Origin of the sequence: Caloramator quimbayensis (genome assembly GCF_900167605.1) — a bacterium.
Lineage (GTDB): Bacteria > Bacillota > Clostridia > Clostridiales > Caloramatoraceae > Caloramator_B > Caloramator_B quimbayensis.
The window spans coordinates 57,672-115,342 of sequence record NZ_FUYH01000001.1 but is presented as its reverse complement, the minus strand read 5'-3'; the positions used below and the strand labels follow the sequence as shown (position 1 = coordinate 115,342).

Annotated in this window: 61 protein-coding genes, 3 tRNA genes, 1 pseudogene and 1 riboswitch (2 of these 66 cut by a window edge); of the genes and pseudogenes, 54 read left to right on the top strand and 11 right to left on the bottom strand. The window is 33.2% G+C overall.

Annotated elements, in window-relative coordinates:
* The 5 genes in view from B5D15_RS00570 to eutM (B5D15_RS00550) are tightly spaced (at most 52 nt apart) and all read left to right on the top strand, a layout consistent with a single transcriptional unit that may run on beyond the window.
* Positions 1–662, top strand: the 3' portion of a protein-coding gene (locus tag B5D15_RS00570; RefSeq protein ID WP_078695152.1) for a BMC domain-containing protein. The gene continues 40 nt to the left of window position 1, outside the view; the window shows 662 of its 702 coding nt (coding positions 41–702); its start codon lies beyond the left edge, outside the window; it ends in the stop codon at positions 660–662.
* A gap of 52 nt (positions 663–714) precedes the next feature.
* Positions 715–2,301, top strand: a complete 1,587-nt coding sequence (locus B5D15_RS00565) for an acetaldehyde dehydrogenase (acetylating) (RefSeq protein WP_078695151.1) — start codon at positions 715–717, stop codon at positions 2,299–2,301.
* A gap of 1 nt (position 2,302) precedes the next feature.
* On the top strand, positions 2,303–2,956 hold the full coding sequence (locus B5D15_RS00560) for a phosphate propanoyltransferase (protein WP_078695150.1): 654 nt from the start codon (positions 2,303–2,305) through the stop codon (positions 2,954–2,956).
* Between the two features lie 19 nt (positions 2,957–2,975).
* A complete protein-coding gene (gene eutM, locus B5D15_RS00555) occupies positions 2,976–3,272 on the top strand; it encodes an ethanolamine utilization microcompartment protein EutM (RefSeq protein WP_078695149.1) in 297 nt (98 codons plus the stop codon).
* A gap of 34 nt (positions 3,273–3,306) precedes the next feature.
* Positions 3,307–3,588: an ethanolamine utilization microcompartment protein EutM gene (gene eutM / locus B5D15_RS00550; RefSeq protein WP_078695148.1), complete on the top strand. Its 282-nt coding sequence runs from the start codon at positions 3,307–3,309 to the stop codon at positions 3,586–3,588.
* Positions 3,589–3,699: 111 nt separating this feature from the next.
* Here eutM (B5D15_RS00550) and B5D15_RS00545 read toward each other — a convergent pair whose 3' ends face one another.
* The 3 genes from B5D15_RS00545 to B5D15_RS00535 form a co-directional block, all read right to left on the bottom strand.
* A complete protein-coding gene (locus B5D15_RS00545; protein WP_078695147.1) occupies positions 3,700–4,473 on the bottom strand; it encodes a response regulator transcription factor in 774 nt (257 codons plus the stop codon).
* A gap of 4 nt (positions 4,474–4,477) precedes the next feature.
* Positions 4,478–5,668 (bottom strand): histidine kinase, encoded by a 1,191-nt coding sequence (locus tag B5D15_RS00540; protein ID WP_078695146.1) that lies wholly within the window; start codon positions 5,666–5,668, stop codon positions 4,478–4,480.
* 204 nt (positions 5,669–5,872) lie between these two features.
* Positions 5,873–7,012 (bottom strand): 1-propanol dehydrogenase PduQ, encoded by a 1,140-nt coding sequence (locus tag B5D15_RS00535; RefSeq protein WP_078695145.1) that lies wholly within the window; start codon positions 7,010–7,012, stop codon positions 5,873–5,875.
* Positions 7,013–7,370: 358 nt separating this feature from the next.
* Here B5D15_RS00535 and B5D15_RS00530 point away from each other — a divergent pair, with 358 nt between their 5' ends.
* From B5D15_RS00530 to murA, 20 genes and pseudogenes are all read left to right on the top strand, one after another.
* Positions 7,371–8,282 (top strand): choline kinase family protein, encoded by a 912-nt coding sequence (locus tag B5D15_RS00530; protein WP_078695144.1) that lies wholly within the window; start codon positions 7,371–7,373, stop codon positions 8,280–8,282.
* Positions 8,283–8,767: 485 nt separating this feature from the next.
* Positions 8,768–9,385 carry a thymidine kinase gene (locus B5D15_RS00525; protein WP_078695143.1) on the top strand — a complete coding sequence of 206 codons (618 nt, stop codon included), beginning with the start codon at positions 8,768–8,770 and terminating at the stop codon, positions 9,383–9,385.
* The gene (locus B5D15_RS00520) at positions 9,386–9,598 is read left to right on the top strand and encodes a DUF3006 domain-containing protein (protein ID WP_078695142.1); all 213 of its coding nucleotides are present in this window, start codon (positions 9,386–9,388) and stop codon (positions 9,596–9,598) included.
* A gap of 17 nt (positions 9,599–9,615) precedes the next feature.
* Complete coding sequence (locus B5D15_RS00515; protein ID WP_078695141.1) at positions 9,616–10,560, top strand: DUF1385 domain-containing protein; 945 nt, start codon at positions 9,616–9,618, stop codon at positions 10,558–10,560.
* Positions 10,547–11,395 (top strand): peptide chain release factor N(5)-glutamine methyltransferase, encoded by an 849-nt coding sequence (gene prmC, locus B5D15_RS00510; protein WP_078695307.1) that lies wholly within the window; start codon positions 10,547–10,549, stop codon positions 11,393–11,395. Before B5D15_RS00515 ends, prmC begins: the two co-directional genes overlap by 14 nt.
* 1 nt (position 11,396) lies before the next feature.
* Complete coding sequence (locus B5D15_RS00505) at positions 11,397–11,942, top strand: chromate transporter (protein WP_078695140.1); 546 nt, start codon at positions 11,397–11,399, stop codon at positions 11,940–11,942.
* Positions 11,929–12,447: a chromate transporter gene (locus tag B5D15_RS00500; RefSeq protein ID WP_078695139.1), complete on the top strand. Its 519-nt coding sequence runs from the start codon at positions 11,929–11,931 to the stop codon at positions 12,445–12,447. Before B5D15_RS00505 ends, B5D15_RS00500 begins: the two co-directional genes overlap by 14 nt.
* 86 nt (positions 12,448–12,533) lie before the next feature.
* Entirely contained in the window at positions 12,534–13,595 is a 1,062-nt protein-coding gene (gene prfA / locus B5D15_RS00495; RefSeq protein ID WP_078695138.1) for a peptide chain release factor 1, read from the top strand.
* A gap of 79 nt (positions 13,596–13,674) precedes the next feature.
* Positions 13,675–14,049, top strand: coding sequence for a hypothetical protein (locus B5D15_RS00490; RefSeq protein WP_078695137.1), 375 nt, complete (start codon positions 13,675–13,677; stop codon positions 14,047–14,049).
* Positions 14,050–14,053: 4 nt separating this feature from the next.
* Positions 14,054–14,668: a hypothetical protein gene (locus B5D15_RS00485; RefSeq protein WP_078695136.1), complete on the top strand. Its 615-nt coding sequence runs from the start codon at positions 14,054–14,056 to the stop codon at positions 14,666–14,668.
* A 59-nt stretch (positions 14,669–14,727) separates the two neighbouring features.
* The gene (locus B5D15_RS00480) at positions 14,728–15,459 is read left to right on the top strand and encodes a ZIP family metal transporter (RefSeq protein WP_078695135.1); all 732 of its coding nucleotides are present in this window, start codon (positions 14,728–14,730) and stop codon (positions 15,457–15,459) included.
* 24 nt (positions 15,460–15,483) lie between these two features.
* Positions 15,484–16,527 carry an L-threonylcarbamoyladenylate synthase gene (locus tag B5D15_RS00475; RefSeq protein WP_078695134.1) on the top strand — a complete coding sequence of 348 codons (1,044 nt, stop codon included), beginning with the start codon at positions 15,484–15,486 and terminating at the stop codon, positions 16,525–16,527.
* A 9-nt stretch (positions 16,528–16,536) separates the two neighbouring features.
* Complete coding sequence (locus B5D15_RS00470) at positions 16,537–16,992, top strand: low molecular weight protein arginine phosphatase (protein WP_078695133.1); 456 nt, start codon at positions 16,537–16,539, stop codon at positions 16,990–16,992.
* Between the two features lie 109 nt (positions 16,993–17,101).
* A pseudogene (rpiB, locus tag B5D15_RS15655) lies at positions 17,102–17,524 on the top strand (ribose 5-phosphate isomerase B); the annotation flags it as partial.
* 39 nt (positions 17,525–17,563) lie between these two features.
* A complete protein-coding gene (gene upp, locus B5D15_RS15650; protein ID WP_242948661.1) occupies positions 17,564–18,196 on the top strand; it encodes a uracil phosphoribosyltransferase in 633 nt (210 codons plus the stop codon).
* A 7-nt stretch (positions 18,197–18,203) separates the two neighbouring features.
* The gene (locus B5D15_RS00460) at positions 18,204–18,641 is read left to right on the top strand and encodes a deoxycytidylate deaminase (protein ID WP_078695131.1); all 438 of its coding nucleotides are present in this window, start codon (positions 18,204–18,206) and stop codon (positions 18,639–18,641) included.
* A gap of 89 nt (positions 18,642–18,730) precedes the next feature.
* The gene (locus B5D15_RS00455) at positions 18,731–19,762 is read left to right on the top strand and encodes a glycosyltransferase family 4 protein (protein WP_078695130.1); all 1,032 of its coding nucleotides are present in this window, start codon (positions 18,731–18,733) and stop codon (positions 19,760–19,762) included.
* A gap of 14 nt (positions 19,763–19,776) precedes the next feature.
* Positions 19,777–20,940, top strand: coding sequence for a non-hydrolyzing UDP-N-acetylglucosamine 2-epimerase (gene wecB, locus B5D15_RS00450; RefSeq protein WP_078695129.1), 1,164 nt, complete (start codon positions 19,777–19,779; stop codon positions 20,938–20,940).
* Positions 20,941–21,039: 99 nt separating this feature from the next.
* Positions 21,040–21,738 carry a YwmB family TATA-box binding protein gene (locus tag B5D15_RS00445; RefSeq protein WP_078695128.1) on the top strand — a complete coding sequence of 233 codons (699 nt, stop codon included), beginning with the start codon at positions 21,040–21,042 and terminating at the stop codon, positions 21,736–21,738.
* 18 nt (positions 21,739–21,756) lie between these two features.
* A complete protein-coding gene (murA, locus tag B5D15_RS00440) occupies positions 21,757–23,016 on the top strand; it encodes a UDP-N-acetylglucosamine 1-carboxyvinyltransferase (protein WP_078695127.1) in 1,260 nt (419 codons plus the stop codon).
* Positions 23,017–23,187: 171 nt separating this feature from the next.
* Here murA and B5D15_RS00435 read toward each other — a convergent pair whose 3' ends face one another.
* Positions 23,188–23,745: a CD3072 family TudS-related putative desulfidase gene (locus tag B5D15_RS00435; RefSeq protein WP_078695126.1), complete on the bottom strand. Its 558-nt coding sequence runs from the start codon at positions 23,743–23,745 to the stop codon at positions 23,188–23,190.
* 232 nt (positions 23,746–23,977) lie between these two features.
* Between B5D15_RS00435 and B5D15_RS00430 the strand changes: the two genes are divergently transcribed.
* The 9 genes from B5D15_RS00430 to fabZ all read left to right on the top strand — a co-directional run bounded on the left by B5D15_RS00430 (position 23,978) and on the right by fabZ (position 32,962).
* Entirely contained in the window at positions 23,978–25,696 is a 1,719-nt protein-coding gene (locus tag B5D15_RS00430; protein ID WP_078695125.1) for a methyl-accepting chemotaxis protein, read from the top strand.
* A gap of 53 nt (positions 25,697–25,749) precedes the next feature.
* Positions 25,750–27,843: an HD domain-containing phosphohydrolase gene (locus tag B5D15_RS00425; RefSeq protein WP_078695124.1), complete on the top strand. Its 2,094-nt coding sequence runs from the start codon at positions 25,750–25,752 to the stop codon at positions 27,841–27,843.
* Positions 27,844–27,862: 19 nt separating this feature from the next.
* Positions 27,863–28,261 carry a bacteriohemerythrin gene (locus B5D15_RS00420; protein WP_078695123.1) on the top strand — a complete coding sequence of 133 codons (399 nt, stop codon included), beginning with the start codon at positions 27,863–27,865 and terminating at the stop codon, positions 28,259–28,261.
* 106 nt (positions 28,262–28,367) lie between these two features.
* Positions 28,368–29,420: a stage II sporulation protein D gene (gene spoIID / locus B5D15_RS00415; RefSeq protein WP_078695122.1), complete on the top strand. Its 1,053-nt coding sequence runs from the start codon at positions 28,368–28,370 to the stop codon at positions 29,418–29,420.
* Positions 29,421–29,535: 115 nt separating this feature from the next.
* Positions 29,536–30,342, top strand: a complete 807-nt coding sequence (locus tag B5D15_RS00410; RefSeq protein WP_078695121.1) for a M23 family metallopeptidase — start codon at positions 29,536–29,538, stop codon at positions 30,340–30,342.
* A 147-nt stretch (positions 30,343–30,489) separates the two neighbouring features.
* Positions 30,490–30,744: a sporulation transcriptional regulator SpoIIID gene (gene spoIIID, locus B5D15_RS00405; protein WP_078695120.1), complete on the top strand. Its 255-nt coding sequence runs from the start codon at positions 30,490–30,492 to the stop codon at positions 30,742–30,744.
* A gap of 101 nt (positions 30,745–30,845) precedes the next feature.
* A complete protein-coding gene (gene mreB, locus B5D15_RS00400) occupies positions 30,846–31,865 on the top strand; it encodes a rod shape-determining protein (protein WP_078695119.1) in 1,020 nt (339 codons plus the stop codon).
* Between the two features lie 128 nt (positions 31,866–31,993).
* Positions 31,994–32,533 (top strand): ECF transporter S component, encoded by a 540-nt coding sequence (locus tag B5D15_RS00395; protein ID WP_078695118.1) that lies wholly within the window; start codon positions 31,994–31,996, stop codon positions 32,531–32,533.
* 3 nt (positions 32,534–32,536) lie between these two features.
* Positions 32,537–32,962: a 3-hydroxyacyl-ACP dehydratase FabZ gene (gene fabZ / locus B5D15_RS00390; RefSeq protein ID WP_078695117.1), complete on the top strand. Its 426-nt coding sequence runs from the start codon at positions 32,537–32,539 to the stop codon at positions 32,960–32,962.
* A 5-nt stretch (positions 32,963–32,967) separates the two neighbouring features.
* Here the strand turns inward: fabZ and yyaC are convergent, their stop codons facing one another.
* On the bottom strand, positions 32,968–33,513 hold the full coding sequence (gene yyaC / locus B5D15_RS00385; RefSeq protein ID WP_278305433.1) for a spore protease YyaC: 546 nt from the start codon (positions 33,511–33,513) through the stop codon (positions 32,968–32,970).
* A 259-nt stretch (positions 33,514–33,772) separates the two neighbouring features.
* Here yyaC and B5D15_RS00380 point away from each other — a divergent pair, with 259 nt between their 5' ends.
* A complete protein-coding gene (locus B5D15_RS00380; protein ID WP_078695116.1) occupies positions 33,773–33,967 on the top strand; it encodes a hypothetical protein in 195 nt (64 codons plus the stop codon).
* 88 nt (positions 33,968–34,055) lie between these two features.
* Here B5D15_RS00380 and B5D15_RS00375 read toward each other — a convergent pair whose 3' ends face one another.
* Positions 34,056–34,805 (bottom strand): tRNA 2-thiocytidine biosynthesis TtcA family protein, encoded by a 750-nt coding sequence (locus B5D15_RS00375; protein ID WP_078695115.1) that lies wholly within the window; start codon positions 34,803–34,805, stop codon positions 34,056–34,058.
* Between the two features lie 267 nt (positions 34,806–35,072).
* Here B5D15_RS00375 and B5D15_RS00370 point away from each other — a divergent pair.
* The 4 genes from B5D15_RS00370 to metK all read left to right on the top strand — a co-directional run bounded on the left by B5D15_RS00370 (position 35,073) and on the right by metK (position 36,956).
* Positions 35,073–35,148, top strand: a tRNA-Val gene (locus tag B5D15_RS00370).
* Between the two features lie 5 nt (positions 35,149–35,153).
* Positions 35,154–35,229, top strand: a tRNA-Thr gene (locus tag B5D15_RS00365).
* Between the two features lie 5 nt (positions 35,230–35,234).
* A tRNA-Tyr gene (locus B5D15_RS00360) sits at positions 35,235–35,319 on the top strand.
* Between the two features lie 281 nt (positions 35,320–35,600).
* Positions 35,601–35,702: riboswitch (SAM riboswitch) on the top strand.
* Positions 35,703–35,765: 63 nt separating this feature from the next.
* A complete protein-coding gene (gene metK / locus B5D15_RS00355) occupies positions 35,766–36,956 on the top strand; it encodes a methionine adenosyltransferase (protein ID WP_078695114.1) in 1,191 nt (396 codons plus the stop codon).
* A gap of 125 nt (positions 36,957–37,081) precedes the next feature.
* Here the strand turns inward: metK and nagA are convergent, their stop codons facing one another.
* Positions 37,082–38,209 carry an N-acetylglucosamine-6-phosphate deacetylase gene (gene nagA / locus B5D15_RS00350; RefSeq protein WP_078695113.1) on the bottom strand — a complete coding sequence of 376 codons (1,128 nt, stop codon included), beginning with the start codon at positions 38,207–38,209 and terminating at the stop codon, positions 37,082–37,084.
* A gap of 197 nt (positions 38,210–38,406) precedes the next feature.
* Between nagA and B5D15_RS00345 the strand changes: the two genes are divergently transcribed.
* The 13 genes from B5D15_RS00345 to B5D15_RS00280 all read left to right on the top strand — a co-directional run bounded on the left by B5D15_RS00345 (position 38,407) and on the right by B5D15_RS00280 (position 52,608).
* Complete coding sequence (locus tag B5D15_RS00345) at positions 38,407–38,631, top strand: DUF1659 domain-containing protein (protein WP_078695112.1); 225 nt, start codon at positions 38,407–38,409, stop codon at positions 38,629–38,631.
* A gap of 38 nt (positions 38,632–38,669) precedes the next feature.
* A complete protein-coding gene (locus tag B5D15_RS00340; protein ID WP_423236566.1) occupies positions 38,670–38,888 on the top strand; it encodes a DUF2922 domain-containing protein in 219 nt (72 codons plus the stop codon).
* A gap of 50 nt (positions 38,889–38,938) precedes the next feature.
* Positions 38,939–39,085 (top strand): YvrJ family protein, encoded by a 147-nt coding sequence (locus tag B5D15_RS00335; protein ID WP_078695111.1) that lies wholly within the window; start codon positions 38,939–38,941, stop codon positions 39,083–39,085.
* Positions 39,086–39,115: 30 nt separating this feature from the next.
* A complete protein-coding gene (locus B5D15_RS00330) occupies positions 39,116–39,523 on the top strand; it encodes a hypothetical protein (RefSeq protein WP_078695110.1) in 408 nt (135 codons plus the stop codon).
* 847 nt (positions 39,524–40,370) lie between these two features.
* Positions 40,371–40,616, top strand: a complete 246-nt coding sequence (locus tag B5D15_RS00320) for a TM1266 family iron-only hydrogenase system putative regulator (RefSeq protein WP_078695304.1) — start codon at positions 40,371–40,373, stop codon at positions 40,614–40,616.
* 16 nt (positions 40,617–40,632) lie between these two features.
* Positions 40,633–42,048 carry a [FeFe] hydrogenase H-cluster radical SAM maturase HydG gene (gene hydG, locus B5D15_RS00315; protein ID WP_179122130.1) on the top strand — a complete coding sequence of 472 codons (1,416 nt, stop codon included), beginning with the start codon at positions 40,633–40,635 and terminating at the stop codon, positions 42,046–42,048.
* 10 nt (positions 42,049–42,058) lie between these two features.
* On the top strand, positions 42,059–43,246 hold the full coding sequence (gene hydF, locus B5D15_RS00310) for a [FeFe] hydrogenase H-cluster maturation GTPase HydF (RefSeq protein WP_078695108.1): 1,188 nt from the start codon (positions 42,059–42,061) through the stop codon (positions 43,244–43,246).
* Between the two features lie 246 nt (positions 43,247–43,492).
* Positions 43,493–45,388 (top strand): 1,4-alpha-glucan branching protein GlgB, encoded by a 1,896-nt coding sequence (gene glgB / locus B5D15_RS00305; protein ID WP_078695107.1) that lies wholly within the window; start codon positions 43,493–43,495, stop codon positions 45,386–45,388.
* Positions 45,385–46,650, top strand: a complete 1,266-nt coding sequence (locus tag B5D15_RS00300) for a glucose-1-phosphate adenylyltransferase (RefSeq protein WP_078695106.1) — start codon at positions 45,385–45,387, stop codon at positions 46,648–46,650. Before glgB ends, B5D15_RS00300 begins: the two co-directional genes overlap by 4 nt.
* On the top strand, positions 46,647–47,765 hold the full coding sequence (gene glgD, locus B5D15_RS00295; RefSeq protein ID WP_078695105.1) for a glucose-1-phosphate adenylyltransferase subunit GlgD: 1,119 nt from the start codon (positions 46,647–46,649) through the stop codon (positions 47,763–47,765). The genes B5D15_RS00300 and glgD overlap by 4 nt, the downstream gene beginning before the upstream one ends.
* Positions 47,766–47,767: 2 nt before the next feature.
* Positions 47,768–49,201 (top strand): glycogen synthase GlgA, encoded by a 1,434-nt coding sequence (gene glgA, locus B5D15_RS00290; RefSeq protein ID WP_179122143.1) that lies wholly within the window; start codon positions 47,768–47,770, stop codon positions 49,199–49,201.
* A 21-nt stretch (positions 49,202–49,222) separates the two neighbouring features.
* Positions 49,223–50,593, top strand: coding sequence for a glycogen synthase (locus tag B5D15_RS00285; RefSeq protein ID WP_078695103.1), 1,371 nt, complete (start codon positions 49,223–49,225; stop codon positions 50,591–50,593).
* 32 nt (positions 50,594–50,625) lie between these two features.
* Positions 50,626–52,608, top strand: coding sequence for a glycoside hydrolase family 13 protein (locus B5D15_RS00280; protein ID WP_078695102.1), 1,983 nt, complete (start codon positions 50,626–50,628; stop codon positions 52,606–52,608).
* 201 nt (positions 52,609–52,809) lie between these two features.
* Here the strand turns inward: B5D15_RS00280 and hydE are convergent, their stop codons facing one another.
* From hydE to B5D15_RS00260, 4 genes are all read right to left on the bottom strand, one after another.
* Positions 52,810–53,865 carry a [FeFe] hydrogenase H-cluster radical SAM maturase HydE gene (gene hydE / locus B5D15_RS00275; RefSeq protein ID WP_078695101.1) on the bottom strand — a complete coding sequence of 352 codons (1,056 nt, stop codon included), beginning with the start codon at positions 53,863–53,865 and terminating at the stop codon, positions 52,810–52,812.
* A 285-nt stretch (positions 53,866–54,150) separates the two neighbouring features.
* Positions 54,151–55,089: an SPFH domain-containing protein gene (locus B5D15_RS00270; protein WP_078695100.1), complete on the bottom strand. Its 939-nt coding sequence runs from the start codon at positions 55,087–55,089 to the stop codon at positions 54,151–54,153.
* On the bottom strand, positions 55,089–55,517 hold the full coding sequence (locus B5D15_RS00265; RefSeq protein WP_078695099.1) for an NfeD family protein: 429 nt from the start codon (positions 55,515–55,517) through the stop codon (positions 55,089–55,091). The genes B5D15_RS00270 and B5D15_RS00265 overlap by 1 nt, the downstream gene beginning before the upstream one ends.
* Before the next feature lie 67 nt (positions 55,518–55,584).
* Positions 55,585–56,226: a lysoplasmalogenase gene (locus B5D15_RS00260; protein ID WP_078695098.1), complete on the bottom strand. Its 642-nt coding sequence runs from the start codon at positions 56,224–56,226 to the stop codon at positions 55,585–55,587.
* Between the two features lie 220 nt (positions 56,227–56,446).
* On the opposite strand from B5D15_RS00260, the gene B5D15_RS00255 reads away from it, so the two are divergent.
* Together B5D15_RS00255 and B5D15_RS00250 are read left to right on the top strand one after the other, a co-directional pair.
* Positions 56,447–57,367, top strand: coding sequence for a D-2-hydroxyacid dehydrogenase (locus B5D15_RS00255; RefSeq protein ID WP_078695097.1), 921 nt, complete (start codon positions 56,447–56,449; stop codon positions 57,365–57,367).
* 215 nt (positions 57,368–57,582) lie between these two features.
* On the top strand, positions 57,583–57,671 hold the 5' end (the start) of the coding sequence (locus tag B5D15_RS00250; RefSeq protein ID WP_078695096.1) for a DMT family transporter. It continues 766 nt past the right edge of the window; 89 of the gene's 855 nt are visible here — the first part of the coding sequence; its start codon is at positions 57,583–57,585; its stop codon lies off the right edge, out of view.

Below are 57,671 nucleotides of genomic sequence, written 5' to 3'. Positions count from 1 at the left end.
CAGCAATTGAAAGTGCAGATGCCATGCTTAAAGCAGCTGATGTAACTCTTTTAGAAAAAGTATATGTAGGCGGCGGGCTTGTATCTATTACGGTAGCTGGTGATGTGGGAGCTGTTAAGGCGGCGGTTGATGCTGGTGCAGCAGCAGTCAATATGATAAGCAGTACATTCTTGATTTCACAACATGTAATTCCACGACCGCATGAAGAATTAATTGGTACAATTATATCAGAAGTAAATTTAAAGGATAAAGATATTATAGAGCTTCCTTTGAATAAAGCTGATGAGGAAATGTTACCAAAAGTTATTGAAAGAGATACTGCTAATTCTACTGAAACAATAAATGATGTAGTAGTTGAAAAAAAAATAGTTGAGGATTTACAATCAAAAGAATTAGATGCTAAGGAATTAATAGAAGATAAAAATGATAGCTCATTAGACATAGATTTAAGTAAACTAAAAAATAAGAAAGCTATTGATAAGATGGTACTTGAATGTGGATTAGAACAAACAATTCAGGTTCTTAATAAGTTTAAAGTTGTAGAACTCAGAAACCTATCTCGCAAATATAAAAACTTTGGAATAAAAGGAAGATTAATTTCTAAGGCAGACAAGAATTTACTCCTAAAAGAATTTAGAGAATATTACGAGCATAATCAGTAAAATTATAATAATTATTAAAAATATAAAATAAAAAAGAATGGGGGTATTTCAAGTGCAAAACATTGATACAGATTTGCGTTCAATACAGGAAGCAAGGGACCTGGCACGATTAGGTAAAATTGCTGCAGATCAAATTGCAAACTATACAGAAGAACAAATAAATAAAATTCTATGCAATATGGTTAAAGTAGCGAAAGAACATTCAGTTTGCCTTGCTAAAATGGCTGTAGAAGAAACTGGATTTGGAAATGTAAAGGACAAGACTTACAAAAATCATATGGCTTCTACTATGTTATATGAAGCGATTAAGGACATGAAAACTATAGGAGTAATCAGGGAAGATGTGAATAAAAAGGTAATTGATATTGCAGAACCTATGGGACTTCTTTTAGGTATTGTTCCTTCAACAAATCCAACCTCAACTGTTATTTTTAAATCTATAATATCGATTAAATCTCGAAATGCAATAATATTTTCACCACATCCTTCTGCATTAAAGTGCACAATGAAAGCAGCAAAACTGATGCATGATGCAGCAGTTGAAGCAGGGGCTCCTGAAAATATAATAAGTTGTATTGAAATACCATCTATTGAGGCTACAAATGAATTAATGAAATCAAAAGAGGTTTCAATGATTATTGCAACTGGTGGCCCTGGAATGGTAAAGGCTGCATATAGTTCGGGAAAACCTGCTTTAGGTGTTGGTGCAGGCAATTCACCTGCTTATATTGAAAAAACAGCTGATGTTGAGAAGGCTGTAAAAAATATAATGAGCAGTAAGACATTTGACAATGGTACTGTATGTGCTTCTGAACAATCTGTAATTGTTGAAGAATGTAACCGTGATAGAGTAATATCTGAATTTAAAAAGCAGGGCGGTTATTTTATGACGCCAGAAGAAACTTCAAAAGTATGCAAGTTGTTATTTAAAAATGGACACGCAATGAATGCAAAATTTGTAGGAAGGACACCGCAGGTAATAGCAGAAGCAGCAGGTTTTTCAATCCCAGAAGGTACAAAGGTTTTAATTGGAGAACAGCAAGGTGTTGGTGATGACTATCCTCTATCATATGAAAAATTAACAACAGTACTTGCATTCTATACAGTTAAGGATTGGAAAGAGGCGTGTGAACTTAGCATTAAACTTCTTCAAAACGGTATTGGACATACAATGAGTATACATACAGAGGATAAAGATATGGTTATGAAATTTGCTACAAAACCAGCAGCTCGTATTCTTGTTAACACAGGCGGAAGCCAAGGAGGTACTGGTGCAAGCACAGGATTACTGCCTTCACTTACATTAGGCTGTGGAACATGGGGAGGAAGTTCTGTTTCGGAAAATGTTGGTCCCATGCATTTAATTAATATAAAGAGAGTAGCATATGGAATTAAAGATTGCAGTACCTTAGCTGCAAATGATTCAACTTTTAATTATCCTGAGCTTTGCGGTAATAATGAAGTTAAAAATAATATGGGATACCTTTCTACAAGTCCAGCATCATTTGTGTCACAGAACTGTCCTGCTTCATATGCTTCACAGAAACAAAGTTGCTGTTCAACAACCTCTTCAGATGATAATGAAAAGCTTTTAAAACTCATTGGTGAGCTTGTAAATGCAATGAAAGGGGTCAATTAAAATGGACAACAAGTATGAAGCTGTAATAAAACTTTTATTGGAAACTGTTCAAAGCAATTTAGCAGTTGAAGAGAAAAAAAAAGATATGTATGAAATTCCAGTTGGGGTTTCCAATCGACATGTACATCTTTCTCAAGCAGATTTGAATTACCTATTTGGGGAAGGGTATGAATTGAAAAAGATAAAAGATTTATCACAGCCTGGGCAATATGCTTGCGAGGAAACAGTAATAATTTGTGGTCCTAAAGGTGCTATTGAAAAGGTTAGAATCCTTGGACCAGTACGCAGCAAGACACAAATAGAAGTACTTGCAGGAGATTGCTTTAAACTTGGCGTATTTGCACAACCGAGGATGTCAGGGGATTTGAATGAAACACCTGGGATTACAATAGTTGGACCTAAGGGTTCTATTCAGACACCAGATGGTCTGATTATTGCGCAAAGACATATTCATATGACTCATGAAGATGCAAAACGATTTGGCGTTCATGATGGGCAAATTGTTAGTATTAAGGTTGAAGGACCAAGAGGTGGTATTTATAACAATGTTGTTGTAAGAGCAAATGATTCTTCAGCGTTAGAATTTCATGTTGATACTGAAGAAGCAAATGCTATGAGTCTTAATAATTTATCTAAAATTACAATAATAAAATAAAGAATAGGAGGAATAAAAAATGAAATATGATGCATTAGGAATGATAGAAACAAAAGGGTTAGTAGGAGCAATTGAAGCAGCTGATGCTATGGTAAAAGCAGCAAATGTATATCTTGTAGGTAAAGAACATGTTGGAGGAGGACTTGTAACAGTAATGGCAAGAGGAGATGTGGGAGCTGTAAAGGCAGCAACTGATGCAGGTGCTGCAGCTGCACAAAGAGTTGGGGAATTAATTTCAGTTCATGTAATTCCACGTCCTCATGTTGAAGTTGAAACTATTCTTCCCAAAAAAGCAGAAGAAAATAATAGTTTATAATAAAAATAAAATTAATGTATAGGAGGAATAAAAAATGAAATATGATGCATTAGGAATGATAGAAACAAAAGGGTTAGTAGGAGCAATTGAAGCAGCTGATGCTATGGTAAAAGCAGCAAATGTATATCTTGTAGGTAAAGAACATGTTGGAGGAGGACTTGTAACAGTAATGGCAAGAGGAGATGTGGGAGCTGTAAAGGCAGCAACTGATGCAGGTGCTGCAGCTGCACAAAGAGTTGGGGAATTAATTTCAGTTCATGTAATTCCACGTCCTCATGTTGAAGTTGAAACTATTCTTCCAAAAAAAGTAGAATAAAAGTAATTTATACAATAATATTAATAGGGGATAGAATATCTATCCCCTATTAATATTAAAACCATGCGTGCATTGACAAAATGGCATAATATAGTTTTTATATTAAATCAGTTAATAACATCTTTGTATCGATTTTCGAATATGTTTTCTATATGCCTGAGGAGTCATTTTCATTTGTTTACAAAATACTCTGTTAAAATATGAAGGGTCAGAGAAGCCGCATTCTAATGAAATACGGTAAGCAGGATAATTGGTTGATTCAAGTAGCTTACATGCATATTGTATTCGTAGATTAATAATATATTCTGAAAATGAAACTCCCATTTCTTTTTTAAAAATATGACTAAAATATTTTGGATTAAAAAATGCATGAGATGCAACTGTTTGTAAAGTTATTTTTTCTCTAAAATGTTCTTTAATATATTCTATTGATTCACTGATGGAATTTGAGCAAGGTTCTTTCAAATCAATGTTGCTTACAAAAGGATTACTCTGCGTTAAAGTATTACGTTTTAATGTTATTTCGAGCATCTGCTTTAAAAGCTGCTTTAGATCATTGGGCTTTATTGGTTTTAATAGATATTCGAAAACCTTAAGGCTGATTGCTTTTTGTGCATAACAAAAATCTGATGAGGCAGATAATACTGATATACACGCATCAGGTAGGAATTTTCTTATATTTTCAATGGTTCTAATACCATCAAGTTCTGGTATCATTATATCCATTAATATTATATCTGGATGATACTGCTTTGATAATTTGATAGCCTCAACTCCACTTTCGCAGGTTAAAACTGAGTCCTCAGGAAGAACTTCTTTAGATATAATAGATTTAAGAAATTCCTGTTCAAGTATTTCATCTTCTACAATCAAAACTACGCTCATATTATCACCTCAGAATAGGTTGTGTGGAAATCGTAATAGTAACAGTACTTCCACTATAATCAGATTTTAAAATATTTAAACCATATTTTTCTCCATAATACTTCTTTATACGCTTGTCTGTACTCCAAAATCCTATACCCAATTTATTTTCAGATTGTTCTAACCTATTTAAAAATTCCTTTGGGAAACCATTACCATTATCAATGATGGAAATGATAATATCATTATTATGTTTTTCTGCATAAATACCTACTGTACCACCGTCTCGTTTTGGAGTAATACCGTGAATAATAGCGTTTTCAACAATAGGCTGGATAACCATGTTTGGAATTCTATAAGACTTAAGGTTTTCAGGAACATCAATAGTATATTCTAAACGATTTTTAAAACGTGCTTTTTGAATATATAAATATTTTTCTATATTATCAATTTCTGCACCTATGGTATGAAGCTGATTATCCTGCTTTAAATTGTAGCGTAATAAATCAGAAAGACAATAAATTAGCTCTTCTGTAGTATGGGAATTTTCAAAATAAGCAATGCGGGCAATACAATTTAATGTATTAAACAAAAAATGAGGATTGACAACAAGAGACATATTCTTTGCTTCTAAATCTATAATTTTTTTTTCAAGTATTTCCTTTTCTATAGATAATCTTTCTATATCTAAATTTTTATAACTTATGCTTTCTGACAAATCAATAGATATGTTTTTAGCAATTTGACCGCATAATTGTTCATGTATTCTAATTTTATTTGCTTCTACTGTTTTAAGCGAGGAAATACACTTAGCTATATATTCCAAGTCTATAGACTTTTTATCTTTTAAAGAATGAATGTCAATCATATATTTTTTATGTTCATTTTTTTTTAAATATACTTGCATGCCTGCTATATAACCAATTGTTTCATTTTGAACTATAATTGGGAAAATTATATTTTCAAGACCATATTGGCACACAAATTTACTTTCACAGTTTGGTTTTAAATGACTTTTATAGTCAAAACAAACTTTTTTTTTGTTTTCTTGACATATTTGTGTACAAAAATCGGGAGATGGAATTAATTCAAGTAAAATATCTCCATTTGTATCTATTAGAAATATAGGAATATCTGATAAAGATAAAATACCACTATAGCGAGAATATAAATTTGAAGTTATTAATTTTTTTAGCAAACTGTTAGCTGTATTCATGTTAAAAATACACCTCGAGGCTTATGATTTGTATTTAATGCTGAAACTGGTTATGTATATCAAGTTAAGTTATAAAATTTGCAAAAATATTCTATTAATATTTTAGCGTAAAAGGGCAAAAAAGTAAATGAATGTGTATAATTTCTACAAATTAGTTTAAAATATTATATAAAATGTTTGTAACTCAATAAAAAAGGTGCTAAATTAATAGCACCTTTTATAAATATATATTAATTCTTCTTTAGTAGGATTTTTGGGGTTTGTTGTAGTACATCGGTCTATTATTGCAGCTTCAGCCATATTTTCAAGAGCATTTTCAAATTCTTTTTGCTCGATGTTAAGAGCTCTAATATTTTCTTCAATCCCAAGGGATTTCATAAGCCTATTTATAGCTTGAATAAAGCTTGCAGTACCTTCACGGATTGTCCAAGCAGGAAGTTGAAGAATTTTTGCTAAATTAGCATATTTTTGTGCAGCATAATTATTTAAATTACCGGAAATATTTGCATTATATTCAATAATTGAACTTAATAAGAGTGCATTTGCTCTTCCGTGAGGAATATGAAAAGTTCCCCCTAAGGCATGGGAAAGGCTATGGTTAATTCCAAGACCGGCATTTGTAAATGCCATTCCTGCTATACAAGAAGCGTTTTGAACACGATCTCTTGCATCGGGATCAGCAGGATTTTTGTAGAGTTTTTCAAGATTTTCAAAGATTAATTTTATTGCTTTTTCTGCAAGAGCATCTGTAAAATCAGTTGCTTTTGTTGAAACATATGCCTCCACCGCGTGAACTAAAACGTCTATACCTGTATCAACTACAACACGCTGTGGTACATGCTGCAGGCATGTAGAATCAAGTATAGCTACATCAGGTGCAAGCGATTCGTCCACTATGCATACCTTTTTATTTTCGCATGTTATTACGGTAAAATCTGTAACTTCTGAACCTGTTCCGCTTGTAGAAGGAATTGCAATAAACAGGGGTTTATTTATTTTTTTATCTTCAAGTTCAGCCATTTTGTAAGCAAAATATAATATTCCTTTTGCAGAATCGATAGTTGAACCTCCTCCTAAGGCAACAATAACGTCAGCATTACTATCATTAAATGCCTTCATACCCTCTGCAATTACCTTTATATCAGGATCGGGACGAACGCCTGTAAAAACAGTGGAGCTTATTCCTGCTTTATTTAGGTGCTCTATTGCTTTTTGAAGGTAACCTAATTTTTCCATTATAGAGTCTGAAACAATAAATGCCTTCGAACCGGAAACTTCTTCTAAAAAATGAATAGATTGTTTATTAAGATAAACTTTTGATTTTAACTGGAATCTATCTATCATATTTTATCCTCCTATAATATTGAATAATTTAATGATATACAAATGTTTGTTATAAATATAACATAAAAATTAGATGGTTTATTGTATATTCAATATATGGTTTTAGTATTATTGTATTAATTTAAAGTGAAACATTGCACTATTACCTTATTTTTGTACAATATCTATTTGTTAATAAAATTAATCTTTTTCTTTTCATAACTTCAGTATTTTGAAATATTTTGATATGTTGATTTTCACTAATACTATTGTTATAATAACTTTGATAATCAAGTTTTTGTAAGATGAAAAAATGTTTGTTTATTAATTTATTATTTCTTTATTAAAAAATTAGATTTAATATGTGTGGGGTATTTTTATGACAATGGAAGAGTTAGTAGAAAGTAAGCTGAGGTTTGTTTTTAATGATGATAACATAAGATTTGATAAGTCCTGCTTTGCAGGGGGTCTTACTAACTATAACTATATAATGAATATTAAAGGTAATAAATATGTGATAAGGCAGCCTGGAGGCATGACAGAATTGATGATAGATAGAAAAGTTGAAAAAATTAACAATCAGATAGTCTCGGAGCTTGGGTTGAATTCAGAATGTATTTATTTTGATGAGAATAGTGGAATTAAGATCAGTTTATATATTGAAAATAGCAAAAATATTGCTCAGATTGGTCCAGGTTTTCTTACAAATCTTAAGAATGTTTCTGACTTGTTAAAAAAAACCCACTTCAGTAAAAAATGTTTTCCAAATATTTTTGATTGGGAAATTGAGCTTATTAAATATGAAAAGATTATTAAAAAGTTAAATGGGTGTTTTTTCTTTGACTATGATATATTAAAAAAACAACTGCTTGATTTTATTAAAAAAAATATAAAAAATTCAATTTGTGTACCATGCCATAATGATACAGTACCTGAAAATTTTCTTGTTGATGATAGTGGTAAGGCTTATCTTATAGATTGGGAGTATTCTGGAATGAATGACCCAAGCTGGGATGTAGCGGCATACATTCTTGAATCCAGATTAACACAAGAAGAAATACATCAATTTTTCATATATTATTATGGTAATTTTCCAATTAAAGATGAAATATTGAAAATAAAAGCGTGGATGATGGCACAAGATTTACTATGGACGGTATGGGCTATGATTAGACATTATAATGGTGACGATTTTCTTGATTATTGTAATTTTAGATATGAACGTTTTAAAAAGAATGTTAAGAATATCGCAATTTCAACAGATTATTCAATAGCTGATATGGTTAAATAAAATAAGTAACTTAGAGACTAATTTTACTGAAAACTATATATAGAAAGAACTATGTAGAGGAAGGCTTCAGTGCCTTCCTCTACATTTTTAGGTGTGCCCCGCATGGGCGATAGCTTGGCGGTGAAAGTCCGCTATGGGCTTGGTAGTTGGAACCATTAGCCAATGGCAAGGGTGTCCATCGTGAGGTGGAATCTGAAGGAAGCCGGAGGCAAAGTCCTGGCTCGATGCACAAGAACCACATATTAGGCTGACTTGAGGCGGATGGGTTTGCCTAACAAAACAAAGTCCAACACTGCAGTGGCCAAGCATTTTTGTAACACTTTAATCTAATATTTTGGATTTTCTATATCTCGCTTCAAATGGCGTAAGTTGAAATTGAATAAAAAACTATTGGACTCTTTCATGATTTGATATTGAAATTTTTAATAGACTGTAAGGCTTTAAAGGTATAGAATAATATTGAGTTTATATTAAGGGGGATTTATATGAGCAAACTTTATTTCAGATATGGAGCTATGAACTGCGGAAAATCTACAAACCTTCTTCAGGTTGCCCACAATTATGAGGAGAGAGGAATGAAGGTTATAATAATAAAGCCAAAGACTGATACTAAGGGAGGCAATAGAGTAGTATCGAGACTTGGGGTTACAAGGGAGGCTGACCTTTATCTTGATGCTTTCGAAAATGTATATGAAATAGTTGAAAAATGGATAGAGGAAAAGGGTAAGATTGACTGCATATTGGTTGATGAGGTGCAGTTTTTCAAAAAAAATCAGATTGATGAGCTTTTTTCAATAGCTGTTAAATTGGATATACCTGTTATATGCTATGGACTTAGAACTGATTTTCAGATGAATGGCTTTGAAGGGAGCGAAAGACTTTTACTTCTTGCTCACAGCATTGAGGAGCTTAAAACTATATGTACATGCGGTAAAAAAGCTCTTTTAAACGGAAGAATGATTAACGGCAAGTTTGTTTTTGAAGGGAAGCAGATTGCAATAGATAAGGAAGATAATGTAGAATATCAATCGTTATGTCCAAAATGCTATTTTAAATATAAAGAGGAGTATGAAAAAAGTAAAGACTCTAAAGAGGTGAAATAGATGAAGGCTGTTATAGACAGGTTCGAAGGGGACTTTGCTGTTGCAGTGACTTTAAGCTCAGAAACTTTTAATATCAAAATTGAAAATCTCCCAAAGGGTATAAAAGAGGGAGATGTAATAAATATTGCTGACGGTAAAATAACTTTTGACAGAGAGGAAACAGAAAAACTTAAAAAAGAAAGCGAAGAATATTTAAAGCTTTGGGAAGATTAAAAAAGAGTGGTGATAATATGGCTAAAAAGACTGATATAGGTGGTCAGGCAGTTATTGAAGGCGTTATGATGAGAGGAAAGGACAAAATTGCCGTTGCAGTTAGAAGACCCGATGGGGAGATAGAAGTTAATGTGGAGTATAGCATTCCTCTTTCAAAGAGGAATAAATTCTTTTCACTTCCTGTAATAAGAGGAGCAGTATCGCTGTTTGATTCTTTAGCTGTAGGGCTTAAAACATTGAGCTATTCTGCATCCTTTTATGAAGAGGAAGAAGAGAGCAGTTTTGATAGATTTTTAAAGAAAACTTTTGGTGATAGGGCAGATAATATTATAATGAGCATTACAATGCTTATATCCTTTGCGATTGCTATAGGCCTTTTTTTCATACTTCCAACCTATACTGCAAATATTATTAAAAAGGTTAACAATAATTCTATAGTTATAAATTTATTAGAAGGGATTATAAGGCTTATAATATTTTTTGCATACCTTTACTTAATAAGTAAAATGGAGGATATTCAAAGAGTATTTCAGTACCACGGGGCAGAGCATAAAAGCATTTTCTGCTATGAAAATGAGCTTGAACTTACCCCTGAAAACGCTGAGAAATTTTCAACTCTTCACCCAAGATGCGGAACTAACTTCCTTCTTATAGTTATGCTTGTTAGCATTTTTATATTCAGCTTTTTAGGATGGCCTAACCTTTTATACAGGATATTATCAAGGATTATATTTCTGCCTCTAATTGCAGGGTTGTCTTATGAAATTTTAAAATGGTTTGGTAAAACAGAAAATAAATATATTAATATCCTTATAAAACCTGGGCTTTTGCTTCAAAAACTTACAACAAGGGAACCGGACAGATTACAGCTTGAAGTTGCAATAATGGCTTTAAAAGCTGTACTTTATGAGGATGATGCAATTTTTGATAAGGAGAAGGATGATATTAGTGAAAATATATGAGGCAATAAATAAGGCTGTACAAATTCTTTCAAATTCTACTTCGCCTTTGCTCGATGCTCAGATTCTTTTAGAAAGTGTACTTGAAAAGGATAGAATATATATATACATGAATAGGGATAAAGATATTTCAGACAGTGAGGTTGAAAAATTTTTTAATTTAGTTGAAAGAAGAAAAAACGGTGAGCCTATAAGCTATATTTTAGGCTATAAGGAGTTTATGTCCCTTAAGTTTAAAGTTGAAAAAGGGGTTTTAATTCCAAGACCTGATACTGAAGTACTTGTAGAGGAAGTTTTAAAAAATATTAAAGATAAAAAAAATCCTATAATAGTTGATGTTGGGTGTGGAAGCGGGGCAATTTCTGTAAGTATTGCAAAATATAAAGAAGATGCTTTGATTTACGCCCTCGATATTATGGATGTTCCTTTAAAGGTAACCTTCGAAAATGCAAGGCTTTACGGAGTTGAAAAAAGAGTTCATGTTATAAAGTCCGATATGCTAAAGTCCCTTGATAAGACTTTATACGATAAGGTTGATGTTTTAGTTTCAAACCCTCCCTATATAAAATGGGATATAATACCAACTCTTATGAAGGATGTTAAAGATTATGAGCCCTATGAAGCCCTCTATGGGGGAGAGGACGGGCTTTATTTTTATAGAAATATTACAAGGGAGGCACTGCCCTTTATTAAAAGCGGCGGTTTTATAGCCTATGAGATAGGGCATGATCAGGGTTTTCAGGTCCAAAACATTCTTAAAGAAAATGAATTTTATAATATATGCTGCATTAAGGATTTAGCAGGGTTAGATAGAGTAGTTACAGGATGGAGGAGATAGTTTGCTGTTTAATCTTTTTTATGTTTTTGCAAAGATAGGAGCCTTTACATTAGGTGGAGGATATGCCATGGTGCCTCTTATACAATCAGAGGTTGTTGATAAAAGAAAGTGGATAGATAAAGAGGAATTTGTTGACATTTTAGCTGTTGCCCAGTCAACTCCTGGGGCATTGGCTATAAATATGGCAACTTTTATAGGTTATAGAAAAAAAGGAATATTAGGTTCGATTTTTGCAACCTTAGGCTGTGTTTGCCCTTCTTTTTTTTCAATATTAATTATAGCAATGTTTTTTACCAGATTCATGAACTATAAAATAGTAGAGAGGGCCTTTTGCGGCATACGCCCAGCAGTTGCAGCATTAATTGCCTTTTCAGTATTTAAAATTGCAAAGAGCAGCAGTATAAAGTCATTCTATTACATATTTACGGCAGCAGCTTTTATTCTTGTTGCCTTTGTTAAACTTGACCCCATACTAATAATTATAATTTCTGCTGTCTTAGGAATACTTATTTTAAAAATAAGGGGTGAAAAGGATGCTGATAATTAGGCTTTTTCTTATATTTGCAAAGATAGGTGCCTTTTCAATAGGAGGTGGCTATGCTATGCTTCCTTTTATTCAAAGGGAAATAATAGATAATAATCACTATTTAAACTTAAAAGAGTTTTCTGATATACTTGCAATATCACAGATGACTCCAGGACCTATTGCGATAAACTCTGCAACCTTTGTAGGGTATAAAATAGCAGGGGTTTTAGGAAGTGTTGCAGCTACTTTAGGTATTGTTCTTCCTTCATTCATAATGATAATAATAATAGCTTCTTTCTTTGTTAAATTTTATGATAAAAAGGAAGTTAAGGCTGCCTTTTCAGGAATAAGACCTGCAGTATTAGGGCTTTTAGCAGCCGCTGCTTATTCGGTTACTATAACTAATGTCATTGATTTAAAAAGCATATTCATTTTTATTTTATCCTTTGGCATACTATTTATAAAAAAGATGGATCCTATAATAGTTCTTATAATATCTGCAGTACTTGGAATAATTTTATATTAGCGCTTTAAAAACATTTCTTGTTTACTGATTTGATAATATGCTATAATATACAATTGTGAAACTAAGAAGTAAAGTGGGGAATAAAAATGTTTGATAAATTGGATTTCATAGAAGAAAAGTATGAGGAACTTTCAAAAAAAATAAGCGACCCTGAAGTTATTGCAGATGCGCAGCTTTTTCAAAGATATTGTAAAGAACACAACTCCCTTGAACAAATTGTTACAACATACAGAGAATATAAAGACGTTGTTAAAAGAATAGATGAAGATAAAGAGCTTTTAAACGATAAGGAAATGAAGGAACTTGTTGAAGAAGAACTTAAAGAGCTTGAAGAAGATAAAGTTAAACTTGAAGGTGAACTTAAAGTTCTGCTTTTACCTAAAGATCCTAACGATGAGAAAAACGTTTTCATTGAAATCAGAGGAGGTACTGGGGGAGAAGAAGCAGCTCTCTTTGCTGGAGACCTTTTCAGGATGTATACAAGATATGCAGAGAGACACAACTATAAAGTTGAGATGATGTCCTCAAATCCGACAGACCTTGGAGGATTTAAGGAAGTTATATTTATGGTAAAGGGAAAAGGTGCCTACAGCAGATTAAAGTATGAAAGCGGAGTTCACAGAGTTCAGAGGGTTCCTGAAACTGAAGCTGGAGGAAGAATTCATACATCAGCATCAACCGTAGCTGTACTTCCTGAGGCTGAGGACGTTGAAATCGATATAAATCAAAATGATTTAAGAATCGATGTTTACAGAGCATCAGGGCATGGCGGACAGTGCGTTAACACTACTGACTCTGCGGTTAGAATTACCCACATTCCAACAGGGCTTGTAGTTACTTGTCAGGATGAAAAGTCTCAGCTAAAGAACAAAGAAAAGGCTATGAAGGTCTTAAAAGCAAGACTTTATGAGATGGAGCTTGAAAAACAGAAATCTGAAATAGCACAGGAGAGAAAAAGTCAGGTAGGTTCTGGAGATAGAAGCGAAAGAATAAGAACTTACAACTTCCCTCAGGGAAGAGTTACAGATCATAGAATAGGTATGACTTTATACAGGCTTGAAGCATTTCTCGACGGGGATATGGATGAAATTATAGATGCGCTGATTACTGCTGATCAGGCTGAAAAATTAAAGGAATTAGGAGAATAAATTATAACCCATATTACTGAAAAGTTTAAATGCTTTCGGTGATATGGGTTCTTTATAAATAAAATTTATGGAGGGGGCTATGAAAAAATACAAAATAAAACCTTCAATATATCTTATCTTCCCAATAATAATTTCTACGGTTATAGTTTTTTATATAATTGTTATGTATAAAAAAAGCTTTCCATGGGTTAACATTGTAAATATAGGATTTGATGTTATAATACTTTTATACTATATTTTGAGATTTTGCTATAAAATAGAAAAAGATGAAGATAATATCTATATATATACCTTCTTAAAAACTTACAGAATACCTTTAAAGGAATATGAAGGAGCAATATATACATCTGTTTTAATAAAAATTAATACTAAAACTAAAAATTTTTATTTACTAAATGTCAAAAAAGACCGATATATAATAAAAGAAATATTAGGAGATAAAGGGCGAAGGTGAAAGGATGAAGATAAAAAAGCAGCTAAAGAAGGAAGAGATTAAACGAAAAAGAGCGGTTGCAGTATCGGCAGCAATTGCAGTTTTAATGCCCTATATGGTTTATGTGCTAAGCAGCGAAGGAATATTTATAGGATGGGAGATATATTTTGCCTATTTTTATGCAGCCTTTGTTGATTTTTTAGTGCTTATAAACATATTTAGAACTTTGTCTGATGGAAAATTTTCTTATTCAATATATAATCAAAAGATTAGAATAAAGGACAGCATCTTTTCATCTCCCGTTTCAATTAATTTAAATAAGATAGTATATGTTGATGTATCTGAAAGGCCTCAGAAGGATTTTGAGGTACTTTTAATAATGGATAAGGGTAAAAGAAGCAGGGGATTTTTTGAATTTGACAGCAGCTTTGTTAAGATGAAAAGTGCCTACAAAGATACCTATAACTACCTTCATGAAAAATATAGCGGCAGGAAGTTTTTCTGCTATGCAGTTAAAAAAGGAGAAAGCAGAAAATATCATATGCTTTATATTCTATATAAAAACTGCTATGAGGCTCAGTTTTCTCAAAGGGCAATTGAATATATAAAAACTTTTATTGAAGAGTATAATTTATCGTAATATATGTATGCTCCCTAAAATAAATTTAAAAGAGATAAAAATTTTAGGGAGATGGAATTTTGAATAAAATATTATATGTAACACTTATTGCTACATTAGTTTGCGGAATAGGTACAGGATTTGGTGCTGTTATTGCTACTCTTTTTAGAAAGTCAAGCAGCATTTTAATGTCTATGATTATGGGAATTGCAGGAGGAATCATGCTCTCAGTTGTAACCTTTGACCTTATACCAGAGGCTATACTTATGGGAGGGATGAATACTACTCTGCTTGGAGTTTTTATTGGAGTTGCTTTTGTCGTTGTTTTGGATTTAACCCTTCCTCATACGAAGTTGATGAAAAAATATGGAAGCACTGTAAAAACTGCGCTACTCCTTGGACTTGGTCTTGCAGCCCATAATTTTCCAGAAGGCCTTGCTATTGGTTCGGGGTTTATGGGAGGAAAAGCTCTCGGTTTTGAACTTGCAATTGTAATTGGCCTTCACGATATTCCAGAGGGTGCTGCAGTAGCATCACCTCTTTTAAAGAGCAGGCTGTCAAGAGCAAAGATTATTTTGCTAACAGCGATGACTGCAGTTCCAACATCTATTGGTGCCTATGTTGGAGCGCTGCTTGGAGAAATATCTTCAACCTTTATAACGCTGTGTCTTGGATTTGCAGGAGGAACTATGCTTTATATTGTATGCGGAGAGCTTATTCCAGAGAGCAAAGATTTATTTAAGGGCATATTTTCAACCCTGTCGATTATAATAGGAGTTGTGATAGGCATATTAATTACAATGGCAATGTAAATTGTTTTACTTTTGGAGGGAAAGATGGAAACAAAGGTTTACTATATAGACGAAAAGAATGATGAAATTATAAAAGAAGCTTCTAAGGTTATAAGAAGTGGCGGGACAGTTGTATTTCCAACGGAAACGGTTTATGGCCTTGGAGCCAATGCCCTCGATTATAAGGCGTGCCTTAAAATATTTAAAGCAAAGGGAAGACCTCAGGATAATCCTCTTATTGTACATGTTGCTGATTTTGATATTTCAAATTATGTAAAAAATGTACCCGAAAAAGCACAGATTTTAATGGAAAACTTTTGGCCAGGGCCCTTAACTATTATAATGCCAAAATCTGATATTATTCCTGATGAAGTAACAGCAGGGCTTAAAAACGTTGCTTTAAGGATGCCTTTAAATAAAATAGCAAGAAAGCTTATAACCTATTCAAATCTTCCAATCGCTGCTCCAAGTGCCAATATATCAGGAAGACCAAGCCCTACATCTATAGAGCACTGTATTGAGGATTTAAATGGAAAGGTAGATATGATAATAGGAGGAGAGAGATGTGAAGTAGGTCTTGAATCTACAGTTGTTGATACGAGCGACGGCAATGTAACAATTCTTCGCCCGGGAGCTGTAACTAAGGAAATGATGGAGGAAGTTGTTGGGAATGTATTTATAGATTCTGCTGTTTTAGACAGATTAAAGGAAGGAGAAAAGCCAAGGGCACCAGGAATGAAGTACAGGCATTATGCGCCTAAATCCCCTCTTATAATAATACAGGGAGATTTAAAAAGTTCAGTTTCATATATAAACGAAAAGATTGATGAAAACAATGTAAAAGGATTAAAAACAGGAGTTTTAGCAACGGATGAAACATTTAAAGAATATAAAGGAGAATTAAAGATTTCCGTTGGAAGTCGAAAAAAACCTGGAATTATCGCTGCAAACTTGTTTGATTGTTTGAGAGAATTTGATAAAATAGATGTAGACATCATATATGCAGAGGGATTTAATGAAGATGGAATAAACCTTGCAATAATGAACAGACTGAAAAAAGCTGCAGGATATAATATAGTGAAGGTTTAGGAGGAGACTATGAAGCTGCTTTTTATATGCACAGGAAATACTTGCAGAAGCTGCATGGCTGAAGCAATAGCAAAGAGTGAAGCTAAAAAAATGAATTTAGATATTGAAATATCATCAGCAGGAATTCATGCTTTAAAGGGAGACGGTGCATCTAAAAATGCAGTTTTAGTTATGCAGGATATGGGAATTGATTTATCCTGCCATATTGCAAGACCGGTTTCAGAGGGTATTTTAGAAGAAAGCGATATTATTCTTACAATGACAAAATCTCATAGGGATATTATTTTATCGATGTTCCCTTTTGTTTCAGGGAAAATATTTACGATAATGGAATACGCAGGTTATGATGGAGATGTTGTTGATCCCTTTGGAGGAGATTATAATACTTACAAAGAATGTGCAGTACAGCTTAAGAATTTAATAGACAAAATTTTGGATATAATAAGGAAAGATAGGGCACTATAGGTGTCTTAGCTTTCCTTTTTTGCTGTATTTAATTTTATCATTTAAAAATAATATTGTTAAGTGTTAATTATTAATGTAAAATAGTATTTTGAGTGTAGGAGGGATACTAATGAAATTAGCTATAGGATGCGATCATGGAGGATATGAGCTTAAACAATCTATTTTAAAACATCTAAACAGCAGAAAAGTTGATTATAAAGACTTTGGATGTTTTTCAACAGATTCCTGTGATTATCCTGATTTTGCATTAGCTGTATCAGAGTCAATAATATCTGGAGAATGTGACAGAGGAATACTTATATGCGGTACAGGAATTGGAATTTCAATTGCTGCAAATAAGGTTACCGGAATTAGAGCAGCTCACTGTACAGATGTTTACAGTGCAAGGATGGCAAGACAGCACAACAATGCAAACATAATAGCAATTGGAGGAAGAATTACAGGAGAAGCTATTGCCCTTGAGATGGTGGATGCATTTATAGATACTGAATTTGAGGGTGGAAGGCATGGAAAAAGAGTTGAGAAGATAGCAAAGGTTGAAGAAAAATATATGATTAGGAGGAATATGGAAATGGATGAAAGAGTAACAGTGATTAGCCATCCATTGATTCAGCACAAACTTGCAATAATAAGAGATAAAAATACAGGTTCAAAGGAATTCAGAGAACTTCTATCAGAAGTTGCTATGCTTATGTGCTACGAGGTTACAAGGAATTTTCAGCTTGAGGATGTTGAAATAGAAACTCCTATATGCAAAATGAATGCAAAGATGCTTACAGGAAAAAAAGTTGCAATCGTTCCTATTCTTCGTGCAGGCCTTGGAATGGTTGATGGAATGTTAAAGCTTGTTCCAGCAGCTAAGGTTGGACATATAGGATTATACAGGGACCCAGAAACTTTAAAGCCTGTAGAATACTACTGCAAGCTTCCAACCGATATTGAAGAAAGAGAAGTTATTATTACTGATCCTATGCTTGCAACAGGCGGCTCTGCTGCTGATGCTATAACACTTCTAAAGAAAAAGGGTGCAAGGAACATAAAATTAATGTGTCTTATTGCTGCACCAGAGGGTGTTAAGGCTGTCAGAGAAGCTCATCCTGATGTTGACATTTTTGTTGCAAACATAGATGAAAAGCTTAACGACCATGGATATATAGTTCCCGGTCTTGGAGATGCCGGAGATAGAATATTTGGAACGAAGTAGGTGTACTATGAGACCTTCATGGGATGAATATTTCATGGATATTGCACAGATAGTTAAAAAAAGGTCAACCTGCTTAAGAAGGCAGGTTGGAGCTGTAATAGTAAAGGACAACAGGATTTTGACTACAGGATATAATGGTGTGCCGCCTAAGATGAGGCACTGTGAGGAAATAGGATGCTTAAGGCAAAAGCTTAATATACCTTCTGGAGAGAGGCATGAACTTTGCCGTGCCCTTCATGCTGAGCAGAATGCCGTAATACAGGCTGCAAAATATGGTATATCAGTGGAAGGTTCTACTATATACGTTACAGCACAGCCCTGCGTTATTTGTGCCAAGATACTTATAGCATCGGGAATAAAAAGAATCGTATTTAATGGAGATTATCCCGATGAATTATCCCTTAGTATGCTTGAAGAATCTGGAATAGAAATTAAAAAGCTGTGAATTTCACAGCTTTTTTTATAAAGAAAGATGTAAATAAATGTTTTATATGATAAAATGATTTTGTGTAGTTTTACTAAGGATGTGAAATCATGATACGATATGGAGCAATATTTGTCTTGTCAGCTCTTATTTCCTTTGCAATTACTCCATTAATTAAAAAACTTGCAATAAATCTTAAGGCTATAGATATTCCTAAGGATGATAGAAGAATTCATAATAAACCTATTCCGAGGATGGGAGGACTTGCAATATATATATCCTTTGTTTCTGCAGCTCTTTATTTTTCAAATTTTGACAAAAACGTAGCAGGGATTGTGTTTGGAAGTACGATACTTGTAATAGGTGGCATAGTCGATGATATAAGGAGTTTAAGACCTATTTACAAGCTAATATTTCAAATTTTATCCGTATGCGTTCTAATTGCCTTTGGAATTACAGTAAAAAGTATAACTGTACCTTTTCTGCCGGGTGATGGGTATATTTATATTGGGTATTTTGGAATACCTGTAACTATATTATGGGTTGTTGGGATTACAAATGCAATTAACCTAATAGATGGTCTCGATGGTCTTGCCTGCGGTATATGTCTAATATCTTCAATTACTCTCTTTGGAGTATCTTTAATAAGTGGAAGATATACAGCTGTATTGCTTACTGCAGTTCTTGCAGGGAGTTGCTTTGGATTTTTACCTTATAATTTTAATCCAGCTTCGATTTTTATGGGAGATACAGGTTCACAGTTTTTAGGATTTGCACTTGCAGCGATATCTATACAGGGAGCAATAAAATCTGCAGCAGCAGTTGTTGTTGCAGTTCCTATACTTGCCCTTGGAATACCAATATATGATACATTATTTGCAATGATTAGAAGAAGAATAAATAATAAGCCCATTATGCAGGCAGACAGAGGACATCTGCATCACAGGCTTTTAGATATGGGTTTCTCTCAAAAACAAGTAGTATTTATAATGTATTCAATAAGTGTTGTACTTGGAACTACGGCGCTTATGGCTATGATGCTTACTGCTAAAAAATCCTTTGCACTTTTAATAGTTGTATGCTCAATAACCCTTGCTTTTGGAATTGAAATTGGACTTTTTAGCAGAAAAACTAAAAATTGATGCGGGGTGTGAAAATGGATAAAATAAAGGTTATGACTGTTTTTGGAACACGTCCTGAGGCTATAAAAATGGCTCCTCTTGTTAAAAAACTTGAGGAAAATCAGCATATTGAATCTATAGTGTGCGTTACAGCACAGCATAGAGAAATGCTTGATCAGGTACTGAATTTTTTTAATATAAAACCTGATTTTGATCTTAATATAATGCAGGAAAGGCAGTCACTTTCAGGCATAACAAACAGGGTTCTTGAAAGATTAGAGGATATTATAATTAAAGTAAGACCTGATATAATACTTGTTCATGGAGATACTACTACAACCTTTGCAGGAAGCCTTGCAGCATTTTATAATAAGGTTAAGGTTGGACATGTTGAGGCAGGACTTAGAACATTTAACAAATACTTTCCTTTTCCAGAGGAGATGAATAGAAAACTTACAGGAGCTTTATCGGATTTACATTTTGCTCCTACATTGACTTCAAAGGAGAATCTTTTGAGGGAAGGGATAAATGAAGAAGATATATTTATAACAGGAAATACTGTTATCGATGCAATGGCATCAACTGTAAAAGAGGATTATGTTTTTGAAACTCAGGAACTTAACTTTATAGATTTTAAAAACAAAAAGGTTATTATGATGACAGCCCATAGGAGAGAAAATTGGGGAGAGCCTCTTGAAAATATATGCAGCGCTGTAAAAGAAGCTGCACAAAGGTATAAAGATGTTGAATTCATATATCTTGTACACTTAAATCCTATAGTTAAAGAAACAGCCTACAGAATTCTTGGAGATGTTAATAATGTGCATCTTTTACCTCCTCTCGATACTAAGGAAACTCATAACCTTATGAATAAAGCTTATTTGATTATGACGGATTCTGGAGGCCTGCAGGAAGAAGCACCTCATCTTGGAAAGCCCGTTTTAGTTTTAAGGGATGTTACTGAGCGTCCGGAAGCTGTTAAAGCTGGAACTGTAAAGGTAATTGGAACAAATAAGCAGGATATTATAAATAATATATCGCTATTGATAGAAAATGAAAGCCTATATTGCGAAATGGCAAATGCTGTTAATCCTTATGGAGATGGAAAGGCTTCACAAAGAATTGTTGATGCTATACTTTATTATTTTGGAGTAAAAAGAGAAAAACCTTTGGATTTTTATCCAGTTAAAAAGAAGTAGACGGTAAGTTTACTTCTTTTTTTTATGGGAAAAATATTAATAAGGATGAATAACTTATAAAAATCATGTCAACAATTACAATATAAGGGAGGGATTGGTATGAAAAAATGGGGTATTCTATTCTTGATTTTAATCTCAATCATATTTCTAAATTATAACAATGATGTTTATGGGATTTCTCCTATTGAAAAAACATTTAAATTAACTGGGGCGGAGTTTATGGTCCTTAATGTTGAGGGAAAAGGTATTATTAAAACATCGGATAAACCCTTTGAAATTGTTAAAAAAATTTTTGATTTTACAAAGGAATCTAAAGAATATACTATCAAACAGGAAAAAGATTTTGCTGAGCTTTCTTATTTAAAAGAGGATTATGATATAAAAATAATTGCGAGAAAAATAGAAGATGAAAATAAAGTATATGTATGCTTTGAATTATCACAATATGAAGGTATTATGAATATTAATAATATTAGGAGGACTATCAATAGTGCTTTTTCTATTTACGAAATTAAGCCCTCCTTTTGTACTTTTATACAAGGAAAATATAATGAAAATATGACGAATGAAAAAATGAAGGAGAAAGCTTTAAAAGCAATTGTTGAAAGCGGCAGCAGATTAATAGACAATATTGAGGACAGGAGCCTTGTCAGCTTTTATGGTTACAATCCATATTTAAAAGACAGGGTACTTGTTAATTCTGAGCCTATTAATATAAATGTTGCTTTAAGATACAGCGCAACGGAGGGCTGCACATACATATGGATAGGTAATCCAGTTATAAATGCAGAGTATTAGAATGAATGGAGGAATAATATGGACAGAATTTTGATTTCAGGCGGTAATAGATTGACTGGAAAAGTAAAAATCAGTGCAGCTAAGAACTCAGTCTTGCCTATTATTGCAGCTTCCCTGCTTTGTCCCTTTGAATGCAAACTTGAAGGCATACCCTTTCTTGATGATGTATTTGTAATATGTGATGTGCTGCGTTCTATAGGGTCAGAAATAAGTTTAAATAAAAAATCCAATAAAATTATAATAAAATCTGATAATATTTCTACTATAGAGCCTCCCTATGAACTCGTAAGAAAGATGAGGGCATCTTTTCTGGTAATAGGACCTCTTTTATCAAGATTTGGAAGGTGCAGAATATCCCTCCCTGGAGGGTGTAATATAGGAACCCGCCCAATAGATTTACACCTTAAAGGGTTTTCAGCCCTTGGTGCAGAGGTAAGATTAGGTCATGGATATGTCGAAGCTTCCTGCAAAAAGCTAAAGGGCGCTAAAATTTATCTCGACTTTCCATCAGTAGGAGCAACAGAAAATATAATGATGGCAGCAACTCTATCACAGGGAGAAACTATAATTGAAAATGCCGCTGAAGAGCCCGAAGTTGTGGACTTATCGAATTTTTTAAATAGTATGGGTGCAAATATAATTGGAGCAGGTACTGATACAATAAGAATTGAAGGTGTAAAAGAGTTAAAGGGCACAGTTCATCAGGTAATTCCTGACAGAATAGAGGCGGGAACCTATATGGTTGCTGCAGCTATAACACAGGGGAATGTTGTTGTTGAAAATATAATTTTGGAACATATAAGGCCTGTAATAGCAAAACTTCAAGAAGCTGGGATTACAGTTATTGAGGAACAGAATAGAGTAAAAGTTATTGCAGAGGATTTTCCTAAATCAGTTGATATAAAAACTCTTCCCTATCCTGGATTCCCAACAGATATGCAGGCACAGTTTATGGCACTTATGAGCATTGCTAAAGGTACATCAATTATTACTGAAACGGTTTTTGAAAATAGATTCATGCATGTTACAGAGCTTAAAAGAATGGGAGCCAATATAAAAATAGACGGCAGAAGTGCCGTAGTCGAAGGAGTTCCAAGGCTTACAGGGGCGCAGGTTAAAGCTACTGATTTAAGAGCTGGGGCAGCCCTTGTTCTTGCAGGCCTTGTTGCAGATGGTAAAACTGAAATAAGCGATATACATCATCTCGATAGAGGTTATGTTAATATAGTTGAAAAATTACAATCCCTCGGAGCAGATATTCAAAGGGTTGAGAGTTAGTAGAATGAAATTCAAAAATTAGCAATTCACTTTTGATTTAAGATGAATTGCTAATTTTTATTAAAATTTAATATTTTTTATAATCTATTCACATCATTACTTAAAACATTAAGAAAAAAGAAAAGACATTCTATTTTGCTGCAGTTGGAATAAAAAGCTATTAAGAAGGGCCTAATTATTTTCTAATAACTTTATTAATTTATCTTCTGTATACATATCTTCTTCATCAATACAGAAAAATTTTATATTTAAATTATATTCTTTTAATAGTTTTTCTATTTCTTCGATAAATACACCTTTTCCTTTTACCATTTTTAAGTCATTAATCTTTTCGTCAATTCCAAATTCACATCCCACTTCACCGCCCCATTTTAAAGATGAACAGGTTTTATTAACTCCGCAGCTTGGGCTTCCATCTATACCTATTATTCCATCGATTCTATAATCGTTTTTAATATAATGTCTTATTTGATTTAAGTAGGGCATAAATATTTCTTTGCAGTGATTCCTAAAATAGGGGGTATCAAACTGCTCCTTAACGTGTCCCCATCTTTTAATTCCATAAAAGGTTACTTCAGGGCAGGGAAGCTGAATAATGCCATATCCTTCATCTATTAAATATTTTAATATTTTATTTAAAGCCCCTTCATATAAAGCAAGCCCTTCAACCTTTGAATTGCAGTTTAAAATGCAGTGGCATAAAAATATAATCTTTTTTTCTCTTTTCAAATATTTCACCTTCTTTTGTGTAATCATAACTTTATAATATATAACCTTTATAATCTATTCAATAGAAATAATAAATTATAACATAATTATTTTAAAATATATATTATAGGGAAATATGTTTATAAATACCAAAATATGTCTAATTAATAAAAATATTTTTATTTATTGAAGAATTATGTAAAATATGTTAAAATTAAAAAACAATTATAATTTTTAAAAGGAGGTAGTACAATTGTTTCAAAATTTAAAAATTAGAAGAAAGTTAAGTATTTCTTCAGGGGTGCTTATATTTTTTATAATTGCAACATCATTATTTTCGTATATACAAATTAAAAAGGGAAAAGATGCATTAACATACATGTATAAAGATAGACTTCTTGCCATTAGATATTTAATAGATAATAAAAACCATGCAAGGGCAGTTGAAGCGGATATATACTATATAATTTTAAATGTTGAAGATAAAAATATTCAGCAGGAGAGAATTAAGGATATAGAAGAAAGAGTATCCCAATTTAATGATAACTTTGAAAAATACAAGGCTACAAAGCTTGATGAATTTGAAAAAAAACTTATACCTGAAATAGAAGAAAAACTTAAAATTTACAGAGAAAAAAGACAGAACGTTTTAAAATTAGCACAGGAAGGAAAAGATAAAGATGCATTAAATGAATATAAAGCTTTAGAAGGAACAGCAAATGATTTTATAAAAAAATTAGAAGAACTTGCAGAGTATAATATTAAGGTTGCAGAGAATATTAATGCACAAAATAATAGTGATTATAATAGAATGATAGTTTTATTTTTAATAATTGTTTTCGGGGCTATTATAATTGGGATTCTATTTTCAAGCTTTATTTCAAAGGGAATATCCTATCCTTTAGGGCTTGCAATTGATCATTTAGGGCTTGTTGCCTCTGGGGATTTTACAAGGGAAGTTCCAGATGCTTTTCTAAATAGAAGAGATGAAATAGGTTCCCTTGCAAAGGCTGTTGATAACCTTCAAATAAATTTAAGAAGTCTTATAGATAAAATTCAAAGTGAATATAAAGAAATTAATGAATCTGTAATAAAAGAAAAATCAGATATAGAGAATCTTACTTCCAATATAGAAGAGGTTTCAGCTACAACTGAGCAGCTCTCAGCTTCCATGGAAGAGACGGCAGCTGCTTCTCAGGAGATGGCAGCAACTTCTAAGGAAATAGAAAAGGCAGCATTATCTATAGCTGATAAATCTCAGGAAGGTGCAGTTGTTGCTGGTGAAATAAGAAAAAGAGCTGAAGATACGAAAATAAATGTTGAAAATTCACAAAAAAGGGCTCTGGAACTTTTTTTATCATCCAAAGAAAAGCTTGAAAAGTCTATGGAAGAGTCAAAGGTAGTGGAAAAAATAAATGAATTGTCAAGTGCAATAATGCAGATAACCGACCAGACAAATCTTTTAGCACTTAACGCTGCAATTGAAGCTGCAAGAGCAGGAGAGGCTGGAAGAGGTTTTTCAGTGGTTGCTGAAGAGGTTAGAAAGCTTGCTGAACAATCGAGGGAAACGGCTTCACAAATACAAGGCATAACTGTAAAGGTAATACAGTCGGTAAAGGAATTATCTTTAAATGCCAGCTCGTTGTTAAATTTTATGTCAACGGATGTTGATAAGGATTATAAGATGCTTCTTGATGTGGCACATAAATATAGCGAAGATGCAAAATTCGTTGATAATCTTGTTGAAGAGTTTAGTTCAACTTCACAGGAGCTTTCAGCATCAATAAATGAAGTTTTAAAAACTATTGACAGTGTTGCTCAGGCTTCAAGTGAAGGGGCTCAAGGCACAACAGATATAGCACAAAGAATATCCAATATAAGCGTAATTTCCAATCAAGTATTAAATAAAAGCGAAAGTACAAAAGAAAGCGCAGAAAAATTAAAAATAGAGATTGCAAAATTTAAAATTTAAATTTTAAAAATTTTATATAATAACAATTAAAATAATTTGAATGGAATGATTATATGAAATTAAAAACTAAGCTGTATATAGGTATTCTTGTAATACCCACCCTTTTTTTAATATTTTTTTCTTTACTTTCCTATTATAAAGTTTCTGAGTACATACTTAAAGAAAATGAAGATAAAGTTGAAAATTTTGCTACACTACAGGGAGATAATATAAATATTTTTCTTAAGGGAGAAATAAAGGATATTAGTTATTATATAAACAGTGATAGTAATGAAAAGGATGATATTAAAATTTTAAAATATATAGGCTATGCTATTGTTTTAGACGAAAGCAAAGGAACAATTTTAAAAGGTAGATTAGAAGATATAAAGAATTTTATTAAAATTAATAAATTAAGCTTAGATTATGAAAATTGTTTAGTTAAGAGTTTTGATAAATACCCATGTATTAGTATAGCATATAAAAGCGGCAATACATCGGGAGAAATTTTATTTGCAATAAACAATATATTTTTTGAACAATTACTAAAAAAACTTAATTTAGGAAAGAGCGGCTATGTTTATGCTACAGATAAAAATGGAATAATTCTTTATCACCCTGATAAGAATAGAATAGGTACATTTACTCAAAATAATGTACTTATTGATATTTTAAATAAAAATAATATTGGTGATAAGATTTATACAGGATATTTTTACTATGAAGGTAAAGATAAATTTTGTGCTATAAAATTTTTAAAGGATTTTTCAGTATATTATGTTGCTGTACAAAATGTTGAAGAAATAAAAAGAAATGCTTATAAAAGTGCATCCTATATTATACTGTTTGGTTTTATTATTATATTTACAGCATCAGTTTTTGGCAGGATTATTTTGAATTCAATAATAAATCCCATTAGGAGTTTAATTAATGAAATAAATAAAAGCGACATTAAAAATATGAAATTATTAATTTATAAAGATAATGGTGATGAAATTTCAAAACTTTATGAGGCTTATAACGATATGACTCTAAGATTAACAGACAGCTATTCAGAGCTTGAAGCTTTATATGAAGAAATATATGCACAGGATCAGGAGCTTCAGACACAATTTGAGGAGTTAAAGGAATCAGAGGAAAGGCTTGAGTTTTTGAGCCTTCATGACTATCTTACAGGGCTTTACAATAATGCATATTTTTACAAAGAAATTGAAAAGTGTACGAAAGATGATTACCCTATAAGCATTATTATGGCAGATTTAAACGGCCTTAAAATTATTAATGATACTTTAGGACATGAGGCTGGAGATAAAGCTATAGTTAAATCCTCTGAAATTTTTAATCAGGTTATAAAAAATAAAGGCATTGTTGCAAGGCTTGGAGGAGATGAGTTTGCTGTACTTTTAAAGTTAACAGACGCAAAAGAAGCTGATATTCTTATTAATAGAATGAGAGAAAAGATTTATGAGTATAACGCAAATTTAAATGGCAATGCTCCCTTGTCTATTTCCTTTGGATTTGCAACGGCAGCTTATGAAAAAAATCTTTTAGAGGTTTTAAGGATGGCAGATGATGAAATGTATAGGGACAAGCTTTTGAATACTAAAAGTTCTAAAAGCAATATGATGGATATGATTCTTGAAACATTAAGGGAAAAGGATTTTATAACTAAGGGTCATACTGACAGGGTTAAAGAGCTTTGCGGTATTGTTGGAAGAAAACTATATTTAAATCCTAAGCAGATGAACAATCTTTTACTTCTTTCAGAAGTTCATGATTTAGGTAAGATAGGCATACCAGATTCTATTTTAATTAAACCTGGTAAGCTTGATGATGACGAATGGGAAATAATGAAAAAACACAGCGAAAAAGGATATAGGATAGCATTGGCAATACCTGAATTAGCAAATATTGCGGAGCTTATTCTAAGACACCATGAAAGATGGGATGGAAGGGGATATCCATTAGGATTAAAAAGTGATGATATTCCTATAGAATGTAGAATTTTATCCGTTGTAGATTCCTATGATGCTATGACAAATACAAGACCCTATAATAAACCAAAAACTAAAGAAGAAGCGATAAATGAGATAAAAAGATGCAGCGGTACACAGTTTGATCCTATGATAGCTGAAATTTTTATTGATATAATTTCTAATATAGACTAAAAATAAAGGAGGAAATGATATGATAGTGTGGAAGGATGAATATTCAATAGGAGTTGAGCATATTGATAATCAGCATAGGCATTTAGTTGAAATTGCAAATAAAGCCTATGATGTATTAGAAAATCAATTTTATACTGATAAGTATGATAAAATTGCTGAGATATTAGATGAGCTTAAGGGATATACTGTTTTGCATTTTAGGGACGAAGAAGAACTTATGACGAATTTAAAATATAAAAAATTTCTCTCCCACAAGGTTGAACATGATGATTTTATAAATAAAGTAAAAAGTATAGATTTAGAGAAGGTTGATTTGAATCAGGAAAAATATCTTTTAGATATTGTGAATTTTATAGTTGACTGGCTTGTTAGCCATATAATAGAAAAGGATAAACTTATAACTCAGGATAACCTATAAAAAATTTGCAGCTGGTAATTATCAGCTGCAAATTTTTTGCATACTTTTATTTTTTCTATAATAAAATTCTATAGGGAGTTGTCCTTCGCTATAAAGGGGGAGTTGAATGAGAAAGATAGGGTACTATGTTATTCTTGTTATATTTTTAATGATAATAATTCCTGTAATTATACTTGGAGGAGTAGATAACGGTATCAAAATACCAGGTATAATAAACAGATTTTCAAGTTACATAGAAAGTCTTCCGCAGCAAACACAATATACGCAGGAAAGTGGAGGGCCTAAAATAAAAGTATATGTTGAGGACCAAAAAAAAATAGTTGAAATGTACATGGAGGAATATTTAAAAGGTGTTGTTGCAGCGGAAATGCCTGTTTCGTTTAATGAAGAAGCCTTAAAAGCACAGGCTGTTGCAGCAAGAACATTTGCCTACTCACATATGATTGTAAATAATGGTACCGGCTGTACAAAGCATCCCGGTGCAGATGTTTGCAGCGGTGTTCACTGTCAGGCATGGATGTCTAAAGAAGAGAGATTTAAAAACTGGAATCCTGATGATGCTAAAGCTAACTGGGATAAAATAACGAAAGCTGTTGATGATACAAAGGATATTGTTTTAGCTTATAAGGGAGAACTTGCAAAAAGCATATTATTTCATTCTACAAGCGGAGGTAAAACGGAAAATTGTGTAAATGTTTTTGGATATCAGGTTCCTTATCTTATCAGTGTTGACAGCCCTAATGAAGAAGAAGCCCCAAGCTTTCAGACAAAGGTTGTAATGAAAAGGGAAGAGTTTATAAATAGAATAAAACAGCTGAATTCAAAAACTAAAATAAGTAATACAAACCTATCGTCCCAAGTAAAAATAATAGAATATACAGAAGGGGGAAGGGTAAAGACTTTAAAGGCTGGAGACAAAACCTTCAGCGGAGTTGATATAAGATGGGCAATGGGATTGAACTCAGCCAATTTTTCTATTTCAATCGATTCTAAAAATATTACATTTAATGTTAAAGGTTATGGACATGGAGTTGGCATGAGCCAATGGGGAGCAAATGAGATGGGGAAGAGGGGTAAAAAGTATGATGAGATTTTAAAACACTATTATACTGGAATTGAAATAATAAACATTAATGATATTTTAAAGAATAAAAATTAATAAAATTGGGCATCTTACATATGTAAGATGCTTTATTTTTTCTATCAAAAAATTTTTTTAATATCCATGTATTATATTCCATAATCTGGACAAACTATATAATGGAGGTGCCTATATGGGAATTAAAAACATGTTTAAGAAATCATCAAAAATCTTTGACCGAGAGGGTTTTTACGTTGTCTTATTCGTATGTCTTTGCATCGTTGCCGTAACTGCAGTGTACATATCAAAAAATAACGGTTCAACTGCAAGAAAGAGTGCGGAATCTCAAAAGCAGCAGCAGATGCAGCAGCCTGATACATCACAGCCCCAATTTGTTGAAGAAGACAAAAAAGTTAATGAAACACCGGTATTAAAACAGGAGGATAAAAAAGTAACAACTGTAGAAAAAAATACTACAGAAAAAACTGCATCGGATAAAGGAACAACTAATAATAAGAGTGCTCCAAGTAAAACTGTTGCATCTTCAATATCTTTAAAATTGGATATGCCAGTTGCTGGAGAGATAGTGAAAAAGTTTGATAAAGAAAATCTTCAATTCTCAAATACGATGCAGCAATGGGAAACTCATGAGGGTGTCGATATAGCCTGTGACCTTGGATGTGAAGTAAAAGCATCTGCAAATGGAAAAGTTGTTGACGTTTTAGATGATAATACGCTGATACCGGGCATTAAAGCAGGATATGGTTTAAAAGTAATAATTGATCATGAAAATGGGCTTAGAACAGTATACTGCAACCTCGACAGCGATGTAAAAGTTAAAAAGGGCGATACGGTAAAAAAGGGTCAAGTAATTGGAGTTGTTGGTGATACAGCTGTCAGGGAATCGGTTGCTGTAGAGGGAAGCCACCTGCATTTTGTTGTACTAAAAAAATCTGGCAAAGATTATATAACAGTTGATCCACAGGATTTTTTGCACTGATTATCTAAAAATACAGGAGGCTTGCAGACTTGCCCTATGGGAAGTTTGTCAAGCACTCTTTTTTTGAATTATTCTACTAATTTATATTATAAATGGCTTCATATCAACATATTATTTTAAAAGAAGCATTTGAAGGAGGTACACCAATTGAAGGACTATATTGAGGAAAGGGTACTTGAAGTAGCTAACTATATAATCGATTCAAAGTCTACTATAAGAAAAGCTGCTAAAATGTTTGGAGTAAGTAAAAGTACTATACACAAGGATATAACAGAAAGGCTGCCTAAAATAAACCCTCAAATTGCAAAGGAAGCAAAGAAAATTCTTGATATCAATAAAGCCGAAAGGCATTTGAGAGGCGGTAGAGCAACGAAAATGAAGTATAAATCTGCCAATGCATGAAAAATAATTGCTCCCTGCTAAAATATCCTAAAAATAAAGAAGGATTTTGGCGATTTATATAGAAGTAATTATTGTATTATGCGTGAGTAGGGAGTGAAATTATGGGATTGTTTAGTATCAATAGTGATATAGGTATAGATTTAGGAACTGCAACTATCCTTGTATTTATAAAGGGAAAAGGAATCGTACTTAAAGAACCTTCGGTTGTAGCTTTAGACAGCAGCACAAATAAGGTACTTGCTGTAGGAGAAGAAGCAAGGAGAATGATAGGGAGAACTCCCGGCAATATTATAGCGAAAAGACCTTTAAGAGATGGAGTTATATCAGATTATGATTCTACTGAAAAGATGCTTAAGTATTTCATTAAAAAGGCCTATGGCTCTATAGGGTGGGGAAAACCGAGAGTGGTTGTTTGTATTCCCTGTGAGGCTACAGAGGTTGAAAGAAGGGCTGTTAGAGATGCAGCAATAAATGCAGGTGCAAGAAAGGTATATCTTATAGAAGAACCTATTGCAGCTGCTATAGGAGCAGGTCTTGATATATCAAAACCAAGCGGGTGCATGATAGTTGATATAGGCGGGGGTACTACCGATGTTGCTGTTATATCTCTTGGAGGAATGGTTGTTAGATCTTCATTGAAGGTTGCAGGAGATAAGTTTGATGAATCTATAATAAGATATATAAGAAAACAGCATAAAATAATGATAGGTGAAAGAACAGCCGAAGATATTAAAATTAATATAGGATGTGCTTTTAAACGAGATGAAGATCTTTCTATGGAAATCAAGGGAAGAGACCTTATAAGCGGACTTCCTAAAAATATTATAATTTCTTCTGAAGAAATAAGGTTTGCTCTTGAAGAGCCTATTAATGCAATAGCAGAGTGTATACATTCTGTTCTTGAGAAAACTCCTCCAGAGCTTGCAGCTGATGTGAGTGAAAAGGGAATTGTTATGACAGGAGGAGGATCTCTTCTTTGGGGACTTGATAAATTTGTTGAATCAAGAACTCATGTTCCGGTAAGAGTAGCCGATGATGCAGTATCCTGTGTGGCTCTTGGGACAGGCAAATCCTTAGAAAATTTAGATAAACTTGAAGACCTTACAGCCGCAGGTTATTGATAAAGCTGCCCTAATCAGGGCAGCTTTTAACCTGATAAGTTGTATAGTTTATGAAAAGAAAAAGTAAACATTTGAAATTTATTTTAGTATATATTATTATTAAATAAATATAATTTGGGGGTGGGGAAATGAAGGATGATGTTAAATGCATAATAAGAAGCGGACTTTTGCTTGCAGTTGCAATAGTATTTCAAACTATAGGAAGGAATATACCATCGATTAACCAATTTATCGTAGGCCCTGTTATTAATGCAATACTTCTTATAGCTACTTTTATGTGCGGAATATGGTGGGGAGTTGCAATAGGTGTTTTAACACCATGGACAGCGTGGATTTTAGGGCAGCTTCCGCAGCCTATGGGACCTTTTATTCCTTTTATTGCACTTGGCAACGCACTATATGTTGTTGCTTTTGGAGTTTTAAGGCATTATAAAAAATGGGGGAAGATATCAGGCTATCTTTTAGGCTCAGTTTTAAAATACTTATTCTTATATATTTCTGCATTAAAGCTTATATACTTGTTCAAAATAAATCTGCCATCTAAAGTTGCATCAAAACTTGCTGTAATGATGGGCATTCCTCAACTAATTACTGCACTTGTTGGCGGAGCAATAGCTCTAATATTAATTGAAATGCTTAAAAAAAGAAATATAAAATTGGAGGAGTAATATATGGAAAACATCGATATACAAAGGATACTCCCTCATAGATATCCTTTTTTATTAGTAGATAGGATATTAGAAATTGAGGAAGGGAAAAGAGCAGTTGGAGTAAAAAATGTTACAGTAAATGAACCTTTTTTTCAGGGGCATTTTCCGGGGAATCCTATAATGCCAGGAGTATTAATTGTTGAAGCAATGGCACAGGTTGGAGGAGTTGCAGTGCTGTCTTCTAAAGAAAATGAAGGTAAACTTGCAGTACTTGCTGGTATTGAAAATATGAGATTCAGAAAGCAGGTTGTACCAGGAGATGCCCTTTATATGGAAGCTGAGCTTGTTGCTATGAAAAGAGGCATAGGGAAGGCAAAGGTTTTAGCAAAGGTTGAGGGAAAAATTGCAGCAGAAGGTCAGGTCATGTTTGCAATTATAAACGGATAGCATAGCTATCCGTTGTTTTTTTTGCATGCCATTATAAGGCTTGTTGAAATCACCTCTGACATTTTCATTATAAAGCTCAGCCTTGTATTTCTGATTGTGAACAAATCGCTGTTATCAATGCTGTCTACTATTCCAACAATCGATATGTTGCCTACATAGGGAAGGGCTTTCCCTACCCCCTTCCCTGGATGTACAGGCCCTAATTTAACCTGAATATCCCCAATGCACTCTTCGTAACCAAGACATGCATCTATAGCAATGATAAAATGCTTGGGATAATTTTTCTTTATATTAAATATTACAGATTCAAGATTAATTGCATGAGCAGGACTATCGAGAGTTCCAATTACAGGGTATGGGAAATGGCTTTTTAAAAGTGCAGTCCCAACTAATGGACCAAGACAGTCACCGATACATTTGTCGGTACCAATACAAAGGATAAGGGTTTTTTCCTCAAGAAATTGAGAAATATAATCAGCCAAAGCAATACACGCGTTATCGTCGAGATAATTTACACGAAGCCCAAGGCTATCTGCATTTTTATTGAACAAATAATTCACCCCCATGTTTATATATATAGTGTAGGGTGAACATTTTATTACTAAAATTATTGTATAGTGTCTGCAAAAAAATGGCATACTATAAACTGAGACAGCCTGATATGATATCAAATGAACTTTATTAAATAAAATAAGAAAAACTGAGATAGAATTCTTTAAGTCTCATATTTGTTAAATTCAAAAAGAAGATAAATTTTATAGATCCTATATATTTTTGATTAGAATTGTTTATAGGAAAAAGGAGGTAAATATGAAAAGAACTATTCTCAGCGCTTTAGTTGTAATAATTACTCTGATTACAGTTGTTGCTATGACTACTTTTAAAAACGATTATGCACCTCAAACCTATAATACTATAGATGAGGTGCAGCAAAATAATATATCTGATGGAACTGGATATATATTTGATGATTTTGGAAAGGGAATTAACCTGTCTTTAAATTGAAATAGTGCATCTTAGGATATATCAGCTTCATATTAAGATAACTTTCGTACTAGATTTTTCTGCAAAAAGGATGGTAATTTCTGCAGTATTAATTATTTTGGCTACTGCATATATCTCTTATTTTTTCCTTATCCCAAAGATTTATTTGATTGGTATTTCTTATTGCTCCCATAATGTTTTCTTTTATGTCCGGTATATCGTGCCTCATGTTTTTTATAAAGTCCTTAAAGTATTGACGGTTTGTGTTTCCGTTAGCAGGGCATGGATTTTTAACTATAGGCAGCTTTAGCTTTTTTATTTCTCCATATATATCTATTTCCTCAACATATACAAAGGGACGTATTAAATAAATATCCTTCTTATCAAGATGCACAACGGGAGAGAAAGTATTAATCCTTCCTTCAAAGAAAAGGGACATTAAAAAGGTTTCTACAACATCATCGCTGTGATGTGCATAGGCTACCTTATTATACCCCATAGCCTTTGCTGCATTGTTAAGTGCACCTTTTCTCATATTTGCACAAAGTGAGCAGGGATTTTTCTCTTTCCTTGCTTCAAAGATTATTTTTCCTATTTGTGTATCAACTATATTGTAGGGAACATCTATTTCCTTGCAGAAGTCTATAAGCTCTTTTGGGTTATAATTATCAAAGCCGAGGTTTACAGTAATAGCACTTAGCTCAAACTTTTCAGGAGAAAACCTTTGGTACTGTTTTAAGGCATATAATAAAAGAACGCTGTCTTTACCTCCTGAAAGTCCAACGGCTATTTTATCGTTATCCTGTATCATATTAAAATCTTGTATTGCCCGGCGCATTCTTCCAAGTATCTGCTTCAAATCAAACACCGCCTTGTATTTTATTCTCTGTCTCTTTCAATAACAGCTTTAGGTTATATAGCTGAAATTAATTATATATTAAAATACTGTTTTATTAAAGTACAATATATAGAATATAATATTTACGCAGCACAGATATTTAAAGAATACAATAGGAAAAGAGAGATATAAGATTATAATTTGAAATAGAGGCGTGATTTGAGAATTGAATTGTAACGATATATTATGTATACTTAATATTGTCGCTAAACGGTGCGGCAAAAAAATGGGAGCATAGCTCAGCTGGGAGAGCATCTGCCTTACAAGCAGAGGGTCATAGGTTCGAGCCCTATTGTTCCCACCATATATGCCGGCTTAGCTCAATCGGTAGAGCAACTGACTTGTAATCAGTAGGTTATTGGTTCGATTCCGATAGCCGGCTCCATATTCGGAGGGATTCCCGAGCGGCCAAAGGGGGCAGACTGTAAATCTGTTGTCAGTGACTTCGATGGTTCGAATCCATCTCCCTCCACCAAAAAGACGCAAAAAGCGTCTTTTTTTATTTTTTGTTTATATTACAAACAGGCAATTTATAACATGAGCCTTAACTTGTTTTGATAAAATAATAATAGATAATGTAATTTAAAGAAGGTAAGTATACGGTTATAAATTCAACAGAGTTCAAAAATAATGTGGGAAAGTATTTGCAGATTTCACAAAGTTAAGAAGTAATACTCAATTTAATTTATATATTTCTATTGACATATAATACTTTATGTGCTACTATTGCTTAGTAAAAATCAATATGTATGTTAACTCTTATCAAGAGAGGCGGAGGGACTGGCCCGATGAAACCCGGCAACCTGCGAAAGCGAGGTGCCAATTCCAGCAGAATCTTTGTGTTCTGAGAGATGAGGGTATTGAAAAAATCGCCTCTTCTGTCAGAAGGGGTTTTTATTTTACATAAAAGGAGGATAAAAAATGGTTAAAAGGTTATTTACTTCAGAATCAGTTACTGAAGGCCATCCAGATAAAATATGCGACCAGATATCCGATGCAGTACTTGATGCTATAATTGAAAACGACCCAGAGGCGAGGGTTGCATGCGAAACAGCAGTAACAACTGGAATGGTTCTTGTTATGGGAGAAATATCAACTAAATGTTATGTTGATATCCCAAAAATAGTTAGAAGGACAATAGAGGAGATTGGCTATACAAGAGCAAAATATGGTTTTGACTGCGATACTTGTGCGGTTATTACATCTATAGATGAGCAGTCGGCAGATATTGCCCTTGGTGTTGATAAAGCTCTTGAGGCTAAAAAAGGTGAAATGGAAGCGATTGAGGCAATTGGTGCAGGAGATCAGGGAATGATGTTTGGTTTTGCATGCAATGAAACTCCTGAGATGATGCCTCTTCCAATAGCTATGGCTCACAGACTCTCAAGAAGACTCTCAGAGGTTAGAAAAAACGGAACATTAGATTATTTAAGACCTGATGGAAAGACTCAGGTTACTGTTGAATATCATGATGATAAACCAGTTAGAATAGATACAATAGTTGTATCAACACAGCACAGCCCAGAGGTTACTAGAGAGCAGATTGAAAGGGATATTATTGAACATGTTATAAGAAAGGTTGTTCCTTTAAATCTTCTTGATGAAAACACAAAATACTATATAAACCCAACTGGAAGATTTGTTGTTGGAGGACCACAGGGAGATTCAGGACTTACTGGAAGAAAGATTATAGTTGATACTTACGGAGGATATGGAAGACACGGCGGTGGTGCTTTCTCTGGAAAGGATCCAACAAAGGTTGACCGTTCTGCAGCCTATGCAGCAAGATGGGTTGCTAAGAACCTTGTAGCTGCTGGAGTTGCTGATAAACTTGAAATAGAGCTTGCCTATGCAATAGGTGTTGCAAGACCAGTTTCAATAGAAGTTGATACTTTTGGAACAGGTAAGATTTCAGATGATAAGATAGTTGATATTATAAATAAAGTTTTCGATTTAAGACCAGCTGCAATAATTAAAAATCTAAACCTTAGAAGACCTATATACAGACAGGTTGCAGCTTATGGACACTTTGGAAGAACAGATATTGATCTTCCATGGGAAAAACTCGACAAAGTTGATGCTATTAAAAAGGCTTTAGAAGAATTGAAGTAATTTAAAGGGCTTGGAACTAAGAATTTAGTACCAAGCCTTTTTTATCTTGTAAGATTCTTTTAAAATTTTATAAATTGAATTTTATAAAAATAACAGTTCTTAAGTGAAGTTTTTATAAAGAAAAATCAGCAAATCTTTTTTCCCTTTACAAAAACATTTTTAATATTTATATCCTCATCGAATATTACTATATCAGCATCGAAATTTTCTTTAATAACTCCTTTTTTATTATCTAACTTTAAAAGCTTTGCAGGGTTTGAGGAAACCATTTTAACTGCTTCATACAAAGGTAGATTAAGATGTTTTACAGCATTATAAAGGGCTTTATTTAAAGTTAGTGTTGAGCCGGCGAGGGTTCCATCCTTTAATCTTGCCTGACCATCCTTTACATAAACCTCCTGCCCGCCAAGACTGTAAATTCCGTCGGAAAGTCCTGCAGCCATCATGCTGTCTGATATTAGAATAATTTTTTCAATTCCTTTTACCTTTATTGTACTTCTTGCTGCGGCATAGTGGACATGTATCCCATCGAGTATCAGTTCAGCTGTAACGTCGCTGTCAAACACACCTCCGACTATTCCAGGTTCTCTGTGGTGAAATCCTGTCATTGCATTGAAAATGTGGGTACAGTGAAGAGCACCTGCCTCATATCCTTTTATAAAATCCTCATAATTTCCTTTTGTATGCCCGATAGATGTTACTATATCAAGCTTTTTAAGTTCTTTTATAAGCCCAATTGCGCCCTCTTCCTCTGGGGCGATGGTTAATAGTTTTATGTTTTTAATGTAATCTTCAGCTATGTGTTTTAGTGTATCGAGGGAAGGCTTTTTTATGTATTTAGTATCCTGTGCTCCTGCCATATATGGGGATATAAAGGGGCCTTCAAGGTTTATTCCAAGCAGATTTGCACCTTCAGTTTTTCCTATCGCTTGTGAAATGCTTTTAACAGCATTTTTTATTTTTTCAGTATCTTCAGTCATTGTTGCAGGAAGAAAGGAAGTTACACCGTATTTTATTAGAGATTTTGACATTTCATTTACTGCATCAAAACTTCCTTCCATACAATCGAACCCTTCAATTGCATGTATGTGAACATCTATAAAACCGGGGGATACATATAATCCTTCAGCATCTATTGCATCATCAAAGTCATATTTCCCTTCATATATCTTTATAATCTTTCCATCTTCGATTTCAATAGAGCCCTTAACAATTTCATTTTCTTTTATAATTTTACCGTTTTTTATTATCATGCTTTTTACCTCCAAAAGTATTTCGAAACAAAGTTATTATATCAAATCAATCAAAATTTTTCCATGAGTTAAAATATATAGTTTTAGTTTTTATAAGGCTTTATTATATTTTGAAAATATTTAATAAAAAATTTTGTTTTCCATGTATTACTTTTTTCACCTTCAACAATTTATATAATTGAAAGGAGGTGAAAAGGATGGCAGTAAACGGAGTTAAAGTTTCATCTAATCTCGTTTTAAGGGTAAGAACAGGAGTTGACCAAAATGGTAATGACACCTTTGACACAACTACATTAAGAAAAATTAAGACTTCCTCATCAGACCAAGACTTATTTGACGTAGCACAGAGTATAGGGACACTCCTTAAAAACCCAATCGACGCAGTTTTAAGACAGGATGTAAACGAGCTTGTAAATCAGTAAGGATTTAAGGTTTACTTTAATGAAAGGAGGTGATTATCTTGACAAAGACTCTTCAGATGGTATTTCAAAACCAATCAGGAAATAACGTAACAATAAGTCTTCCAGATGTTAAGGAGGATTTGACAGCAGAAAACATAAAATCAGTTATGAACCTTATTATAGCAAAGAATGTATTCCAATCATCAGGTGGAGACCTTGTTGCTTTAATGTCTGCAAACATCGTATCAAGAGAAGTTGAGGAAATCAATGTAAGATAATCTTTAAAGCCGGAAGGAATCTTCCGGCTTTAAAATCAGGAGGTGAGTTTATGGAAGAGATGCTTAAAGAAATAGCCAATTTCGGCTTTCCTATAGTGCTTTCGGTATACCTGTTAGTCAGGGTAGAGGGAAAGCTTGAAAAGCTTACAGAGAGCATAAATGAGCTTTCTAAAGCAATAGCTTCCATAGGGAAATAATTTTTAACATTATTAGATGGAGGGGAAAATATGCCTTGGACATTAATTAATACAAAAACTGAATCTTATAACGCGCTTGATTGTGCAATAATGTTTAACAATGAAAAACATACTTCTTATATTGATTTTGGAACTTTAACTGCATCAGTTACAATATCAGTTATTACATCAGTTTTACTTAAGCCTATAAATAAAAATTTTGCACCGTGGGTTCAAGCTTGCTTAGAGGGCGTTGGAATATTTCTTGGAATAGATTCTATCTTAACGGCAATGGCTAATAATGATATTGCTAGTCAGAGAAACGCTATATTGCAGCAAATGAAAAATAATAATGGGGCAGGATTAATGAAAGTTGTTACACAAATTTATGAATATGATACAGGTAGTGGTAATGCTTCTACTTGGAAATCAGTAATGCAATATTTATATGAAGCATAGTAAAAGTCTCCCTTATTATGGGAGACTTTTGCTATGTTTTATATTATTATCATATAAATATTTAAATAATAATACAAATAAAGGTATGCTAATAATTAGAATTTTTTTTGTAACATAGTAGAATTTATAGAGATAAAAAACAAATAAAACTATAAAGGAAATAATAATAATATTAGAAAAAATTTTAGATTTATTTTTAGAATATATATTATAAATTCTAAATACTAACACTATAATAAACAAAAGTACATTATACTTATTCATCTGTTTTAACATTTCTTTTTGTTCTCCGGTAAAGATAGATAAGCCCATATTATATAGATAAAAATACAGAAAAAAATTTAATATAACAAGAATTATATCAAGCCAATCTAAGAAACTTTTTTTCATGTTTTTATGCTCCTTCAAGAAATTTATATAATTCAAAAAATAGTTATAGCTTTTTATTTATATTAAAGATTATTAAAATAATAATAAAGTTTTCAGAGTAGTATATAAAGCTCAAATATTAGTTTTAATATTCTGAAAATACATTGTTGTTTTATACTATTAATATGATATCATTTTTTTTAATATATAACAATAAAAGGTAAAAATAATTATAACTATATATCTACATAATTACATTAATTTTTTGATATAACTTGTTCTTATGAACTTTTTGCCTTGAATATATTTACATATTATTTTATAATAAAATTAATCTGATGTGTCGGAGATTTCTGACAGGTTGGATTTTAAATAATAACCTAATTGCAAGGAATTTTCTAAGCAAAAGGGAGGTGTAATAAATATTAGTATGATAAGCCTTGCTTTTTGCAGGGCTTTTTGTTTTGGAGGTTTTACTATGGAAAAGAGAATAGGAGTAGTTGGAATAGTTGTTGAAGAATTTGAAAGTGCAGGAAGGGTAAATGAAATACTTCACGAACATGCAGAAATAATAATAGGAAGGATGGGAATACCCTACAGAGAAAGGGGAGTATCTGTAATATCCTTGATTGTTGACGGAAGCACTGACGATATAAGTGCCCTTACGGGAAAGCTCGGCAAGGTTAAGGGGGTAAATGTAAAATCGGCATTAACTAAAAAATAATTTTATGGAGGTTATTATGAAAGAATTTAGAGCTGAGGATTTTATTGTTGATGAAAAAATAAGAGAGGCAATTGAAGAAGGAGAAAGGCTCTCTAATGATAAGGAATATGTAAAATCTTTAATAGATAAGGCACTTACTTTAAAGGGATTAAGCTATAATGAGGCTGCTGTTCTTCTTTCTATAAAGGATGATGAAACATTAAATGAAATGTTTAAGGCGGCAAGAAAAATAAAAGAGGAGATATACGGCAAAAGAATAGTCCTCTTTGCGCCTTTATATGTAAGCAACTACTGCATAAATAACTGCACCTACTGCGGATATAAGTGCAGCAATAAAGGTTTTACAAGAAAGAAACTTATTATGGAAGAGCTCAAAGAAGAGGTTAGAATCTTAGAGTCTATGGGACATAAACGTCTTGCCCTTGAAGCTGGCGAAGATGATGTAAACTGTCCTCTCGATTATATTTTAGACTGTATAAAGACCATATATTCTTTAAAGTTTGAAAACGGAAGCATAAGAAGAATAAATGTTAATATCGCTGCAACGAGCGTTGAGAACTATAAAAAGCTAAAGGATGCTCAGATTGGAACATATATTTTGTTTCAGGAAACATACCATAAGCCTACCTATGAAAAGCTTCATCCAAGCGGTCCTAAACACGATTATAACTATCATACAACAGCTATGGACAGGGCACGAAGGGCAGGTATTGATGATGTGGGAATAGGAGTTTTATACGGCCTTTATGATTATAAATATGATACGGTAGCTATGATAATGCACGCAGAGCACCTCGATAAGGAAACAGGGGTAGGCCCTCACACCATATCGGTACCAAGGCTTAGGGTTGCTGAGGGTGTTGATGTTAAAAAATATCCCTATATTGTAAGCGATGATGATTTTATGAAAATAGTTGCGGTATTAAGACTTTCAGTTCCTTATACAGGAATGATACTTTCTACAAGGGAAGAACCGGAGTTTAGAGATAAGATAATAGCTCTTGGAATATCTCAAATAAGTGCAGGCTCCTGCACAGGAGTTGGAGGATATTCTGAAGAAACAAGACATATTAAAAGCGATGAAAAGCCGCAGTTTGAAGTAGGAGATCACCGCTCCCCACTTCAGATTCAAAAGAGCCTTTGCGATTATGGATATATACCAAGCTATTGCACAGCCTGCTACAGAGCAGGAAGAACAGGAGACAGGTTTATGTCCTTTGCAAAATCAGGACAGATACACAACTTCTGCCTTCCTAATGCTATTTTAACGTTTAAAGAATATATAATAGATTATGGCGATGATGAACTTAAGGAAAAGGGAGAGGCGTTAATTCAAAAATCGCTTTTAGATATTCCAAATGAGAATATAAGAAAGGAAACAATCGAAAAATTAAAAAGGATTGAAATGGGAGAGAGGGACTTTAGATTTTAAGGAGGATAATATGTTTGAAACACCATTAGCAAACAGACTTCATATAGCTATATTTGGAAGAAGAAATGCAGGAAAATCAAGTCTTATAAATGCACTGACAAATCAGGATATTGCCCTTGTTTCAGAAACTGCAGGAACAACCACAGACCCAGTCTATAAAGCTATGGAGCTTTTGCCAATAGGCCCTGTTGTTTTTATAGATACTGCAGGCCTTGATGATGAAGGAGAACTTGGAGAGCTTAGGATTAAAAAGACGAAGGCAGTTATGGATAAGACGGATTTAGGGCTTTTAGTTATAACTTATGGCAGCGATTTAAAGCTTGAGAAGGAGTGGCTTTTAGAGCTTAAAAAGAGAAATATAAAAGTTTTAGGTGTTGTAAACAAGATAGATGAGAATGAAATTGATATAAAGATGCTTGAAGATATGTTTAAAATACCCTTTATAAAGGTTTCTGCAAAGGATAGGAAAAATATAGATGTTTTAAAAAGAGCAATTTATGAAAATGCCCCTATGGATTTTGAAAGGTCTACTATTGTGGGAGATATTATAAAACCTAAAGACAGTATACTGCTTGTTGCACCACAGGATATACAGGCGCCAAAGGGAAGGCTTATACTCCCTCAGGTTCAGGTTTTGAGGGATGTATTAGATGCTGGAGCAATGGCTTGTATTGTCAAGGACTCTGAGCTTAAAGAAAGCCTTGAAAACCTTTCAAAGATTGACCTTGTTATAACGGACTCGCAGGTTTTTAAATATGTTAACGATACTATCCCAAAGGATATGCCCTTAACTTCCTTTTCAATACTTATGGCAAGGTATAAGGGAGATCTTAAAACTTTGATTGAGGGAGCCTATGCAATAGATTCTTTAAGGGAAGGAGATAAGGTTTTAATTGCAGAGGCCTGCACTCACCATCCCTTAGAAGGAGATATAGGAAGACAAAAGCTTCCAAAGTGGCTTGAGGATAGAGCAGGAAGAAAGCTTAACATTACTGTAAGGGCAGGGGCGGATTTTGAAGAGGACTTATCAAAATATAAGCTCATAGTTCACTGTGGTGCCTGCATGTTTAATAGGAAGCAGATGATGAGCAGGATTTTAAAGGCAAAGGAGCAAAGCGTTCCAATAACAAATTATGGTGTTGCAATTGCTTATATGAATGGAATATTAAACAGGGTAGTAAAAGTTTTTAATATTTAATGTTTTAGGATGGATATATTGTTTTATAAACATATATTCATCCTTTTTATATATAATTTTACAATTATTTAATCTCAAACTCTTGTTAAAAACTGTAAATGCATTTATAATAAAATAAATAATTCGTACAAATAAAAATTTTTTTAATTTATGCATAAATCTTTAAAAATAAAATATACATATAACTGTTTGATAAAATTTTGGCACACTAATATTCTTTTAAATTTGCGGCACTTTACGAAGGGGATGAGATACTTGGATTTTTTAAAGGATGATGATGTTTATCTTTTTAATGAAGGAACAAACTATTATTCCTATAGGTTTATGGGGGCCCATCTAATAGATGGAGGATGCTTTTTTTCAGTTTGGGCGCCAAATGCAAAAAGAGTAAGCGTTGTTGGGGATTTTAACGGATGGGATGAACAGGCTAATTTAATGAAGAGGTATAAGGAATCGGGTATATGGTACTGCTTCATTGAGGGAGTTAAAGAATATGACAACTATAAATATGAAATTGAAAGCGCAAAGGGGCATATAACTTTAAAGAGCGATCCCTACGGCTTTTACAGCGAAATTAGGCCTGATACAGCATCCAAGGTTTTTAAAATTGCGGGATATGATTGGGAAGATGGAAAGTGGCAGGAGTATAAAAGTAAAAATTCATTCTACGATAAGCCAGTATCAATTTATGAGGTTCACCTTGGTTCGTGGAAGAAAAAGGATGGGGATTTTTTAAGTTATAGGGAGCTTGCAAAGGAACTAGTTTCTTATGTAAAAGAAATGGGATTTACCCATATAGAACTTCTTCCAATATCAGAGCATCCCTTTGATGGCTCCTGGGGATATCAGGTTACAGGGTATTATTCTGTTACAAGCAGGTACGGAAATCCAAAGGATTTTATGTATTTTGTTGATTTGTGCCATCAAAATAACATAGGAGTAATACTCGACTGGGTTCCAGCTCACTTTCCAAAGGATGAACATGGACTTTCAAGATTCGACGGTACCTGCCTTTATGAGCATGAAAATCCTCTAAAGGGAGAGCATCCTGAGTGGGGAACATATATATTTAATTATGGAAGAAATGAGGTTAGAAGCTTTTTAATATCAAATGCTCTTTTCTGGTTTGATGTTTTTCATATAGACGGACTTAGGGTTGACGCTGTAACATCTATGCTTTATCTTGACTATGCCAAAAAAGATGGGGAGTGGATACCTAATAAATATGGAGGCAGGGAAAACCTTGAGGCAATAGATTTTATGAAAAAGCTTAATGAAGCAGTTTTTAAATATTATCCTAATTCCCTTATGATAGCAGAAGAATCAACAGCTTGGCCTTTGGTTACTAAGCCATCCTATATAGGAGGACTTGGGTATAATTTTAAATGGAATATGGGCTGGATGCATGATACCCTAGACTACATGTCCATGGATCCTATTTATAGGAAATATCACCATGATAAATTGACATTTTCAATGACCTATGCCTTTTCAGAAAACTTTATACTTCCCTTATCCCACGATGAAGTCGTTCATGGTAAAAAGTCCCTTATTGAAAAAATGCCTATGGATTATAATGAGAAATTTGCAAATCTAAGGGCTCTTTATGGATATATGTATGCCCATCCCGGAAAAAAACTGCTTTTTATGGGGTGTGAATTTGGACAGCTTATTGAGTGGAAATATGATTATGAGCTTGACTGGCATCTTCTAAATTATGATATGCATAGAAAACTGCAAAACTATGTAAAATCTCTCAACCATTTTTATGTTGAAAATTCCTGCCTTTACGATGTGGATTTCAGCTGGGATGGATTTAGGTGGATAGATCATAATGATTTTAATCAAAGCATTATAGTTTTTCAAAGGATAAGCAAAAATAAGGATTTTATAATATCAGTATTTAATTTTACCCCTGTTTTAAGAGAAAACTATAGGATTGGTGTTCCTGTAAAAGGAGAATACAGGGAGGTATTCAGCAGCGACAGGAGTGAATTTGGAGGGTTTGGGATTGAAAATGAAGGCGTGATTATGTCAGAAGATTTAAAATGGCATAATTGCAGCTTTTCAATAAATATAAAGGTGCCGCCCCTTAGTGCCATATTTTTTAAATTGGTACCTTTAAAGGAGGGACAAATATGATAAAAAAAGAATGCATCGCTATGCTCCTCGCAGGAGGGCAGGGGAACAGGCTTGGAATTTTAACAAAGGATTTAGCAAAGCCTGCAGTTCCCTTTGGAGGTAAGTACAGGATTATAGATTTTACTTTAAGCAACTGTACTAACTCTGGAATTGACACCGTTGGAGTGCTGACACAATATAGACCGCTTAAGCTTAATGCATACATTGGTACAGGACAGCCTTGGGACCTTGACAGAGTTAATGGGGGAGTTTATATCCTTCCTCCCTATATAAAAGGTAAAAGGGGGGAGTGGTATAAGGGTACTGCAAATGCCATATACCAGAACATAGAGTTTATAGAGCAGTACAACCCTAAATATGTTCTTATATTATCAGGAGATCACATATACAAGATGGATTACAGCAAGATGATAAAATATCACATAGAGAAAAGTGCAGACTGCAGCATTGCAGTAATAAATGTACCCTTAAAAGAAGCTTCAAGGTTTGGAATTATGAATGCTGATGAGGATAATAAAATATATGAATTTGAAGAAAAGCCAAAGCATCCAAAGAGTACTAAGGCTTCAATGGGTATATATGTTTTTACATGGGATATATTAAAGAAATACCTTAATGAGGATGAACTGGATGCTAATTCAGATAAGGACTTTGGTAAAAATATTATTCCAAAGATGTTAAAGGATAACAGAAGTTTATATGCCTATTGTTTTGATGGCTATTGGAAGGATGTAGGAACTATTCAAAGCTACTTTGAAGCTAACATGGACCTTCTTGAAAATCCTCCGGTTTTTGACCTTTATGATATAAGATGGAGAATATATGGAAGAAATCCTATTCAGACACCCCACTATATTGGCTGTAATTGTAAGATTAAAAGAAGCATAATTACTGAAGGCTGTGAGGTGCTTGGAGATGTTTATCATTCAGTTTTATTTTCAGGAGTTTTAGTTGGTGAAGACTCTGAAATTAGTGATTGTGTAATTATGCCGAATGCTAAAATAGGCAAAAATACAAAGCTTTCAAATGTGGTAGTTGGAGAGGGTGCTGTAATCGGGGACAACTGCATTATAGGATATGGAGATATAAAGCCAAACAGGCTCTATCCTAACATATACAGTTCAGGAATTACTGTTATTGCAAGCGATATTGAAATTTCAGAAGGCTCAGTAATAGGTAAAAATGTTGTTGTTGAAAAATCAAACCTTGATGTTAAAAATCTCGATTCTGGAGAATATTTAAGTGAGGAGGAAGTATCATGAAGGATACGTTAGGCATTATATATGCTGCGGAGGATGATACTCAAATAAGGGAACTTACTAAGAAACGTTCGATTGCTGCACTTCCCTTTGGAGGAAGATACAGGCTTGTTGATTTCACCCTTTCGAATATGGTAAACTCTGGAATTAAAAATATAGGAATAATAACCCAAAACAACTATGCTTCCCTCGTTGATCATATAGGAACGGGAAAGGAATGGGATTTGAACAGGAAAAGAGAAGGCCTTAATATACTTTCCCCTTTTGCAATACATGATAGTACTGGATGGTACAAAGGAAGCATAGATGCTCTTCATAGTGCTATGGGATTTATTAAAAAAGGAAATGAGAAATATGTTTTAATTTCAGGAACCCATATGCTCTGCAATATGAATTTTAATGAATATCAGAACTTTCATATTGAAAAAGGAGCTGATATAACTGTAATTTATAAGGAAGATAATATAAGAAAAGATAAACTGAAAAAATATACTCTCTTGCAGACCGATGAGGATGGGAGGGTTAGAGATATAGAGGTTTACCCTGCTATTCCAAAGTCAAATAAAATCTCTATGAAAATGTATCTTTTAGAGAAGGAGCTGTTAGAATATCTTATTGAGGAGGCCAGCGCAAGGGGGTATGAGGATTTTGTGAAGGATATAATAATTAAAAAAATCGATAAATTAAAAATATATGGATACCCTTACGAAGGTTATCTTGCAAGGATAGATTCAATAACCACATATTATAGATTCAACATGGAACTTTTAAAGAAAGAAGTTAGGGAAGAACTTTTTTATAGGGAAGGGCTTATTTATACGAGGATTAAGGATGAGGTTCCCGCAAAGTACAGCGATGATGCTGTTGTAAAAAATTGTCTTGTTGCTGATGGATGTATTATAGAAGGTGAAATTGAAAACTGCATCCTCTTTAGAGGAGTTAGAATAAGCAAAGGTGCTAAAATAAAAAACAGCATTATATTTCAAGAATGTGAAATAGAGGAAAACGCTGTTTTAGATCACGTGATACTTGATAAAAAGGTTATAGTAAAAAGAGGGAGAACACTTATAGGAACTGAAAATTATCCAGTTGCCATAACAAAAGGAGAGGTTATTTGATGATTAAGGTTTTAATGGCTGCATCGGAGGCAGTGCCCTTTGCTAAAACAGGAGGTCTTGCAGATGTTTTGGGGTCACTGCCCCCTTCTTTAAAAGAAAAAGGAATTGATGTCAGGGTTATAATGCCACAATATAAGGCTATACCAAAACATCTTAAAGACAACATAAGACATATTAAGTATATATATGTTAATGTTGGATGGAGAAGGCAGTATTGCGGAATAAATGAAGCAGAATATAAAGGGGTTAAATATTATTTTATAGATAATGAGTACTACTTTAAACGTGATGGACTTTATGGATACTATGATGATGGAGAAAGGTTTGCTTTTTTTGCAAGAGCAGTTTTAGAAGCTGCAATAAGTATAGGCTTTATACCGGATATAATTCACTGCCACGACTGGCAGACGGCTATGATACCTCCTCTTCTTGAGCTGCAGTACAGGTGGAGAGAGGAGTATAAGAATATAAAGACAGCATTTACAATACATAACCTTAAATATCAGGGTATTTTTTCAAAAAATGTTTACTCTGAGCTTTTAGGAATAGGAGATGAATATTTTACACCTGATAAGCTTGAATTTTATGGTGATGCTAACTATATGAAGGCAGGGCTTGTGTATTCAAATGCAATTACTACTGTAAGCGAGAGCTATGCGAGGGAAATACAGTATCCTTTTTATGGGGAAAAGCTTGATGGGCTTCTTCGGGCAAGGTCCCATGAGCTTTATGGCATTATAAATGGAATAGATTATGATGAGTATAACCCTGATAGGGACAGCTTAATATTTAAAAATTATGATGAAAATACTATAGAAGATAAAAAAATAAACAAAACGGAGCTTCAAAAGCAGCTAAATCTTCCTCAAAGGGATGTTCCTGTAATAGGACTAATATCAAGACTTGTTGACCAAAAGGGACTGGATTTGATAGAGTGTGTACTTAATGAAATATTAAATATGGATATTCAGTTTATAGTTCTTGGAACAGGGGACTTAAAATATGAAAACATGTTTAAATATTATGAAGGATTATACAAAGATAAGGTTTCTTCAAATATAAAATTTGACAATACACTTGCCCATAGAATCTATGCAGGGTGTGATATGTTTTTAATGCCGTCGCTGTTTGAACCCTGCGGTCTTTCACAAATCATTTCCTTAAGATATGGAACTATACCAATTGTAAGGGAAACAGGAGGACTTTTAGATACTGTAATTCCCTATAATGAATTTAATGATACTGGCTATGGCTTTACCTTTACAAACTATAACGCCCACGACATGCTATATACAATAAGAAGGGCTGTACAATTTTATTATAATAAAGATATTTGGCAAAAGCTCATTAAAAGAGCTATGAAATTAGATTTCAGCTGGAGCGCTTCAGGGGATAAATATATAAAATTATATAACAAATTAATGGGTAAAAATTAATCATTAAAAGGGGGTTTACCAATGAAAAGGAAAATTAGGGTTCTATTTGTGACAGCAGAGTGCTGTCCCTATGCTAAGGTTGGAGGTCTTGGACAAATCAGCGGAAGTCTTCCTAAAAAGCTTGGTGAAAACATTGATATAAGGAGGGTTACACCGCTTCATAGGAGCAGTTTTATTGATTTTAAGTATAAGATAGACTTTCCTGTGAAAATTGGGGACAAGTTTGAAACCTGCATTGTAAAGACAGCATCAAATGAAGATATCCCTACATATTTTATAGCAAATGATTACTATTTTAACAGGGATAAAATCTACAGCTATTTTGATGATGGGGAGAGATTTTTATTTTTCTGCAAGGCCGTATTAAACATGCTAAAAAATATTCCCTTTAAGCCTGATATTATTCACTGCAATGACTGGCATACTGGATTTTTGCCTATGTTTCTAAAAAAAGATGGATATGAAGGAAAAACAATATTTACCATTCACAATTTAAGGTATCAAGGCTCAATAGGAAATGAGTATTTAGAAGAACTGTCCCTCGATGAAAAAGCAAAGCTTGGAGGGGATTATGTAAATTTTATGAGGGCAGGCTTTCTGTATTCAGATGTTGTAACTACCGTAAGCGAGAGCTATGCAAAAGAGATAATGAAGGATTCTTCAGGGATGGAGGATATAATAAGGGATAAAAATATAGAAATAAAGGGAATATTAAACGGTGTAGATTATGAAAATTATAATCCTTCAAAAGCAGGGGAACTAGAATTTCCTTATAATATAAAAAGCATAGAAAATAAGAAAAAAAATAAAATAGCGCTTCAAAGGGAGCTTAATCTTGAAAATGCGGATGTACCGCTTATTGCTTCAGTTACAAGGCTTGAGGATTATAAGGGAATAAAACTCATATATGATGCTGTAAAGGCATTAGATAAACCATTTCAATTTGTGCTCTTAGGTACTGGGAATTATTACTATGAGCAGATGTTTAAAAACCTTTGTGAAAATATGAAAGGAAGTGCTGCAGCTGTATTTGAGTATGATGAAGCTCTAGCAAAGAGGATATATGCAGGGAGCGATATCTTCCTTATGCCTTCTTTATATGAGCCCTGCGGAATTGCTCAGATGATAGCGCTAAAATACGGAAGCATTCCAATTGTTAGAAATACTGGGGGACTTTCAGATACGATAATAGATTATAAAGATAAATGCGGAAATGGGTTTTTATTTAATGAATATTCATCGGAGGAACTTAAAAATAAGATAAGTGAGGCTATTGAAATTTATAACAGTACAAAATGGATTAGCCTGATTAAAAATGCTATGTCCTGCGATTATTCTTTAGAGAAGTCTGCACTTAAATATTTGTCCCTCTATAAAATGATATTAGAATAGTTGCCGCTAATATTAAGTTTGAGGTGCATAATATGCTCGCATATCACAACTCTCAGGATTCTTTTTACAGGAATCCCTTCGGTGCAGTACCTGTTGGTGAAAACGTGTTGATTAGGCTTAGTGTAAGCAGCAGCCTTAAGGTTAAAAGAGCTATATTAAGGCTTTGGAAGGATAATGAAATTAAAATTGAGATGAGGTTAGCAAAGACAGATAAAGATTTCTTTATATATGAGGCCTATGCTTCCTGCAGCACTTTAGGCCTCTTATGGTACTATTTTATAATAGAAACCTATGATAAAACCTATTATTACTGCAACAACGATGAGCAGCTTGGAGGAGAAGGGGTTTTAAGGGATAGTTTTGGGAATTCTTATCAGATAACTGTTTATGATAAAAATTATAAGACTCCTGATTGGTTTAAAGAGGCAATAGTATATCAGATATTCGTTGACAGATTTTATAATGGCAATGAGGATAAAAGAATACCCTACAGGGAAAATGCTCTTTTCCATTCTAACTGGTATGAAACTCCTTTGTATAAGGAGGATGAAAAGAGCGGAGTATATGAACCAAAGGACTTCTTTGGAGGTAACCTGCTTGGGGTAATTAAAAAACTTAATTATTTAAGGGAATTAGGTATAAGCGCAATTTATTTTAACCCCATATTTAAAGCCAATTCTAATCATAAATATGATACAGGAGATTACAGCAGAATCGATCCTATGTTTGGAAATAATGAGGTTTTTGAGAGGCTTTGTTCTATTGCGAAAACTATGGGTATTAGAATAATTCTTGACGGTGTTTTTAATCATACGGGAAGCGACAGCATATATTTTAATAAATATGGGAGATATGATTCAATCGGGGCATTTCAATCTAAGGATTCTCCTTATTTTAAGTGGTATAAATTCATAGACTATCCAAACATATATGAGAGCTGGTGGGGATTTGATACTCTGCCTAATGTAAATGAACTTGAAGAGTCCTATATGGATTTTATTATAAGAAATGATGATTCTATATGCAAAATATGGATTAAAAAGGGTGCAAAGGGCTGGAGGCTGGATGTAGTTGATGAGATTCCCGATGAGTTTTTGAAAGAGTTTAGAAGGGCTGTTAAAGATGTGGACTCAGATGCTGTTATTATAGGAGAGGTTTGGGAGGATGCTTCAAATAAGGAGAGCTATGGTAAAAAAAGGGAGTATCTTTTAGGGCATGAACTTGATTCTGTTATGAACTACCCCTTTAGAAATATGGTTATAGACTATATTTTATATAAAAAAAGCGCAAAAGATTTTAAAAGAAGGATTTTAAGCCTTTATGAAAACTATCCTAAGGAGAGTTTTTTCAGTCTTTTAAATCTTTTAGGAAGCCATGACGTAATAAGGATATTAACAGTTTTAGGAGAAGCACCACCTGAAAGCAGTTTGAGTAAAGGTGAAAGGGCAGAATATAAGCTGCCTTTAAGCGGGAGGGAGATTGCTAAAAAGAGGTTAAAGCTTGCAGTTTTAATACAGATGACCTTCCCGGGAACTCCATGCATATATTATGGCGATGAGGCAGGAGTTGAAGGATATTCTGATCCTTTTAATAGAAGAACCTACCCTTGGGGCTATGAAGACTTAAATATTTTATGCTACTATAAAAAAATGACGAGGATAAGGAATTCATTTGACTTTTTAAAAACAGGCGAGTTTATACCCTTTGATTATAATGAGGACGTTTTTGGATTTATAAGGTATATAGAAAACAACACAGACGTTTTTAATAACAGGATGGAAAACGGTATTGCAGTTATACTTATAAACAGAAGCAAGGATAAGGATTATAAGGTTACAATTGACTTAAGAAAGAAAAAAGTAAGCAGACTGTACGACCTTTTAAATTACAATAACAAAATAAAACTAAAAGATGGAAAGCTTACTGCTGTTTTGCACCCCTTAGAAGGGAAAATTCTATCTTCAAAACAGTGCTACCCTTCAAAAAAGGGAAAGAGGGACGGTTACTTATTTTGAGTAATTTACTGACAAAATAGGGGTAGCTTTAAAAGGCTGTTTTTAAATAATAAAGACGGTTACTGAATATAATAAGTAACCGTCTTTATTAATCTGTTAAGTAATCGCATCCGTTAATGAATTGTTTTGAAAGTAAAATAGTAAGTAACCGTCCCTCCTAATCTAAATAAATTGGTCACTTGTCAATTGTATGGTACTTTTTTAAGCATTTCTTTTCCAGTCTACATTATCTCCTCTTCCCATATCCACTTCAAATCCTACGCTTTCAATTCTATTTTTTAAACATACTAAACATTCGGCTGCTTCTTCACCTGTGCATATTTTCCCATCGTAAAGAGAATATTTATCCCTCACTTCAATTGGGGACAAATTTGGCATAACGACGTTTGCTCCCGATAAAAGTCCTAATTCCCTTCCCTTTGGGTTTATAGTTCCAAGGGCTGTTGTAGATGGAAGGAGAACTTTAGGAAGAAGAAGCCTTATTATTGAAAGAAGGGTTGTTGTAGTATTTAAATCGCCGGCTTTTTCTCCTGAAAGAGGTGTATCCTTGTGGGGTATAAAAGGTCCTATTCCAACCATGTGTGGTTCAAGCTCTTTTAAAAACATAAGGTCTTTAACAAAATCCTCATTGGTCTGGTTTGGAAGGCCTATCATAAATCCTGCTCCAACCTGATAGCCGATTTTTTTTAGGTTATATAAACATTCTATTCTGTTTTCAAAGCTCATATTAGGGTGCAAACTTTGATAAAGCTTTTTAGATGCTGTTTCATGCCTTAAAAGGTACCTGTCAGCACCTGCATCAAAGTATTTTTTATAAGAATCAAAACTTTTTTCTCCTATTGATAATGTTACGGCACAGGAAGGAAAATCATTTTTTATTCTTTTTATTATATCAACCATTATATCGTTGCTAAAATACGTATCCTCTCCTCCCTGAAGCACAAAGGTTCTAAATCCTAATTCATATCCTTTTCTGCAAGTATTTAATATTTCATCTATGCTTAGCCTGTATCTTTTTGCGTTTTTGTTTGAAGCACGTATTCCGCAGTACATACAATCGTTTCTGCAGTAGTTTGTAAACTCTATAAGCCCTCTTAAATACACTTTTTTTCCATAATACATAGTCCTAACTTCGAGAGCTTTTTCACTTAAATATTTTTTATTTTCTTCATCGATATTATTAAGAAGATAAAGCATTTCTTCTTCATTTAAATAGTTTTTTTCATGGAGTTTATCGATAATTTCTTTAGTAACCATAAAGCCTCCCAAATTAAAATATTATAGAAAATAAAAAGCCCTTTGAGGAAAACTCAAAAGGCTAAAATTAACAATATTTTTTATCAGCATTATCCTAAATAAAAAGCTGATAAAAGATTATAAACTATGCCCTTTTGACCTTTCCTCTACCTTAGAATAATCCTTGGTATTAGACAGCCATTTATTCTATATGAATATTATAAATGAATTTAATTAAAAGTTCCATAAAAATAATTTGATATATGAAACAGGCTGTACCTTTAAACGGTACAGCCTGTTATAGATTTACTTATTTTTAATCATTTCTGCAACAGCATTAATACTTCCTAAGGTAGATACAACCTCGTTAGGAATTATAAGTTTGTTAGCAGGGTTCTTAGCCATTTCAGTAAGAGCTTCAACCTGTTTTAGTGCTATTATAACTTCATCGGTGTCAGAGTCATGTATTGCCTTGTTTACCTTCATTATAGCCTCAGCCTGTGCAGTTGCTATTCTTTCCATTGCCATAGCTTTACCTTCCGCCTCAAGGAGCTGTGCTTCTCTCATACCTTCAGCACGTCTTATGTTGGCTTCTCTTTCTGCTTCAGCCTGAAGTATCATAGACTGTTTTTGCCCTTCAGCTCTTGCAATAGCACTCTGCTTTTCACCTTCTGCCTGAAGTATTGCAGCTCTTTTATCTCTTTCAGCCTTCATCTGCTTTTCCATAGCCTGCTGAATTTCTGCAGGTGGTATTATGTTTTTGATTTCAACGGATAAAATCTTTATACCATAGGCGTCTGTGATTTCATCAACAACCCTTAAAAGCTCTGCGTTTATTTTATCTCTTCCTGATAGAACTTCATCGAGGGTCATGTTTCCAACTATGTTTCTCATATTTGTAATAGTTGAATATATTATACCTGATTTATAATTTTCTATGTTATAAACAGCATCCTTTGCGTTCATGAGTTTATAGAATATAACGTTGTCTATTGATATTTTTACGTTATCCTTTGTAATAACTGACTGGGGTTCTATATCTAATATCTGCTGTTTTGTTGATAGCTTTGCTCTTACAAAATCAACAAAGGGTATTATAATATGCCAGCCAGGCTCTAATACTTTATGAAACTGTCCGAATCTCTCAACAACATAAAGATGACCAGTATTTACGATTTTAATCGATGAAAAAAGTACTATTAAAATAAAAAATAATAAGATTACAAAAAATATACTTCCTAACATTATGACTCCTCCTTATACTTTTCAACTACTAATTTGTTTCCTTCTATAGATTTAATTTTAAATCTATCACCCTCCTTAATAGGCTCTCCATGATTAATAACATACCAATAAATCCCTTCGTATTTAATTTGTGTCTTTTCTGTTATATCCTCCTGAGATGTTAAAATCCTCCCGATATAGTTTTGCTCCATAGGTTTAAAAGCTGGAGGATTCTTGTTTATCGCTTTTCTTACGTAGGGAGCTGCAAAGATTATTGATATTATGCTAAGTATCATAAAAATTATTATTTGAAATGGCATAGAAGCGTTAAACATAAGTGTAATAAGTGCACCTATTCCTCCTATTGCAAAGCTGAAAAATAAAAAGGAACTCGTCAGCGCATCGATTAATATTGCGACAAATGATATTACAATCCATATATATAACATTTTTCCACCCCCTACTTTGATTATAAACCAAATAATTCAAATATAAAATAAGAATAAGTAATTTATTTTATATTCCTAAAAATCCAAAGACTATGAAAGTCTGAGCCAAAACATAGGTAAGCATAACTATAAAATCTGAGTATTTCTTTTTAGATATAAATATGCTGTATCCGAGGATAGAATCGGATGCTATAAATAATAGCGTACCTAAAAAGGATAATATAAAGCTGTGTTTTATAGATAAAACCACTAATAAACATGTAAAACTTGAAAACAGAATAACGATGATGTATGGGAGAGCAGCTGCTTTTAAATTTCCCATACCTTTTCCTATAACTTTATAGGCGTATATTCCGTATAGTATATAGGGCATTATCAATAAAATCCACATAGGAGATGCTTTTAGATTTCCTGATAAAACACTTATATAGGCAATAATATAAAAGATGTGCCCAAGCAAAAATGATGCTCCTCCAATTATAAACGAATATAGTTTATCCTTTAATAGAAAAACATCTCCTAAAAATCCTGCTGAAAGTGCAGCAACGACGAAGTAGTTTATATTTTTTGAATTGAGAATATAAAAAATAAGCAGCAAAGGCATGAGCAGGGATTTTGACAGATATCTTTCTTTTTTACAGCCTTTTAATACGTTGATTAAGTCCCATATAAAGTTGAGGATAAAAATCAAAAAAACCAGTATATCCATATTTTACACACCCCAAACTTATTTTTCCATAATAATTATATTATAACTTTAATACTTAATAAGTTACAAAATAATTACAAATATGGCGATTGATATTAACTGATAAAATTATATAAAAACAGTTGATATTAGCACTTTAACGTGTTAAAATATCTCTAATTTATATTTATACAAATCAAATCATATAGATGCAAAATGCTGTTAAAAGGGGGAATTTAAGATGATAAGGGTTCTGATATCTGATGGACTTGATGATATCGCTGTAAAAATACTCTCAGATAAGGGTTATGATGTTTTAGAATGTGAAAAAGAAGAATTGCTTGATATTATCAGGAATGTTGATGTTCTTGTTGTAAGATCAGCCACAAAGGTTAGAAAACCTTTGATTGATAAAGCTCTTGAAAGTAAAAGGCTGAAACTTATAATAAGGGGAGGGGTTGGAGTAGATAATATAGATGTGGAATATGCAAAGGAAAGTGGAATTGAAGTTAGAAATACTCCAACAGCAAGCAGCATCTCCGTTGCAGAACTTACCTTGTCCCATATGTTTGCTGTAAGCAGATTTCTTCATATTTCAAACGTTACTATGAGGGATAATAAGTGGGAAAAGAAAAAATATGAAGGAGTCGAGCTGTTTGGCAAAACCCTTGGACTTATTGGGTTTGGAAGGATAGCAAGGGAAGTTGCAAAGAGAGCTTATAGCTTAGGAATGGATGTTATTTATTATGATATTTTGGGAAAAGCTGATGGATATGATGAATATGAATACTGCAGTTTTGATGATGTTCTTAAAAAATCCGATTATGTATCCCTTCATATACCCTACAGCAATGATAAAAGAAATGTTATAGGAGAAAGGGAGCTTTCCCTTATGAAAGATACTGCATTTTTAATAAATTGTGCAAGAGGAGGAGTGGTAGATGAGAATGCCCTCCTTGATGCTCTTAACAATAATAAAATCGCAGGCGCTGGAATAGATGTTTTTGAAGAGGAACCTACAAAAAATGAGCAGCTTATAAACCATCCAAAGGTTTCAGTAACTCCTCATATAGGCGCTTCAACTGTTGAGGCCCAAAAAAGGATTGGGCTTGAGGTGGTTGATATTATTGATGATTTTTTTAATAGAAAAGGATTGTTTTAAAATATTAGAGCTGTTAAGGCAAAATCATGCTTTAACAGCTCTTGTAAGTTTTGTTTTTACTTGGTAAACTTTAATGTAGTAATAAAAAAATAAATTGATTCATATTATTAAGGATGATTTATTAATATAACTTTTCTAAATGGAAATTTAAACAACGTAAGTCATCAATGTATAATAATTGGCTTTGATAGGGTAATAAAAAGCGGGGGGATTTTATGTATAAAAAAAATAAAAGCCTGATAAAAATACATGCAGCTGTTTTTATGTTTGGCTTAGCAGGACTTTTTGGCAAATCGCTGTCATA

Bases quoted from the DNA above. Each gene is read 5' to 3' on its own strand.
- B5D15_RS00560 (WP_078695150.1), top strand. From the start codon at position 2,303: ATGGACAACAAGTATGAAGCTGTAATAAAACTTTTATTGGAAACTGTT.
- eutM (WP_078695149.1), top strand. From the start codon at position 2,976: ATGAAATATGATGCATTAGGAATGATAGAAACAAAAGGGTTAGTAGGA.
- eutM (WP_078695148.1), top strand. From the start codon at position 3,307: ATGAAATATGATGCATTAGGAATGATAGAAACAAAAGGGTTAGTAGGA.
- B5D15_RS00545 (WP_078695147.1), bottom strand. From the start codon at position 4,473: ATGAGCGTAGTTTTGATTGTAGAAGATGAAATACTTGAACAGGAATTT.
- B5D15_RS00540 (WP_078695146.1), bottom strand. From the start codon at position 5,668: ATGAATACAGCTAACAGTTTGCTAAAAAAATTAATAACTTCAAATTTA.
- B5D15_RS00535 (WP_078695145.1), bottom strand. From the start codon at position 7,012: ATGATAGATAGATTCCAGTTAAAATCAAAAGTTTATCTTAATAAACAA.
- B5D15_RS00530 (WP_078695144.1), top strand. From the start codon at position 7,371: ATGACAATGGAAGAGTTAGTAGAAAGTAAGCTGAGGTTTGTTTTTAAT.
- B5D15_RS00525 (WP_078695143.1), top strand. From the start codon at position 8,768: ATGAGCAAACTTTATTTCAGATATGGAGCTATGAACTGCGGAAAATCT.
- B5D15_RS00520 (WP_078695142.1), top strand. From the start codon at position 9,386: ATGAAGGCTGTTATAGACAGGTTCGAAGGGGACTTTGCTGTTGCAGTG.
- B5D15_RS00515 (WP_078695141.1), top strand. From the start codon at position 9,616: ATGGCTAAAAAGACTGATATAGGTGGTCAGGCAGTTATTGAAGGCGTT.
- B5D15_RS00500 (WP_078695139.1), top strand. From the start codon at position 11,929: ATGCTGATAATTAGGCTTTTTCTTATATTTGCAAAGATAGGTGCCTTT.
- prfA (WP_078695138.1), top strand. From the start codon at position 12,534: ATGTTTGATAAATTGGATTTCATAGAAGAAAAGTATGAGGAACTTTCA.
- B5D15_RS00490 (WP_078695137.1), top strand. From the start codon at position 13,675: ATGAAAAAATACAAAATAAAACCTTCAATATATCTTATCTTCCCAATA.
- B5D15_RS00485 (WP_078695136.1), top strand. From the start codon at position 14,054: ATGAAGATAAAAAAGCAGCTAAAGAAGGAAGAGATTAAACGAAAAAGA.
- B5D15_RS00475 (WP_078695134.1), top strand. From the start codon at position 15,484: ATGGAAACAAAGGTTTACTATATAGACGAAAAGAATGATGAAATTATA.
- B5D15_RS00470 (WP_078695133.1), top strand. From the start codon at position 16,537: ATGAAGCTGCTTTTTATATGCACAGGAAATACTTGCAGAAGCTGCATG.
- upp (WP_242948661.1), top strand. From the start codon at position 17,564: ATGGATGAAAGAGTAACAGTGATTAGCCATCCATTGATTCAGCACAAA.
- B5D15_RS00460 (WP_078695131.1), top strand. From the start codon at position 18,204: ATGAGACCTTCATGGGATGAATATTTCATGGATATTGCACAGATAGTT.
- B5D15_RS00455 (WP_078695130.1), top strand. From the start codon at position 18,731: ATGATACGATATGGAGCAATATTTGTCTTGTCAGCTCTTATTTCCTTT.
- wecB (WP_078695129.1), top strand. From the start codon at position 19,777: ATGGATAAAATAAAGGTTATGACTGTTTTTGGAACACGTCCTGAGGCT.
- B5D15_RS00445 (WP_078695128.1), top strand. From the start codon at position 21,040: ATGAAAAAATGGGGTATTCTATTCTTGATTTTAATCTCAATCATATTT.
- murA (WP_078695127.1), top strand. From the start codon at position 21,757: ATGGACAGAATTTTGATTTCAGGCGGTAATAGATTGACTGGAAAAGTA.
- B5D15_RS00425 (WP_078695124.1), top strand. From the start codon at position 25,750: ATGAAATTAAAAACTAAGCTGTATATAGGTATTCTTGTAATACCCACC.
- B5D15_RS00420 (WP_078695123.1), top strand. From the start codon at position 27,863: ATGATAGTGTGGAAGGATGAATATTCAATAGGAGTTGAGCATATTGAT.
- spoIID (WP_078695122.1), top strand. From the start codon at position 28,368: ATGAGAAAGATAGGGTACTATGTTATTCTTGTTATATTTTTAATGATA.
- B5D15_RS00410 (WP_078695121.1), top strand. From the start codon at position 29,536: ATGGGAATTAAAAACATGTTTAAGAAATCATCAAAAATCTTTGACCGA.
- mreB (WP_078695119.1), top strand. From the start codon at position 30,846: ATGGGATTGTTTAGTATCAATAGTGATATAGGTATAGATTTAGGAACT.
- B5D15_RS00395 (WP_078695118.1), top strand. From the start codon at position 31,994: ATGAAGGATGATGTTAAATGCATAATAAGAAGCGGACTTTTGCTTGCA.
- fabZ (WP_078695117.1), top strand. From the start codon at position 32,537: ATGGAAAACATCGATATACAAAGGATACTCCCTCATAGATATCCTTTT.
- B5D15_RS00380 (WP_078695116.1), top strand. From the start codon at position 33,773: ATGAAAAGAACTATTCTCAGCGCTTTAGTTGTAATAATTACTCTGATT.
- metK (WP_078695114.1), top strand. From the start codon at position 35,766: ATGGTTAAAAGGTTATTTACTTCAGAATCAGTTACTGAAGGCCATCCA.
- nagA (WP_078695113.1), bottom strand. From the start codon at position 38,209: ATGATAATAAAAAACGGTAAAATTATAAAAGAAAATGAAATTGTTAAG.
- B5D15_RS00345 (WP_078695112.1), top strand. From the start codon at position 38,407: ATGGCAGTAAACGGAGTTAAAGTTTCATCTAATCTCGTTTTAAGGGTA.
- B5D15_RS00335 (WP_078695111.1), top strand. From the start codon at position 38,939: ATGGAAGAGATGCTTAAAGAAATAGCCAATTTCGGCTTTCCTATAGTG.
- B5D15_RS00330 (WP_078695110.1), top strand. From the start codon at position 39,116: ATGCCTTGGACATTAATTAATACAAAAACTGAATCTTATAACGCGCTT.
- B5D15_RS00320 (WP_078695304.1), top strand. From the start codon at position 40,371: ATGGAAAAGAGAATAGGAGTAGTTGGAATAGTTGTTGAAGAATTTGAA.
- hydG (WP_179122130.1), top strand. From the start codon at position 40,633: ATGAAAGAATTTAGAGCTGAGGATTTTATTGTTGATGAAAAAATAAGA.
- hydF (WP_078695108.1), top strand. From the start codon at position 42,059: ATGTTTGAAACACCATTAGCAAACAGACTTCATATAGCTATATTTGGA.
- glgB (WP_078695107.1), top strand. From the start codon at position 43,493: ATGAGATACTTGGATTTTTTAAAGGATGATGATGTTTATCTTTTTAAT.
- B5D15_RS00300 (WP_078695106.1), top strand. From the start codon at position 45,385: ATGATAAAAAAAGAATGCATCGCTATGCTCCTCGCAGGAGGGCAGGGG.
- glgD (WP_078695105.1), top strand. From the start codon at position 46,647: ATGAAGGATACGTTAGGCATTATATATGCTGCGGAGGATGATACTCAA.
- B5D15_RS00285 (WP_078695103.1), top strand. From the start codon at position 49,223: ATGAAAAGGAAAATTAGGGTTCTATTTGTGACAGCAGAGTGCTGTCCC.
- B5D15_RS00280 (WP_078695102.1), top strand. From the start codon at position 50,626: ATGCTCGCATATCACAACTCTCAGGATTCTTTTTACAGGAATCCCTTC.
- hydE (WP_078695101.1), bottom strand. From the start codon at position 53,865: ATGGTTACTAAAGAAATTATCGATAAACTCCATGAAAAAAACTATTTA.
- B5D15_RS00270 (WP_078695100.1), bottom strand. From the start codon at position 55,089: ATGTTAGGAAGTATATTTTTTGTAATCTTATTATTTTTTATTTTAATA.
- B5D15_RS00265 (WP_078695099.1), bottom strand. From the start codon at position 55,517: ATGTTATATATATGGATTGTAATATCATTTGTCGCAATATTAATCGAT.
- B5D15_RS00260 (WP_078695098.1), bottom strand. From the start codon at position 56,226: ATGGATATACTGGTTTTTTTGATTTTTATCCTCAACTTTATATGGGAC.
- B5D15_RS00255 (WP_078695097.1), top strand. From the start codon at position 56,447: ATGATAAGGGTTCTGATATCTGATGGACTTGATGATATCGCTGTAAAA.